We start from the raw sequence: 55809 nt of genomic DNA on the forward strand, positions 1-55809 counted from the left end.
TTTATGAAATGCCGGTCACTTTCAGGGAGCGTCGATAGAAGAATCATCTGTTTGAGGAATTCTATGATTTGCGGCTCACCGATATCGTTGTGGTTCTTGATCAAGTCACCGCTCACGCTCACGTTCATATAGGGATTTCTATCTCCCAACTGAGTGCGCTCTAGAGTGAGGCCCGCAATCGTTAACCGTGTACTCGGTTGTCCACCGGCTGCCCAGGCTTTCATAAGGGGTTGTGTATCGGGATGACCAGGCGCTGCCTTATACAACTCATGGGTGATGTAGGGCTGGTAATGCCCGACAGTCGTGAGGTTCTTCTTGTCCCAACCATCTCTCTCGAACACCGTGTTAAAGCGTCGGCCCAAAGGAAATAATACTCCGGTGGCATCGTCCGCCTTAGAGGTGAGGATCACTTCTACTGGCAACTGCTGCGCGGGGAACCAAGTGCGGCGGGAAACGATATCGTGCAAGCCTGAGTAGCGTTGGGCTTCAAATGCCGGATTAATCAGCACCACTAGGTTGCCGAATCCCTCTACGTCCAGCTGACAGCCGTAGTCGCCCCCCTTTGTGCGTATGGCACGGTCCTCAAGGATCTGCCCAATGGACGACTGCACCACCAGCCCACCAAAGCTGTGCCCGATGACAACCAGTTTGGTTTGACTGGTTATATCCTGTCCTGCGGCGATATGTTTTCCGCAGCGGTTTTCCTCAGTGGACTGGGTATTCCCGGCGCCGCTTTTACTCTTGGCTTCGAATGCAGCATCGCGGGCCTTGCTGTCCTGGGTACGCTTGATTAGTTCTATTCGGCTGAGCAGTTCAGTCACTTCCCCGTGGCCTACCTTCTCTGCAGTATTTTTGCGATCCCAGAAGGTCACGTTATTAATCGGACCTAGCGCCAGAGAGTCACCTCGCCAACCGACATAAACGCCGGCGACCTCCCTGGCAGGTCGTCCAGAGGCAGCCTCTGCCACCGCTAGGTTAGCCAACACGGTACGGAACGTGTTGATATTGCCATCTCCCTCCTCTGACGAGTGGTGCCAGCCATGGACGAAAACCACTATCAGTAAGTCCTTGGCGGCGGCCTCAGTATTCAGTTGATTGATCACGGCCTCCATCCCCTGACGCTGCCACAGATCGCCCTGATCGTTAAATTCGACAAAGCCTAGAAGATAGTCACCTGGAGAGGCGCTGGTGCCGGCGTGCCATTGCAGAGTTGCCTTCGAGCAATCCGCCTTATTTGTTGCACATAACGTGTTCTCAGTTCGATACGGCATATACGGTGCGCAGGCCCCAAGGACCATGACTAGGCACAGAGTGGCGGCAGCGGCGATAGGCTTCATTGGCAGCTCCTGTATCGGCGGTAATACTGTAGAAGAAGCACAGGCTCCCGAAAGTACCGTCGTGTTCGGCCAGTCTTGCCAAAGTCGACAAGTCACTCACTTGGTTATATTCAAGAGCGCTCATTTTCTCAGGCACTGGCCACTTCCATTACTTGGCTTTGGATTCAACGATAGAAGCAACGGATATCCAAGATTAGTGTTTTTTGCGATATACATAAGTCCAGATCAGCACGATCTGTAGCGCGTACATGAGCTACGTACAGAACTTTTTCGAGTCTAAGCGTGGGGCGCGCCTACGCGTTCCAACACTCATCACCTGAACTTAACAGGGTTGCATCCCATGCCTTTACAGGTAGATGAGCTTTTCGAATAGATCCTAAGGTTCTGCCAGTTGTCTAGCGACAGTGACTACAAGACCACTCAATCTTTTCGAATAGGAAACTCCAAGCGAAAGCGCGTTCCTGATTGACTGCTATCTACGGTCACCCGGCCGCCATGCAGGTGCATGATTGAGCGAACGATCGCTAACCCCAAGCCACCAGAATCGTCCGGCTGATTGCGTGACGGGTCGCACCGGTAAAAGCGTTCAAACAGTCGAGGTAGATGTTGCGCTGAAATCGGCTGGCCTTGGTTGTGCACAGTGACTTCAATCCTGTCCTCACACATCACACTGCTAATCGTCACGGGCGCAGCGCGAGCCCCATAACGCAGTGCGTTGGCGAGCAGGTTAGCCAATGCTCGACGGATCAAGGCCGGGTCAGCCCGCAACTGATCATGGGCTTGATTGATTAGCGTGACATCACGCTCTTGCGCCACGCCTTCAAAATACTCACACAGTTGCCCTACTAGATCGTGCAGGTTGATGAACTCATCACTTACAGATGCATGCGACTGCTCAGTACGCGCGAGAAACAGCATGCTGTCGATCATTCGCGCTAGACGCTCATACTCTTCCTGATTGGAAACCAACAGGTTCTGATAGTCCTCGATTGAACGACCATACCTCAGGGATTGTTGGGTATGCCCCATCAGGTTAGTGAGCGGGGTACGCATCTCATGGGCGAGGTCCTCTGAGAATCGTGATAGCTGGGCGAACCCGTCTTCAAGGCGTGCAAGCATCTTATTAAGCGCTTGGCTGAGCGCTTGCAGTTCACTCAGTTCGTTGAACTCATCCAGCCGCAGATGCAGATGGTGTACATCAATTGCGGCAGCGAGCTTTGCCAGCAGGCGCACAGGTCGTAAGCCTCGCTGACTGACCCACCCGCCGAGCACAAAAGCCAGCAGCGCGCCGAGGGACATCGCGAGCCAAAGCTTGAGTCGGTAAGCGCCCAGCATCTGCTCGCGCTCACTCAACAACTTGCCAGCGATCAGGGTCAAGCCGCGACCACCCTGCATGACATGCTGCCAGGCAAACCGCACCGACACTGAAGAGTGGCCGTCACCGAGCTGAGCCTGGGCTGCGGCAGGTAACTTGGGCAAGCTCATGCTTACGGGGTTGATCTCGATCAGCACCTGGCCAGTGTCATCGACAATCCACAGCAGATTGTCGCGATTGCCCAGCATGTTTTCGTAGAGCTTGGACCGATTTCTGAGTTGCTCGATGCTGACACTGTCGTTGATCAACGCCTGCATGCGCTCCAGGCGCCCAAGCAGGGCCTGGTCATCGCGCCATGCGATTTCTCGCTGTAACGACTGATATAGATAGAAACCAATGGTGCCCAGCAGCAGCGCACTGACTAACGCGAACATGACCGCCAGGCGCAAGCTCAGGGCACGCGGAAACAGGTTCAGGATTGCACCTCAAGCATGTAGCCGATGCCACGCACGGTGTGTATCAATTTAAGCGGGTAAGGATCGTCAACCTTGGCGCGCAGTCGTCGGATGGCGACATCGACCACATTGGTATCACTGTCGAAGTTCATCTGCCAGATCTGTGAGGCAATCAACGAGCGCGATAGCACCTCCCCTTCCCGACTGAGTAGCAGGTGCAACAGGGCAAATTCCTTGTTGGTCAGGGTCAGGCGTTCACCCTGACGCGTAACCTTACGTCGCAACAGATCCAGGCTCAGGTCTGCAACCAAGAACTGCTCGACCTCACGGGGCGGCCCCCTGCGCAGCAGGGTACGTACGCGTGCCAACAACTCGGCATAGGAAAAAGGCTTGACCAGGTAATCATCGGCCCCTGACTCAAGCCCCTTGACCCGATCCTCCACAGAGTCCCTCGCGGTAAGAAAAAGCACCGGGGTTTGCCACTTGCGACGAATAATTTGAAGCAATTGCCATCCGTCCAGGCCCGGCAGCATGACGTCCAGAATGATCAAGTCGAACTCACTTTCCTGCGCCAGATACTGGCCCTCCAGGCCATCCAAGGCGACCTCAACCACGTAGCCCGATTCAGTCAGGGCTTTACGGAGGTAATCCGCTGTTTTCGCTTCATCTTCAACGACCAAGATACGCATCTTTTCCTCCCAAACAGGCGCATAGGCTAGCGCGCCCGACCGATTTGGCACATTACATCTTGGTAATCATGAGGCAATCATTCTGACGGAATGCACGGGTCATCATGTCTGGCGATGACTCAGCCAGACAAAACAAAGGAAAAAGCATGCGTATAAGCCTATCGACCTCATTGCTGATGTCACTCGCAATGAGCTCTGCGCTCGCCGTTGCAGCCCCGGACAAAGTTGTGCAGCGCAACGACGTGTCACTGGCAATGGCCAATGATTTGCTAAATGCCGCGCTGGCCGCTTGTCATGCCGATGGGCGTACAGGTGTGGCTGCAATTGTCGACCGTGGAGGCAATTTAGTCGCCCTGCAGCGCGACGATAACGTTGGCCCACATAACACATTAGCCGCCCAACGTAAGGCCTATACCGCCCTATCGACCAAGACGCCAACACGACTATTGGCAGAGCGTGCTCGCAGTACACCCGATGCTGAAAACCTCAACACCCTGGATGAGCTATTGCTGCTGGGCGGCGGAGTGCCGTTGTTGTTTGAAGGGCAAGTCATTGGCGCTATCGGAGTGGCCGGTGCCGGCGGGGCAGCATTCGATGAAGGTTGCGCATTAGTCGCGATCAACAAAATTTTACCTGCTGTTAAAAACTAAGGACATCATCATGACTGTATTAAAAGCGCTCTTCGCTGGCGTTGTATTGAGTGTCGTCTCGTCACTGGCATCAGCGGCAGCAAACCCGCTCAGCGTGCATGTACTCAACTTACAAGATGGTTTGCCGTCGCCGGGTGTCAATGTCACGTTGGAAAAACAGGACGGCAAGCGCTGGGACATGCTCAACAACGCTGCGACAAACGAGCAAGGTCGTATTCCCGGGCTGTACCCCGATGGCCAGGCTCTGGAGAAAGGCACCTACCGTGTCACCTTCAAAACCGGTGAGTGGTTCAAAGCTCACAAAATCTCAAGTTTCTTTCCGGAGGTACCGGTCATTTTTGAGGTAGACGGTACCCTTGCGCACTACCACATCCCATTGCTGCTCAGCCCCTACGGTTTCTCTACCTACAGAGGGAATTGAGTTTCTACCAGACACAGAGACAAGGCCGCCCCTGATTTCATGGGCGGCATTTCTGCTTAATTATTTTGCATCACCCTCTTGACCGTGACCTGCATCGCACCGTTGGACCCATTCACGTCGTAGCTGATGATTTCAGCCCTTCGCCGCGAACCTTAATGGGCCTGGCCAACGCCATCACGCCCCGCTTTGCTGATAATCGCCGGTTGGGAGCGCCCCCTGAACGTAAACACCTTCGCATAGCTTGCCGCCACGAACCTTGATATCGAAGGCACCGCCGATCCCTTCACAAAACTGGGATTACCGTCCGAAGCGCGGTGAAAGAACAGTGCCCATTGTCAGTCTGTTTATTTCGGCATATCTTGTGTAAAACTTATACAAGGTCATGGTCGATGTACAATAAAATGAATTGGCCGCTGACGCTGTACTTTGACGGTGAATGCCCGCTGTGTGCGCGCGAAATCAAGCTCCTGCGCGGACATGCCGTAAAGGATCGACTGCTTTTTGTGGACATCAGCAGCGGTGCATTCGACGCCAAGGCACTTGGGTTTACGTTCGAGCACATGCAGTCCTCGCTGCACGCCCGTTTTGCTGATGGACGCTGGGTAACCGGTCTGGACGCCACCCTTTGGAGCTGGCGAGCTGCCGGTTTGGGTTTTTGGGCAACGCCACTGACGTGGCGTGCATTGCGCCCGTTGTTTGAGTTCGGCTATCGCCTCTTCTGCCGCTTACGTCCCCATTTGGCGTGGTTACCTCACCCAGATAGTGGCCGTCGCTGTCTCGATAACCGTTGCGCGGTGCCGGCGCCCAAACCCGCGTCAGACGGGCAGCCCACGTTGAAAAAAAAGCAGCCCTAGAAAGCCTCGCCTTGTCATGGCCCCGACAAAAAGCCTGGGTCATGGCTGATCTGGCGAACCCTGTGTTATCTGCGTCAGATCGTGCGCAGCAGATACTCTCCCACCGCCAAGGATTGCCGACACATCAAGCGCAGCAAGGCTGCGAGGAATAAAGATGAACCCATCATTAGCCGAACATTACCGTGAAATTCTCGTCGGCGTAGGCGAGAACCCTGAGCGTGAAGGACTGCTGGACACACCCAAGCGCGCAGCCAAAGCGATGCAGTACCTGTGCAATGGCTACACAATGAATCTGGAGGAAGTGATCAATGGCGCATTGTTCGAATCGCAAAACGATGAAATGGTCATCGTGCGCGACATTGAACTGTATTCATTGTGTGAGCATCACATGCTGCCCTTCATCGGCAAGGCTCATGTAGCGTACATCCCCACCGGAAGGGTACTGGGCCTGTCAAAGGTGGCCCGAGTGGTGGATATGTTCGCCCGTCGCCTACAGATCCAGGAAAACCTTACCAAACAAATTGCCGACGCCATTCAGCACATCACCGATGCCGCCGGCGTGGCGGTGGTCATTGAGGCGAAGCACATGTGCATGATGATGCGGGGCGTGGAGAAACAAAATTCGGTGATGACCTCATCGGTAATGCTGGGCGCCTTTCGCGAGTCCTCCGCTACGCGTCACGAGTTCCTGCAACTGATAGGACGACTGGGTTAACACCAACAAATCGCATCAGACCGCAGGAGAGCCTAGATGAACAGTCCCTTCAAAATGAACTCCCTTGGTGAGGGCTACCGTGCCCTCGTGATAGGCGCCAGCGGGGCGCTCGGCTCGGCTTTTTGTGAGTTGCTCAATCAGGACCCGCAGTGTGCGTCTGTGCGTGAGTTGGGGCGCAACAGTGTTCCATGCCTCGATTTGGAGGATGCCGACAGTATCGCCAGAGCGGCAGCCGAATTGACTGAAGAAGCACCGTATCAGTTGATCTTACATGCCGCAGGTCTGCTCCATCGCGACGAAATAAAGCCTGAAAAAAGTTACTCCGCGATTGATGCCGATGCGTTGCAGTCGGTATTTCAAGTCAACACGTTTGGGCCTGCTCTGGTTTTGCGTCACTTCCTGCCCTTGCTGGACGCTCATGGCGCAATGGCGATACTTTCTGCCAAGGTAGGCAGCATCGGCGATAACCGCTTGGGCGGCTGGTACGCCTATCGTGCCTCCAAGGCAGCACTGAACATGCTGATTAAAACGGCTGCCATCGAACTGGCAAGAACGCGGCCTCAGACCCGCTTGTTGAGTCTTCATCCCGGCACCGTCATTTCTGGCCTGTCACACCCCTTTCGTGGTGCCTCTGCAGCCAGGCCGGCCAGCATTGCTGCCCATGAGTTGTTATCTCTGATTGACCGCTTGGCGCCTGCCGACAGCGGTAATTTCTTCGCTTATAACGGAGAGCGCCTTCCCTGGTAGCCGGGCTGAAAAACGCTCAAAACGCCCAAGTTGCCCTAGAATGATATGAAACTCACCGGGGCCCTGAAAATGATAGACGCAGAACTGCTAAAACTGATGGTTGAAACCTCGGATGACGGTATCGTAATTGCCGAGCAGGAAGGCGATGAGAACATCCTGATCTACGCTAACCCCGCCTTCGAACGCCTGACGGGCTACAGCATTGACGAAATTCTGTATCAGGACTGTCGCTTCCTGCAGGGTGATGACCGAGACCAAGCGGGCTTGGCCGTTATCCGCGAGGCAATAAAGATGCATCAGCCTTGCCGGCAAATCATCCGCAACTATCGTAAGGACGGTAGTGCTTTCTGGAATGAGCTGTCGATTACTCCAGTATTCAACGACGCGGATCAACTTACCTACTACATCGGCATCCAGAAGGACGTTAGCGTCGAATTTCAGACTGGCCAGCGCGTGCGCGAACTAGAAGCAGAAATCGCAAGCTTAAAAGCTCAACTGGCTCAATCGCAATGCGAACCCGGACGCTGATCACGCTTGAATGGCGGCCTGAATGAATACTCAATTCACCTCAGCAACCGCTATTGCTCGGGGAATGGCAGTGGCGCATCCCCATCACGGCGCACGGTAAAAACATTGAGTGTCATCGCCACAAATGCGTAGTAACCGTAGACACCTATCAACTCGACTACAGCAGGTTCGTCAAACGTACTGACGGCGTCGGCGTACAGCGCATCATCAACACGACGATACTCATAGATCGCCTTCCCAAGACGATAAACGATAGGTTCGTCATCTCGCTGGAACGCGGGCAAAACCTGCTGTTTGAGAGATTCGATTTCGCGCTGAAACGATTGATCATCTAAAACCAGAACACTGGGTGTGCACATCTTGCCCACTCCTCGCTAATGACGTTAAGTCAAAACTCTGGCGACTCGACATCACCGCACGTACACCAAGCTCTCCCGCACTTTCAGGTCTTTACCTGATGGGACAACTCCACCCCGCCCCCTATTTTACTGCCTTGCCGTCCAGTTCCAGGCGCTTTGCGCCAGGAGCCTCGGGCGACTCTTTCTAGCAGGCGGTGGGAGGCACACGAACCGATGCACAGTGATCAGCAACAGAACGGCTCTTCGCCTAGCAGCGGGCAACCTCTGAAAAGTGACAGTTTGCGCGACAGCGCCATGTTTGCAGCGGCACAGGCCGAAATCGATAAGCTCAATAATATTCACGCGGTTGAACCCGTGGATTGGCAGCGGTTGTCGACGCTCTGTGAGCTTGTTCTCAACAACGAAGGCAAGGACCTGCGGGTTGCCATTTGGCTGTTGTGTGCATGGACCAAGTTGCGTGCAATGGCAGGACTCTGCGCGGGTGTGCACCTGCTTAAGGAGATCGTGTGCCTGCATTGGGACGCCGTGACGCCACCCTCTTCGCGTTTGCGCGCTCGGCGTAATCACGCCCAATGGCTGATCGAGTGGTTGGACAAGACCTTGGTAGAACCTTTCAAACCGCTGGACAGGCTGGCGGCTGAGCGCCTGATCAGCGATTGGGATGCAATCGATGCGTTATGGCGTATGAAGGACGACCAAGCGCCCAGCTTTGCCAAATTGCGTCGTCGCCTGGAACAAATACCCTGTGTTGAGGCGCAGGCGCCCCAACAAGTCACAGTGCAGCCAGCTCAAGAGCCCGAGGTTGCTGACGTCCCAATCAGTGCCCTCCCCGCACTGGCCGCGTCGGACGTAACCTTATTGGACAGCGGTGACGCTATCAACACCATCGACAGCAGTGTCGAGAAGGTGTTCGAGTTGCTGGGCCCGGTGCAGTCCCACTGCATGGATCAGTTTCCCCTACTGCCGTTGGCCTATCGGCTGAATCGTCAGGCGGCGTGGATCACGCTCGACGAGCTGCCTCCCAGCCAGGGGCAGGCAACTCGCCTGCCAGCTCCGCCGCTCACGCTGCGAGACAGTGTCCTGCGTTTGCAGAGCAGCGCGAAGCCGTTGGAGGTGGTGCGCTTTTGCGAAGCTCGGCTCAGCAGTTATCCGTTTTGGCTCGACCTGAATCGCGTCAGTCACGCAGCGCTTGTGAAGGCTGGGGCCAGTGCTGCTGCCAGAGCCTTGGCGCTGGAGGTGCAAGGGCTGGCGGCCCGACTTCCGGGAGTGGTCGAGTTGACCTTCGCTGACGGTACGCCGTTTGCCGATGGCCCCACCCGGGCGTGGCTGGAAAGCCTGGCGCCGTCTACCCCCGTGGTGCCCGCAAACGATCGCATTGAGGCCTGTATAGACGCCGCGCGACACATGGCCAATGAGGGGCGGCTTAACGATGGCTTAGCCGAGCTTCAGCGCTGCATTACCTACACCGCCAGTGCGCGCGACCGTTACAGGCTGCGCGCCTCGCAGTGCGTACTGGTTTATCGGTACGACCCACACCCGGATCTGTGCATTGCGTTGGAGGGGCTGCTGGCGCAGGCCGACGAGCTCAACCTGGAGCAATGGGAGCCGGAACTGATCAAGCCACTGCTGCAAATGATGCTTGAGCACAGCGCCTCGCTTGAATGGTCCCGGCGCTTGTCGCGCCTCGATCTCGACGGCTTCTGGCGCAAGCGCTGTGGGCAACGTGCGGATTGCGCCAACGACTGAACCCGTGACAAGACGCGACCGCGTGTGCGAGTCGCCCACTGAGGAGAAACACCATGGCAAGTGACGGTTCTGTCGCGCCTAAAGAGCGCGTCAATATTGTCTACAAACCGGCGACAGGCGATGCCCAGGAGCAGGTCGAGCTGCCGCTCAAACAACTGGTCATTGGTGACTTCACCCTGCGTGAAGACGACACCCCTGTCGAAGAACTCAAGCCTATTCGGGTCGACAAGGACAACTTCACCGACGTGCTCAAAGGCCAGAACCTGCATCTGCAAATGTCCATCGCCAACTGCCTCTCGGAAGACGCTGCGCCGGATGAACGCCTGGCGGTGAATCTGACGTTCGAGTCGATTCGTGACTTTGAGCCGGATGCGCTGGTGGAACAGGTACCGGAACTCAACCAATTGATTGCCCTACGCGACGCACTTAAAGCTTTAAAAGGCCCATTGGGCAATGTGCCCGACTTTCGCAAGGCGCTACAGGCGTTGATCGAGGACGAAGGTGCACGTGCCCGCTTGCTCGGTGAGCTGGGCGTTGAGGAAAAGGAGTAGAGCCATGACTCAAGAAGACACCCAGACCCCGGCCGCGCAAATGCCAGCCACGCAACAGCCAGGCTCGCTGCTGGATCAATTGATCGAAACAGCCCGCATAAAGCCCGGCGACGAAGCCTACTCCGTGACTCGCCAAGGTTTGGAGGCGTTTGTCGCACAACTGCTTGAGCCCAGTCGCGCGGTTGAAAAAGTCAGCGCCAACCTGATCGACGACATGATTGCTGCGCTGGACGCCAAGCTGTGCCGTCAGGTCGACGCAATCTTGCACGATGAGCGTTTTCAAAAACTTGAGTCGTCATGGCGCTCGTTGAAATTCTTGGTTGATCGCACTGATTTTCGTGAAAACAACCGCCTGGAAATGCTCAGTGTGGCCAAGCAAAAACTCCTCGATGACTTTGAAGATGCGCCGGAAATCACCCGCTCGGGCCTGTACAAGGCGGTCTACAGCGCGGAGTTCGGGCAGTTCGGCGGCCAGCCGTTCGGCGCCATTATCGGCAATTTCGAGTTCAGCCCTGGCTCGCAGGACATCAAGCTGTTGCAGTCCATCGCGTCGGTATCAGCCATGTCGCACGCGCCATTTATTGCAGCAGCAAGCCCGCAATTCTTTGGTGTCGACAGCTTCTCCCAACTGCCCAACCTGAAAGACCTGCAGGCGGTTTTCGAGGGGCCGCAGTTCACTAAGTGGAATGCGTTTCGCGAGAGTGAAGACTCGCGATTCGTAGGCTTGACCTTGCCGCACTTCTTGCTGCGTACGCCTTACGGAGAAGAGACGGTGCCGGTACGCAAGTTCCGGTACAACGAAAACGTCACGGCCAGCAACCGCGACTTCCTGTGGGGTAATGCGGCCTTCGCGTTTGCCAGCCGATTGTCCGACAGCTTCGCGCAGTATCGATGGTGTGCCAACGTCATCGGCCCGCAAGGTGGCGGTACGGTCAGCGACTTACCGATCTACAACTACGAAGCGATGGGTGAGGTGCAGACCAAGATCCCCACCGATGTGCTGATCTCCGAGCGACGCGAATTCGAGCTGGCCGAGCAGGGTTTTATTGCGCTGACCATGCGCAAAAACACCGACAACGCCGCGTTCTTCTCCGCCAACTCTTGCCAGAAGCCCAAATACTTCGGCAATGACAAAGAAGGCAAGGATGCGGAGTTGAACTACAAGCTCGGCACGCAGCTGCCTTACATCTTCGTGGTCAGCCGCCTGGCTCACTACATCAAGGTGATCCAGCGCGAAAACATTGGTGCCTGGAAAGAGCGCGGCGACTTGGAGTCAGAACTCAACGGCTGGATCCGTCAATACGTCGCCGACATGGACAACCCAGCCGTGGGCGTGCGTAGCCGCCGGCCATTGCGTCAGGCGCAAATCAGCGTCAACGACGTCGACGGCGACCCGGGCTGGTACCGGGTCAGCCTCAAGGTCCGGCCGCATTTCAAGTACATGGGTGCCTCGTTCACCTTGTCGTTGGTCGGCAAGCTAGACAAGAGCTGAAGGCCCGCTGTTGCGCACGCTGCGGTCATTCGCCCTGACGATGGCCGCACCCTTTGAATGATGAGTTTATGAGGCCTCGGTGATGAAAGAAAAACGCCTGCTGGAACGCATTGGCGCCCTGCAGTTGGGCAGCGAACGCTCCCACCTGACCCAGGCTCAAGTGCTGCTGGACTCACTGATGGCGCATCTGAGTCGAATCCTCAACACGCGCCAAGGCAGCGTGCCGATAGACCCGGAATTCGGTGTGCCCGACTTCACTAACCTGGCCGGCAGTTTCGCCACTGGAGAAACCACGCAAATCATCGAGCACATGACACGCATGGTTGCGCGTTACGAGCCCCGCCTGAAATCCCCCTGCATCACGCTGGCGGAACACGGTCGCGAGGTACTGTCGTTGCGCTTCATGCTCGATGGACTGGTGGCGATCGATAATCGCGACATCCCCATTCACCTGTCGACCCTCGTCTCCTGCGACGGGCGTGTCTCGCTGTCGATGCGCTAGGTGGACCATGCAGAACATCTACTATCAGAGTGAACTGAATAACCTGCGGCATTTGGCCGATGAGTTTGCGCAGCGCAACCCTGCCTTGGCGCCCTTGCTCGGCAACGGCTCGGCCAGCGATCCAGATGTAGAACGTCTGCTCGAGGGTGTGGCCTTTCTCACGGGCATGGTGCGTCAGCGACTGGACGATGAGTTTCCCGAATTTGTCCAGGAGCTGGCGCAGTTGCTCTATCCGCAGTACTTGCAGCCGCTGCCGTGCATGACGCTGTTGCAGTTCGCGCCGCGTACGCCGCTCTCGCAGACCCTGCCTATCGACAGCGGATGCGAAGTGGCTTCCGTACCCATTGACGGCCATCGCGTGCGCTTTCGTAGCACAATGCCGGTCGACCTTGAGCCCGTCACACTCACCGGTGCGCGCTGGGACGGCGGTACCGCAGAGGGCCGCAGCCTGGTGCTGGACCTCGCGCTGACAGTCGCGCCCAATGACCTGAACACCGACAGCCTGACCTTCTACCTGGGGGACCCCTTCAGCGAAGCCTGCGCCCTCCTCCGCCTCCTGGACCAGCATGTGCGGGAAATACGCATCCAGGGTGAAGGCCTGCCGATGACGTTGCTGCCGGCAAGCTACATCCAACCCTGTGGATTTGATCGCGAGCACGCGCTGCTGCCCTATCCGGACGCCGCGCACCCTGCCTACCGTGGCTTGCAGGAATACTTCGCGCTGCCGGAGAAGTTCCTGTTTGTGCGCTTGAGCGGTTTGCAGCGCTGGCGCAACCGAGGCGAGCGCACGCGCATGAGCATCAAACTGGTGTTCGACAAGGTGCCTTCTTGGGCGCCGCCAATAACCGAAAACAGCTTCATGCTCGGGGTAACACCGGCGGTCAACCTGTTCACCCAGGACGCGTACCCGCTGCGGGTCGATCATCGGCAAGCCGAATATCGCATCCAGCCTTCGAACCAGCCCCAGCGCCAGCGCTTACGTATTCACTCGGTGCTGAGTGTCAGTGCTTACTCGGGAACCGGCAACGAAAAAACCTTGAAACCCTTTCACACCATTTACCAGCGCGATGCGTTCAACCTGCGTATACGTCAAGCCAGCAATGACATACGTGACTACGAGCACTTTATCAGCCTGCCGTATGCCGACCGCAAACCCCCGGAAGACCTCACCCTGTCGATTTCGCTCCTGTGCACCGACGGCCCAGCGCCGGAAAGCTTGCATCCCGGAGACCTCAACCAACCGATGGATAACACACCGGCACGCGTCACCCTGCGCAACATTCGCGGGATAACCGCCAGCCATCCGCCCAAATATCAGGACCCGTTGCTCTGGCGCATGCTGTCCCAGTTGAACGCCAACCACTTTAAGCTGCTGGATGCCGATTACCTCAAGAGCCTGCTCAAACTCTACCTCCCAAGTGCGGATGAAAGTGGGCAAGACGCCAATAACCGGCGCATCAATGGCATCGAAAAAGTCCTGGCCACTCAGGAGCGGCGCTTCATCAATGGCCTGCCCATCGAAGGTACGGTGGTCCATTTGCAGTGCCGCGGCGACCACTTCCTTGGGCCTGGCGGGCTCTACCTGTTTGGCGTAGTGCTTGATGAGTTCTTCGCAGGCTGTGTGGCGCTCAACAGCTTCGTGGCACTCAAGCTGTATGACAGTGTGAACCAAGAGACACTCTCATGGCCGGCGAAAATCGGTCGGCAACGCCTGCTATGACTCAGGATCCCCTGCTGGCCAAAGGTCGCGACTATGCTTTTTTCCAGGCATTGCGCTTGCTGCGCCTGCGCTTCCCAAACGATGAGGCCTTCAGCGATGGCGTGCGAATACGCCCAGACTTGGGCTTGGGGTTCCCCGAGTGCGACGTTTTAGCCATCGACCAAGACCCCAGTGGGCGCTACCACCTGCAAGCCAGCTTCTTTGGCCTGTATGGCGTGACGTCGCCGCTGCCGACGTTCTATACCGAAGACTTGATCGACGAGCAGTTACAAGGCCATAGCGCCGGCCGCGACTTTCTCGACATATTGCACGCCGCGCTGTACCCGCTGCTGTTTCGTGCCTGGGAAAAGCATCGCCTGTGGATGGCGATTGGCGAGCGGCGTGACCTTGGGCGCCTGAACCTAGTGCGCTCGCTGATTGGCCTGGCAGACGCCGACCCGCAGTGGCGCCAGCAGGCGCCGCAATTATTGCGCTACGCCGGCATTTTCAACCAGTTCCCACGCTCTGCACTGGGTTTGGAGCAACTGCTGCGCAGCACGCTGGACGGCGACCCCGTAGAGGTCGTGCCCTGTGTGCTGAGCCATGTGCCGATTGATGACCAGTCCCGCTGCCGGTTGGGTATGCAGGGCAATGTGCTGGGCCAAGACAGCCTGCTGGGGCAACAGGTCAGTGACCGCAGCAGCACCTTGGATATCCGTATCGGCCCACTGGACGCCTTGCGTTTTCACCTGCTGATGCCAGGTGCCACGCTCTACAAACGTATCGAACGATTAACTGCGTTGTACCTGCATACCCCGGTCAACTGTCGACTGGTATTGAGCCTCAAGCCCGCACAACAGGGTGGCACCCGTTTGGGGGACGGCTGGCACCGCCTGGGTACCAACACTTGGCTCGGCCACACGGTCAATCAGGGCAAGGCGGTATTCATGCTGGCCGGGACGCAGAGTCAGAGCGCCCAACCGAGGAGCGAAAAATGATCCAGGTAGAACTCAAACCGCTGTTTGCAAGGCTCAACAGCTTCAGTAGTCAAGCACTGGAGAATGGCGCCGGCATGACGCTGGCGCGCGGGCATTACGAGATTACCCTCGAACATTTCCTGCACCCGTTGCTGCAAGACCCACAGGCCGATGTTGCGCTGATTCTGGCGTATTTCGAGGTGGACGCCTTGCGCCTGTCAGCTCAGATTGACGATAGCCTGGCGCAGTTCAAGCAGGGGAACCCTGGACGCCCGGTGTTTTCACCGCTGCTGACCGAATGGGTGCAAGACGCCTGGATCGCGGCATCGCTGATTGTCGGCAGCCCTTGCATCCGTACCGGAACGTTGCTGCTCGCGTTGATTACGCGCCTGGGCTACTACACGGCGGGGACCCGCTACGGCGAACTGCTCAAGGGTATTTCACGCGAGCGCCTGAGTAATGCGTTTGCCGATATCGTCGCGGGTTCCAGCGAAGGCCCATTAGCGCAGCTGCAAAGTGCGTCGCTGGCCGGCGGCGCGTCTGACGCCGGCGCCGGGGTCAATCGCGAAGACACCCTTGCACGCTTCTGCGAAGACCTTACCGCCAAGGCTGCCAGTGGTGGCATTGACCCGGTGTTCGGGCGCGACCAGGAAATTCGCCAGATGGTCGATATCCTCGCCCGGCGCCGCAAGAACAATCCCATTGTGGTCGGCGAGCCCGGCGTCGGTAAATCCGCCGTGGTCGAGGGCCTGGCACTGGCGATCCACCAAGGCGATGTGCCGGACTTTTTGCGCACGACTCGGTTGCTGAGTCTTGATATGGGTTTGCTGGAGGCCGGTGCCAGTGTCAAAGGTGAGTTTGAGCGTCGCTTGCGTGCCGTTATCGACGCGGTTAAGGCGTCCACCGTGCCGATCATTTTATTTATCGATGAAGCCCACATGCTGATTGGTGCCGGTGGGGCCAGCGGTGGTTCTGACGCCGCCAACCTGCTCAAGCCTGCGCTGGCCCGGGGGGAGCTGCGCACTATCGCCGCGACCACTTGGAGCGAGTACAAGAAGTACTTCGAAAAAGACCCTGCCCTCGCCCGCCGCTTCCAGGTGGTCAAGCTGGACGAACCGAGCGTGGCCACCGCTGTGCTGATTCTGCGGGGCCTCAAATCGCACTATGAAACAGTCCATGGCGTAAGCGTTCGCGATGATGCCATGATCGCCGCCGCCGAACTCTCCGACCGTTATATCACCGGTCGCTTATTGCCCGACAAAGCTGTGGATTTGTTAGACACGGCCAGTGCGCGCGTGCGTATTGGCCTGGACACGCGGCCCGCCGAGCTGGAACGCCTCGAGCGGCAGCAGGCGGCCTTGTCGCGTGAGCGCGAGGCCCTGGAACGCGATCGAAACCATGGCCATCCCGTAGACCCAGGGCGCGTACAGGCCATTGAACAAACACTGACTGAACTGGTTGTGGCGTACCAAGCGCTGGAAGTCCGCTGGCACGCTGAGCGTGCTGCGGCGTATCGCGTGCTTGAGCTGCGCGCACAGGGGCCACTCGTTAACGGCGCCGGCGCGGCATTGACCGAGGCCAGTGACAGGCTCAAGCACTTGCAAGGTGACGACCCACTGCTGTTTACAGAGGTCAACCCTGACGCCATCGCCAACGTTGTATCCGACTGGACCGGCATTCCCCTGGGCAAGGTTCTACGTGACAGCGCTGGCGGCGTAATGGCGCTGGCGGACAACATAAAAACCCGCATTCATGGCCAGGATGCTGCCGTCCAGAGCCTTTGCGACATATTGAAGGCGGCGCAGTCGGGCCTTCGCGATCCGCAACAACCATTAGGCGTGTTCCTGCTTGTGGGCCCTTCCGGTGTCGGCAAAACTGAAACCGCACTCGCAGTGGCCGATCACTTGTTTGGCGGTGAGCATGCGCTGACGACCCTCGCCATGAGCGAGTTTCAGGAAAAGCATACCGTGAGCCGCCTGGTAGGCTCGCCGCCAGGCTATGTGGGGTATGGCGAAGGCGGTGTGCTGACCGAAGCCGTGCGCCGCCGCCCCTACTCGGTGGTGCTGCTCGACGAAGTCGAAAAGGCTCATCTGGAGGTGGTCAACCTGTTTTATCAGGTATTTGACAAGGGCAGCCTGTGCGACGGTGAAGGGCGGCACATCGACTTCAGCAACACCGTGATATTTCTCACCAGCAACTTGGCGAGCGATGAAATCAGCGCGTTGTGCGCCGGCGATCGCCCGAGTGCCGACGCGCTTGTGGAGCGCATCCGACCCACGCTGTCGTTGCATTTCAAACCAGCGTTGCTGGCCCGCATGACCATCGTCCCCTACTTCACCCTGCAAGCTGAGCACCTAGTGAGCATTGTCGACTTGAAACTTGCGCGACTGGCTGCGCGCCTGCTGTCGTCGGCCAAAGTGCGCCTAAGCTTCAGCGCGTCGGTAGCCCGCACCCTGGCCGAGCGCTGCACGAGTGGGCAAAACGGCGCGCGCAACATCGACTTCATCCTGCGCACCAGCCTTACACCGCGGCTGTCGGACGTGCTGCTGGCGGCGTTGGCCGAACAGCGCGTACTCGCCGCCATCACGGTCGATGTGAACGTCAACGGTGAGTGGCTGATCGAGTCCGTGGCCAACTGAACAATCAGGTCTTTACCCGAGCGCTAAAAAAACGAGCCCGCCCTACAGTGGCCCCGTGACTCGATTGCGCAGGTAACCAGGAGTTCAGACCATGACATCGACCGAGCTACCACTGTGCACGTTCCAAAGTGACGCGCTCGCCCTCGAACATCTGCTGGTCGCCAGCTGGCAGGGTGAAGATCTGTTATCGCGGCCGTATCGCTTCGAGGTGGTACTGGCGTCACTGGCTCCGTTGCTGAACGAAGACGCCATGCTCGGCGTTCCCGCACACCTGACGCTGTTTGACACCTTGGGCGCGGCGCATCCGTACCATGGCATCGTAACGTCGGTGGAGGTGCTGGACGCCGACGAGCTCTACCACTATTGCCGCGTGGTACTGGAGCCACGCATGAGCCGCTTGCGCCTGCAACGCTTCAGCGAAATCTGGCTGGATAAAAATCTGCCGGAGTTGGTGCGTGACATTCTCAAGCATGCCGACCTGACGCATGAAGGTCAGGGCTCGGACAGCACCAGCACGCAGGTCTTCGATTTCGACCTGCGCTTGCGGGACGACGACATTCCTCATACCCAAGCCAGCTTTACCTGCCAATACGAAGAGTCGAGTTTCGACTTTCTCTCTCGCCTGTTGGAATACAGCGGCTGCTACTACTTCTTCGAACAACAGGCTGAACAGGAAGCGCTGATCATTTGCAGTGACCGCAGCGCCCAACCCAGGTCCATGCTGCCGGTGCGCTACCGCCCCTTGGACACCGCGCTGAACAATGATCTGCAAGCGGTCGCCCACAGCTTCATTCGTCGTACCGTGGTGCAGCCGGCGCACGTGGTGCTGCAAGACTTCTCCGCCAGCAACGCACAACGGTCGTTGCACAGCACCGCACCCGTGGCGGCCGGCTGCGTCGCCGGCAACGACCAGGCACCGGGGCCATCACCCGCGTTCAGCGGTGAATACGGTGTGTATGGCGAGCATTTTGGCAGTAACGATCAGGGTCTCTGGCTGGCGCAACGTCGCGCCCAGGCGTTGGGTTGCCGGCATCGGCTGTTTCAGGGCAGCGGTCATGTTGTCGGCCTTCGATCGGGTCGCTGCATGGCACTCACCGGCCATACCCACCCGGGTATGAATGCGGTCTACCAAGTGCTTGAGGTGCACCACAGCGGTCATCAACCTCTGCCTGCGACAAGCGACGATAAAGCACCCCGCGATACCCTGGTGCGCTTTGTGGTGATCCCCGCCGAGGTGCAGTTCCGACCACGCCTGGATACCCAAAAGCCCAACGTCGTCGGCGTGCTCAGCGCCGTGGTGGATGGCGACGACTGCGGCAAGCCGCTGCTCAACCAGCACGGTTGCTATAAAGTCCGCTTCCCGTTTATTCGCCATCAAAAGCCTGGCACGCGAGGCTCGGCGTGGCTGCGCATGGCGTCGATGTCTGCCGGCTCCAGCCATGGCATGCACTTTCCGCTGCTCAAAGGCAGCGAAGTGCTGGTGTCATTCCTTGGCGGCGACCCGGACCGGCCGATTATTGTCGGCAGCGTGCCGAATTCGGAAAACCCCAACCGGGTCAATGAAAAAAACGCCACCCAGAGTGGGCTGTCCACGGCGGGCGGGCACTTTCTGGCGATTGACGACCAACCTGGCGCTGCTCACATGCAAATGGGCGCGCCTGGCGGCAGCACCACCTTGACCTTGGGCAATGGCGAAATCGCTGGCGCACAACTGCGTACCAACGCGCATTTACACTTGACTTCGTCTTCGCTCCACCACGAGGTGCCCGGCGTATATTCAATGTCCATGGGCACCGGTGAGCCACCGCCAGCCAGTGGCAGCGGCCCAGAACCGGATACCGCTGAGCCGGCGCAGCCACCCGAGCCAAAAAAACCGCTGGGCAACCTCAACACAGGTAGCCATTGGGGTGGCCCGAGCTGGCTCAACCTCGGGGCCAAGGCCGACTACAGCAACGCACCTACATTCTCGGCCGCACTCAAGACCGCTACCGTCCAGTCGGACGCCAGCTTTGGCGCACTCAAGCTCAGCCTCACTGGGCAAGCAACCTCTGTGGCCATGAATACGTCAGGCGTCAGCGCTTCAATGTCGTTTAACGGGATTGACTACACCTATTCGACGACCAAGAAAGACTGCTCGAAAGTATCCGATCAAAGCGTGCTGATCACCCGCCTGCAAAGCTCGGTTACCCAACTGCGCGGGGACCTGCGGGATGTCGAAGTCAAGACCTATAACATGGCCGCAAACGAATCAATCACTCTGGTCTGTGGGGACAACTCCATCGAGATGAATGCCTTGGGTGTTCGGATTGTCGCTGGCCACATCCTGACCCTCAAAGGTGACACGGTCATCGAGGGAAATGCCTTCGTCAACGGCAACCTGACTGTCCACGGCAAAACCACGACTGAAACCGCAACGGTCTCGCGCACACTCAGCGTAGACACTGCCAGTGTGAATACCCTCAATGCTGACGCAGCGACGTTCAGCACGCCCTATATCCCACCTGTTCCTCTGGAAGTGCAGGCCCGGGCCGCGGAAAAACAAGCCGAGTTCGACGCCCTGTCACAAACAGTCAAGGGCTTGACGGAAAGTCTCAATATGGTCGCCAACCTGGCACTCGAACCGGTGGAAAAATTCAGCCCGCTGGACTTGCCAGTCTGACGAAGGAGCTGACCATGCATCTGACCTATCCCGATATCAGCCTGTTGACGCTGGCCCGCCAACAAGGCCCGCGGCCGGCGAGCCTGACGATCACTGTGGGGTTGCTTTATGACCGCGACCACCCAGTCATCGCCGCTGAACACGCGCTGCCCTGGCTCAGCGAACGCTTCGCCAAGCAACCGTTCGACAGTGGCTTGAAGAAGGCCCGTGGTAGTTTCGCGGTCCACGGCAGTGCCTACCCGCTGACGTCCGAGCAGCAACAACAGGGCATGGCGGTGCGCGTGCGGGTGGCAAGCATCAGTAAGATTCTGCACCTGCATCCGCCGCGGACTTGGCAGCGTGGTGTGGCCGGTGTTATGCCACGCACCACAGGCCCGCTCCTACCTTTGCCATTGGACCTGCACCATGCCTTCGGAGGGGCCGGCTGGGCGGACAATCCCGACGGCAGCGGTTATGTGGCTGATCCTGACAGCTGTGTGGGCACCTCGTTGCCACAAATCGAAGACGCACTTTCGCCCATGAGAGTGCCAGGGCAGACCCTGCCAATCGCCACCTTGGGCCCTCTGCCGCCGCATTGCCTGGAGCGTCGTGAGTGGTGGGGAACCTGCGATGCGCAATGGACCGCGCGCCGTGCGCCCTACCCACCACTGGATTGCGATGCCCGCTGGTTTGATGCGGTGCCCCAGGACCAATGTGCGCCTGGCTACTGGAGCGGCAACGAAGACTGGTGCGTGGAGGGCATGCACCCGCAGCACCCGCAGGTCAGTGGTACGTTGCCGGCGTTGCGAGTACGTCTATTTGTGAAGCGAACGGCGCTTGCGCACGAGGTCGAAGAGCCGACTGTGCACCTCGACACGGTTTGGCTGTTCCCCGACGTTGAGCGGGTTTTGCTGCTGTACCGGGCCGAGGTCAGCGTGGCCGATCTTGACGGCGCCGATATTGCCCAGCTAGGCGCACTGTATGAGTGCGCCGGCGCGCCCTGCGCAACCGTCGCCGCCTGCTGCGAAAAACTCTGGCCTTGCGTTAAACCGACGGCTGCAGCGATCCCAACAGCACGGGAAACCGTCGACAAAGAGGCGATTATCCGCCGTATGCAGGCCTCGATTGACGCCCGTTACGCGACCTTCGCCGCCGAACAAGGCGAGGTACTGGAATGCGCCGCCAACCTCGGCAAACGCTTCGGTAAAACCTTGAACCGGGCCGACTACCCGGCCACTGCCCCTGACCTCGCGGCACTGATGCCACACCCTGCGGCCAAGACCCCGGCGTTCGACCCGGTGGCGCTTAAGGCGCGCATTCATACCGCTATTGAACACGCTCACGCGGCGGCCGAGAAGTTCCTGGACCAGACGGCGAGACGCCTGAACATGCACCCCGAGGCGCTGCGCCAGCAGATCAAGCACGCCGAGCAAAGCGCCTCGCCCGCCCTCAAGATTGACCCATTGTCCAGTCTTGACTACCTGTCGCTGTCGCCGCAGCACAAAGCCTCATTGCACACGCAACTGAGCGCCGGCTTGCAACAGATGCGTGAGACAGAACAGCACATCAAGCAGACAATGCACGCACTGCGGGCAAAGTTACCGGGGGCCATTCCAGGCGCCAATCCGCTAAGAAACGCACCACCACCGACTGCCCACGGCGACCACATCATACCCAAGGCCGAGCCATGGACTCGCGCGTTACTGGAGGCTGCCCACACCCGTGGCGAGCACCTGGAAGGCGCGCATTTTGTCGACCTTGATCTGTCTTCCAGCGACTTGGCCGGCGCCACGTTGCAGCGCTGCGTGTTTGATCGCTGCGTACTGACTGGCGCTCAATGGCTGGGCGCCGACCTGACCGGCAGCATCCTGCGACATTGCGACCTGCGCCATATCAACCTACGCGACGCGCAGTTAGCTAAAAGCCGCTTCAACGCTTGCCTGTTGGACCATGCGCAGCTGGGCGGCGCCAGCTTGCAATCAGCGGCGTGGTCAGCGGTCAAGGGCCAAGACATTGACCTGACCAATGCCAAGGCCGCTGACCTGCAACTGGACCTGGATTGCCAGCTGCCCGGCATTCGCCTGGACCACGCAGACCTCGCCAATGCCAGCCTGCAAGGCGCCTCACTGGTGGGCGCGAGCCTGCGTGGCTGCGACCTGCAAAACGCGCTACTCCACCAGTGCGACCTGCGCAGCAGCCACGGTTATCGCCTGTGCGCCCGCAATGCCGACTTCACTGGCAGCAACCTCAGCCACATACAGTGGGTGGGCGCCAACTTGCAGCAGGCCCGCCTGCGCAAAGTCCGGCTGGAGCAGGCCGACTTGCGCGACAGCAATCTGCATGCGGTGGCCAGCGAAGGCGCGCGAGGTCTTGGAGCACGCTTGCAGGGTGCTGTATTGAGCTATTGCCGTTTACCCGAGGAACTCAACAATGTCTGAACCAATGACCGCCGAACAGCTGCGCGCACGCATCGCTGAAGGCGGCGTACTGCGCGACCTCTGCCTGGCCGGCGGTGACTACCGGGGGATTGCTTTGCGCGATGCGCGCTTTGAGCAAGTCGATGCGCGCAATGCTTGCTTCAACGGCGCCGACCTCAAGGCCTGTACCTGGGTCGACTGTCAACTGGCGGGAAGCCACTTTTGCGGCAGCCATTTGCGTCAGGTCGACTTCAGGAATTGCCAATTCGATGGGGCAAACTTTGCCAAGGTTACGCTCGAAGGTGGCCGCTGGTTACGGTGCGAGGCCGTTGGATTGAGCCTCAGCGAAGCTAACGCCAGCAGCCTCAGTTTTGTTGACTGCGCATTTTCAGTGCCCAACTTACGCGGCAGCGTCATGCGTCAATGCCAACTGGACCATATGAGCCTGTGTGATGCCGATGCCAGCTCAGTGCAATGGCATCAGGTGCGCGTGACCGACAGCCTGCTGCGCAACCTCTACATGATCGACGCACACCTTGAGCAATGTGCATTTGATCGCAGCAGCCTGACCGACATTGACCTGAGCCATGCCGAAACCCGCGCGCTGTCGCTGTACCAATGCCAGGGGACACGGGTGCGCTTCATCGCCACTAACCTGCTGCAAGCGATCTTTACCGACGCGCAGTTGAACGCTGTCGACTTCACCGACTGTGGGTTGATACAGGCCAACTTGAACGGTGCGCAGCTGCCCGGCGCACGCTTCTTGCGCGCGCGTCTGCGCTACGCGCAATGCATCTGTCTGCGTGCCCGTGGCGCCGATTTCACGGATGCCGATTTGTTTGGCGCCAACCTGCACGCCGCCGAACTGGACAACTGCCAGTGGCAAGGGGCACGGCTCGACGACATCTACCCTACCGACCCGCTACGCCTGGCCGCTGATTGCTGGCAGCCGACGCTGTAAGGAGAACATCATGCCACCGCACGTCCAGCCGCACAGTCAATACACGGCCACCTTGCACCATGCCCGGATCAATGCCCTGGAGGGTGAGCGTTTCGGCGTCGTCAGTAGCGACGGGCGACGTTTCTGGCTCAAACCCGCAGCCGGGTGCCTGCTACACCCGGCACTGGGCGATGCGGTGCTGATCTGCGTGGAGGGTGCGAGCGGCTACATCCTTACCGTGCTGGAGCGCGACAGCACCACGCCCGCACGCTTGAGTGTGGACGGCGACCTGCACCTGCAACTGCCAACAGGTGCGTTGCAGGTGCAGGCACGGGACGGTATCAACCTGGACGCCGGCGCCGCACTCGCCGTGCACAGCGCCAGCGTCCTGTTGCACAGCACCCACGCCTGCCTGACCACTAAAACGCTGCAGGTCAGCGGTGAACGCGCCGACAGCTATTGGCTGCAACGCCATGACACTGCGCTGCACGCGCACCAATACGTGCAGGTGCACACAGCGGAGTTCGGCGACAGTCGGCGCCGCGTGGAGGGGCACGAAGACCTGTACGCAGGCTCGGTCAGCCAGCAGGTGAAAAACGACTGGCAATTGCGTGGCGAAACCCTCGACCTGTTCGCCGACAGTACTGTCGCGCTGGATGGCCAGCGCATCAAACTCGGTTAGGAGCTCCCTATGTACATGCTGACCAATGATGGCGCGGTGGCAACCGCCACCGCACCCGACATGTGTAATACACCAAGCCCGGCCGGGCCTGTGCCAATGCCTTATCCCAACATTGCCGACACCAGCATGGCGGATCCCGGTGGCTTGGTTGCAAAAGTGCTGGTGATGGGCATGCCGGCGATGAACGTGATGAGCAAAGTGACAGTCAGCAATGGCGATCAGGCGGGCGCCGCAGGCGGCCTGGTCAGCGGCAGAATCATGGGTGAAATGACCTTCCTCAACGCCAGCACCTGCGTAATGGTCGGCGGCAAGCCTGCCGTACGGGTGACCTGCCTGACCGGCCATAACGGCGCGCCCCAGAATACCGTGGGTATGGTCAGCGCCCCCGGCCAGACTAAGGTCTTGGTGTTGCGATGAACACTGTTGCGCTGAAAACGATTGGCGTGCTGTGGCTCGTCCTATTCCTATTGCTCAGCGCCTGCAGCAGTAACGCCCTGACACCACAGCAACAGGCGCTGAGCGAGCTGAAATGGAATTACGCCGATGACAGCATTGAATTGACGCTGACCGCCGACAAAGATCTCAACCAATACGACGGCCAGCCACACTCGCTCCTGTTGGTCGTGACCCAGTTCGCTCAACCTAACGCCTTCAGTGCCTATGCCGGCAGCAGTCAGCAACTGAGCAAGCTGTTGCTGATGCCCAGCGCACCGCCGGACCTGATTGGCCTGACCCGCCTGTTTATCGAGCCCGGCCAAACCCGTACCGTGCGCCTGCCACGCCTGGAGGGCGCAAAAATGGTCGGTATCAGCGCCGGCTACGCCCACTTGGACCCGCAGCGTAGCGTCAAGCTCTACCGCATTGGCGTGGACGTGACCTCTACCGGGTTCTTCAGCAAAACCTGGTCAGCCTGCCCCAAACCCCTCGCCATCCATCTACTGCTTGGGCCTGACGCGCTATTGCGCAGCCAGCAAAGCCGGCTGGCGAAGCCTGCCACCGAGCAGCCCGTCGAAGGCGAAATCAGCTTGCCTGGCGTGAGCCAATGATGGCTGTTGCGCGTGTTTCCTCTCTCTGTCGAGGTGCCCTATGAACATCGACAAACCGCTTTACTGGCATCAAGGCCTGTTCCTGCAACCGCAGCACTTTCAACACAATGACGCACGCCTGGAAAACCTCATGACCAGGCACCTGGCCTGCCTGCAACCGCATGCCTGGGGGCTGGTATCGATGCGCTTGAGTGAGGCGGCACTGGCGTCCCGTCAATGTCGAATTGAACAGCTGTCGGTGCGGTTTACCGACGGCAGCCTGGTGGAGTACCCCGGTAATGCCATGCTGGAGTGCCGCCCACTGGCGCAGGCAGACTTTGCCCGTGACAGCCGCACACTGTATGTCGGCCTCAAGCGCAGCCAGCCGGGCGAACCTGACGCGCAGGTATTCGAAGACCTGCAAGACGCCGAAAAAGCCAGCGTGCGCTTCGCGGTGAGGGCCGACCCGCAACCCCTGAATGATCGGCACGCAGAAGCCCCCGAAGCGCTGGTACGGCAAATGTGCTACGTCTTGCGCTTGTTCTGGGAAGAGGAGCTGGACAACCTCGGCGCCTATGAGCTGTTGCCTGTCGCGCGGTTGGAGCACGACGGTGACCGCATTCATTTGTGCGAACGTTACATCGCCCCTTGCGTGATGATCGGTGCCTCGCCAGCGTTAATGCAAACGTTGCGCGATACCCGTGACGAATTGGTCAGCCGAGCCCGACAGTTGGAGGTCTTCAAGCAATCAGGCGATGCGCGTTATGGCGACTTCGATGCCGCACACACGCAAAATTTGCTCGCATTGGTCACCCTTAACCGTTACGGCCCACTGCTGACGCATTTTCTGGAAACACCGCAAGTTTCACCGTGGCAGGTGTATGGGACGCTGCGCCAGTTGGTGGGTGAACTGAGTGTGTTCAGCGAGCGCTGCGACATGCTGGGGCAAACCGCCGATGGCCGTTCGTTGTTGGCGCCCTATCACCATGAAGAGTCCGGCCAGGCCATCACTCTGGCGGCTGGGTTAATAGGCCAATTGCTTAACGAGATCAGCGTCGGCGCAGAACTGCTGGTGCGGTTGCTGCCCAGCGATGGGTTGTTCCAGAGCGCCCTGCCTGACGCCTTTGTTGGCCCGCGCCACCGCTACTATCTAGTGGTGCGCAGCGAGGGTGATCCGACGCGACTCGCGCAGAACCTGGAACTGGACGGCAAGCTGGGCGCCCCGCAGCACATGCCTGACCTGATCAGCCGTGCATTACCGGGGGTTGAACTGATTTTCCTGCACGTGCCGCCGCAAGGCATGCCCCGCCGGCCCGGAGCCCTCTATTACCGACTGGAACCACTGAGTGACGCCTGGGAAAAAATCTGCAGCGCGCAGGCCGCCGCGCTCTTTATGCCTGATGCCCCGGCAGACTTGTTGGTAGAGCTGGTGGCGGTACGCGCATGAACGAAAGTCGCTTGGCCGACTGCTGGGTCGGCATCTTTGAAACCACTCATGGCGTCATCGCCGATCCCGCTGCGTCGGCGGCCACCGCGAAAGCAACCCTCACCCACCAGCTGGACCTTGCGGTCGATCGCGCCCGTGAACTCGGTTACCTCGAAACGTGGGTGCGCGAATCACTGTTTTCGGTCGTGGCCTGGGTGGATGAAACGGCAATGACCACCCTGTGGTGCGGCGCCGTCGACTGGCGTCGGTCGCCCTTACAGCGCCACTACTTTTCTACCACACGGGCTGGGGTCGAGTTTTTCCAGCGCTTGCAGGCGCTACCGGAGGATGCCGGGCCGGTTCGCGAGGTGTTTGGCCTGGCCCTGCTCGCGGGTTTCGCCGGTCACTACGCAACGCGCCCAGGCGATGAACTGGCCGACTTTCGCCGCAAATGCCTGCAACGCATTGCCCGTGACGGCCAGATGCGCACGCTGGACGCGTCCAGCAGGTTATTTGCCCCGCCGTCATTCGATGCCACAGCCGCGCGCGCGCAGACGCGTCGGCGAGTGCCCATGTTGGTGCTTGTCGCGTTGATCGTGATTCCGCTACTGGGCCTGGCAGCCCTTTACATCGGCCTGGACAGGCCGCTGGCAACGGCTGCCGCGATGCTGATGGAGACCCATTGAAATGTTGAAAAAAGCGCTAGTGGCGGTGTTCTGGATGGTCGCGCTGATGACGCTGGGGTGCGCCTGTTGGGTAGTCGTGGTGCTGTGCGGCTGGCCACTGTGGTGTTTGCCGTTGATGGTCATTGGTGTGTTGTCTGGCGGCTGGTTGCTGTTGTGGACCGTGCGGCAGTGGCAAGGTTGGCGCCTGCGCAAGCACCTGCAGCGTGACCTGCCGGACCGCGTCGCGCCCCTCAGCCCCGATGTCGATCAGTGCTGGAACGACGGTGTGCGCTTGCTGCGCCAGTCGCGTTTGGGCCGCTCGGGCTATTTTGGCTCGGCACTGCATGCCCTGCCCTGGTTCATGCTGCTCGGTGATACCAGCAGCGACAAAAGCACACTGCTGGCCCATAGCGGCTTGGCTACGCCGTTACGTTCAGCTCGGCATAAGGTTCTCAACTGGTGGTTCTTTGAACATGCGGTGGTACTCGACCCCGCCAAACCCTTGCTCGACTGCGCCAGTGCCTGGAAACGCCTAATGGTACGCCTGGCACGTTCACGGCGGCGCGAGCCGTTGAACGGCGTGATTCTGGCGATTGCGATTGAGCGTCTGCAAGAAAAGAATAACGCTTACCTGCAAGCGCTTGGGCAGAACCTGCGTCAGCAGGTGGATGACCTGGTGACGGTGTTCGGAGCACGCCTGCCGGTGTACCTGGTGCTTACAGGCGCTGAGCGCATCGAAGGCATGCACGAATGGGCCGCCAGTCTCAATCAGGATCAACGCCAGCAGGCACTCGGTCTGCTGGCCGACGCGGGCGATGCAGATGCCCAGGGGTTTCTGGACAAGGTACTGGGGGAAATCAATCGTCGTCTCTTCGAACTGCGTATCGACCTTGGCCAGCGCGGGTTACCCAGTGCCCAGGCGCTGCATGTGCCTGAGCGCGTTGGTGCGCTGCGTCCGGCCCTCGAGCAATTGTTGTTACCCGCGTTTGACCGCAACCCGTACTGCGCCCCGCCGTTGTTGTCCGGCCTGTTTTTAACCGGCCAAGGTGTCGATGAAAATGGCAGCCCGGTCGGCTGGTTCAGCCGTGAGCTGTTTGACCGAGTGCTGCCTGTGCAACGCTTCGCGTATCGCTCCATCGACGGTTGGCGGCACTGGCGTCGTTGGTCAGGGCATGCAGCCATCGTGCTGTGGTTAGTCGCTTGCGGCGCCCTGGCCACGCTGCTGATTGACTCCAGCAGCCATGTGCGTCACAAACTGGACCTGATGACTCAGGAATGGCCGCGCACCCGCGCTTTTGGCAACGGGCTGGACCAGGATCTGCAAACCTTCCAGCAGCAGCACCAGTTCATCGAGAGCCTTGAGCATGAACTGGCCCCGAGCTGGAAGCGCTGGCTGCCGTTCCACCACCGGGTCAGTCAAGTGATCGGCTACGACCGCGCGCAGTACGTCACCGCGTTCGACAATAGCGTGCAGCGTCCTTTGTTCATGAAACTGCTGCCTGATCAGTTGCAAGCGATTGCGACCAGTCACAACGACACACTTATCGCCAGCTACGCGGAGCTGTTGGTACGGCAAATCAACTTGATCAATGCGCGGCTCGCCGGTGGTTCACTGGATGCCTTGCCGGGGCCGGGAGAACAATTGCTGCCGCTGCTGGGCCAATTGCTACCCGACCAGGTCCCCAGTGCAACGCAGGCGCGCTCGTTGAGTCACAGTTTCAAAGCTTATCTGAGGTGGCAAACCGACGAGCAAGCCTTGGTTGAAGAGCGTGCCAACGCCCTGCGCCAGCTTAACGGCCTGGGGCTGGCCACTCGGTCGTTGTCTTGGCTGGAGGCCTGGGCGGACCAGCAGTCCCAATTGCCCAGCCTGCGTTATTCTGACTTCATGCAGGTGCCACCCTCTGCCGACGCGGCCCTGCCCCGGGCGTTCACCGTTGAGGGACGCAATGCGATTCTGGGCTTCATTGATGAGTGGGTCTGTGCGATGGGCAATCAGGCCGAATGGAAAAATCAACGTGAGCATTTTCTTGTTCAGTATCAAAATGACACGCAGGATGCCTGGTATCGCTTTATCGAAGGTTACCTCTCGATGAATCCAGCTGATCGGGACAATCAAGCTCAATCGCGCGACATCCTCAGCACTGTTGGCACAGCGCGTGAGCCCTCCCGCCAACTGCTGCAACGCACCGCCGCGCGTGTCGCACTGATCCCGGTGGCCAACCGCAGGCCCTGGGCACAGTTGAGCGTGCACGTGAACCGTCTGCTTGAACTGGCGCAAACAGCGCCTGCGTCGGGTCACGCCAGCCTGCTTGGCAACTTACGCACCGCGAATGACCTGGGTAGCGACGTGCTCAAGGGCAGCGTCAGCAGCGGTTCCGTCGCAAAGGGCGTGGATGCCGTGAACACCGATATGAGCCAGGCAAAAGCGCTCAGCCAGTTCAACCAAAAGCTGCAGGCGGTGGCGACCGACCTGCGCAAGAGTGATGCACAAGCGTTCCAGGTGGCCCTCGATAATTGGGGCTATGGCAATGATCCGTCGATCAAATCCGCGGGCCTGTGGGAAGCACAGGACCTGCGCGAAGGATTGCGCCGACAACTGACACAAGGTGACGCGAGCGAGCCGGTCGTGTGGAAACTGGTTTTCGGTGGCCTGGACTTTGCGATGGACTATGCCGGGCAGGTTGCCGCTTGCCAGTTGCAGCAAGACTGGAACAGCCAGGTATTGAGCGCCGTGGCGGGTGTGCACGACCCGGTGGTGTTGACTGACACGCTGTATGGCGAGCGCGGTCAAGTGCCCAAGTTTCTCACAGGCCCGATCAAGACCTTTATCCAGCAGGATGTACAGGGTTTCAAAGCGGTTACTGCATTGGGGCATAAAGTGCCCTTCAACGATGGGTTTCTCACCTACGCCGGGCGCCTGCAACATGCCCAGTCGGACCTGGCAGTGGCCAAACGCCAAAACGCTGCGCAGCAGGCTGAACGCCAGGCGCAACGACAAAACCTGCAAGCTGCGCAAAAGGCGTTGCAGGCACAGCAAGCGACATTGCAGCCGCAGCTCAACCTGCCAGCCAATGCCGCCGTGGTCGGCATCCAGGCGACGCCCGTGTCGATCAACCTTGGCGCCAGGCAATTACCCCAGCAAACCCGACTGACATTGCAATGCAGCAGCCACTCAAACGTGCTGGATAACTTTAATTTCCCTACCAGTACCGACTTCACGTGGGCGCCCGGGGCTTGCGGCGATGTCAGCCTGCAGGTACGGTTTGCACATTACACACTGATTAAACATTGGCCCGGTGCGCAGGGGTTCATCGACTTTTTGCAGACGTTTGCCAGCGGTCAGCGCACCCTCACCCCTGACGACTTTCCCGAGCAGCGTGACCTGATGGCCAGCGATAACATTACCCACCTGACACTCACCTACCGCTACACCGGCGCCGACAGCTTGTTACGTACCGAACAACAAGCTCAGGCGGCGAGTAGCCAGGCCAAGGCGATTGATGAACAGTTGAAGACCATCAATGACCAACTGACGACCATGGATGCCCAGGACGCGGCAGAGACAATGGGCGAAGCCGCGCAGGGCAGCGTTACCGAACGGCGGTTGGCTGCGCAGCGCCCCCCGGCGCAGATTGCCTACTGCCGGGCGTACGCCCCTGAGCCTGGATTTTCGTCCACCCTCAAGGCACCGCCTGAATGAAAGCGTTATGGCGCAGGTCCCTGGCGTTGCGCATCACCTGCGCGCTGGTAGTGGTGCTGGCGGGCAGTTGGTGTGTAGCAACCGGGCTGAGTGCGTGGCGTGTCTACCATCAACTGGAGCGTGAGTCACTGCAGGAGCTCAGTCAACGCGTGGAGCTGATCACTCGCGTCGACAACGATGATTTGCAAGAGGCCGCCGATGGCGCGCGCAGGTTATTGCGACTATGGCGCAGCCCGGTGAGCGAAGAACTCGACATGCCGTCACCGCGCAGCACGCTTTACTGGCTTTCCGACCCGGGTGCCAAGCCGTCGACGAAACTGCCCCGTGCCGCTGTGGCTGCGGAAGCCTATGGCGCTGCGGGTCAGTCGATGATTGTTGATACGTTTTTCTACTTTCCAGGTGTCGGCGCGGCCTTTTCCACGGGCCCCTACCCCATCAAAGGATTCACCGCCAGCCGTGCCACCTACCTGCGAGACTTGAGTAAACGCCTGCCCGATGCAAAGGCCGACATCGTCTGGGATGGGCCTGTCTATGATGCCCATACCGGGCAGCAACTGATCACCGTGGCCGCTATAGGCCGCGACAAGAACGGTAAGGTGGAAGTCATTACCGGTTATGACCTGCAACTCAATGACCGTTTTGCGCGCATGTCGCAGTTACTGCGCGGGTACAACGGCTTCATCATCGACCATACGGGGCTGCCCATCGCATCGTTGCCCGCAGGTGCACCCAGAGACTACCAGTACCTGACGACGCCGTTACCGGGCCTGGACATACATGGCACCTTTCCTCAACAGCTTAAACTCAGCCATGGCACTGCGGTGGTCGCGCGCCTGGACGTACTGGATTGGTACCTGGTGTCGCTTTACCCACGAGCGCGTCTGCGCGCCAACACCTTGCAACTGATCATGAACGAAGCGCCGTTTGCCATCATCGGTCTGGTGCTGTTGACGCTGGGCTTGCTGACCGTACTGCGCCAACAACTGGCACGCCCGCTGGCCGGCTTCGCCCAGGCCATTGAAGAAACCCGCCACTCCGATGATCTGACACGCCGCTTGCCGGTGGTACGTGACGATGAACTGGGGCGTTTTGCCCGCGCCTATAACGACCTGCTCGACACCGTTCACCGGGAGCGCCTGGGGCTTGAAAGCCAAGTACAAGCACGCACTTGCGAGTTGCGTGAAGCGTGGCAGAGCGCCGACCGGGCGAATCTGCTCAGGGGGGAGTTCCTGGCGAACATGAGTCACGAAATTCGCACCCCGCTCAACGCGATCATCGGCATGAGCCATCTGCTCGCTGACACGTCTGCGGGCGCGCCAGAGCGGCGCTTCGTGGCTTCTATCCGCGATAACGGTGATGCGCTGCTGGCACTGATCAACGACATTCTTGATTTCTCCAAAATTGAGTCGGGCAACCTCACCGTGGAGCACACGCCCTTTGACCTGGCGGCGCAGGTTGCCGAGGCGATCAACGTGCTTACGCCGCGTGCTCAAGAGAAACGCCTGCGCCTTAGCGTGCACGTCGCCGGCGATGTGCCGACTGGCGTCAAGGGCGACCCGCTGCGCTTGCGCCAGATACTGCTCAACCTGCTCGGCAATGCCATCAAGTTCACCCCGAGCGGTTCTGTGCGATTGCTGGTGTGGAAGGGTTCGGAGGGCAACGTGGGTTTTAGTGTCGAAGACACAGGTATTGGTATTGCCGAGGATAAGCAGGCGCAGATTTTCGATGCTTTTCGCCAAGCCGACGCCTCGACCACCCGTGAGTACGGCGGTACTGGGTTGGGCCTTTCAATCAGTCACCGCCTGGCGCAGCTCATGGGCGGCGAGTTAAGGGTCAAAAGCGCACCGGGCAACGGCTCGACGTTTACCCTTGTGCTACCCCTGCCGCCCCTGGCCGCTGATGAACCTATCGTAGCGCCGGTACGCGAGGACATGGACACGCTGTGTGGCCACGCTTACCAACTCAACGTTCTGGTGGTTGACGATGTGCCGACCAACCGTGAAATCGCCTGCCTGTATCTTGAGCGGTTCGGGCATCGCTATCAGTGCGCGAGCAATGGAGAGCAAGCCTTGCAACTGCTGGGCAAAGTGATCTTCGACGTGGTCTTGATGGACAGCCAGATGCCGGTAATGGGTGGGGTGGAAACCATCCGCAAATTACGCTCGGGTGCGTACGGCGTGCTCGACGAAGAGACGTGGGTGATTGCACTGACAGCGAATGCCATGACGAGTGACCGCGAAGAGTTCCTGCGCCAAGGCGCCAGTGCCTACCTGGCTAAACCCGTGTTGCCAGGCCAACTGTTCAGGGCGCTGGAGAGCGCCATTGCCTGGCAGATCAAGCGCGGCATGGAGCTTGCGCCCATGCCCGTGGGCAACATCAACCCCCAGCAGAGTAATACCGCTCACATCTCACCCACCTCACCGCTCATGACGCCGCGCCTGCGCGAACTGTTTCGTGTCGACACCCAGCGTTTACTCGGTTTGATGCGCACGGCCTGCGATGCGGCTGATCATGCTGAGCTCGCGCATCTGGCACACACGCTCAGAGGCACCTGCGGGCAATTTGGCGAACAGGAACTGGAGCATCTCGCCCGCCTGCTTGAGGACAGTACAGAACAACAATACGCTAACTGCGAAGCCGCTTTGCGCAGTCTTGAAACTGCGTGCGCGCGGCTGTTTTGCAATAACGCCCTCAAAGGATGACCTATGGCTGACTATCGGATCGTGGTAGTAGATGACCACCCATTGATGCGTGAAGGTTTGCGTGCCCTGCTGCTTGATGTACCTGGAATCAGGATCGTCGGCGAAGCCGAGAATGGCCGCCAGGCATTGGATGTCTGTCGCGCCCTGGAACCGGATTTGCTGCTGCTGGACCTGAACATGCCGGTGATGGACGGCATTTCCGCATTACCGCTTATACGCCAGCGCTGGCCGAGTATTCGCATCCTGGCCCTCACCTCGCGTCTCAGCGAGCAAAACGCCGCCCTCGCGCTGGATGCCGGCGCTGATGGTTACGTGCTCAAAAACAGTACCAGTGACGTGCTTGTCACGGCTATTGCCACCTTGCTCACGGGCAAGCCGTTTCTGGATGCGCATTTAAACACCGACCAGGTCGCTGCACTGCGCGCCAACAGCAGCACACAATCAGGCATCACTCTGACCGATCGCGAACGCCAGGTGCTCAAATTGGTGGCTGAGGGCGCGCGCAACCGCGATGTTGCCGAGCTGCTATGTATCAGCTTGAAAACCGTCGAAACCCATCGTTTGAACTTGATGAAAAAACTCGATGCGCACAATGCTGCGGACCTTACTCAATGGGCATTCAAGCTGGGCGTGTGCATCCAGGAGTGATTCAGGTATTCACCGGAGGGTGGCGGCTGCCAGCCCTCAGTAATCTGACTCCATCGCGAAGCGGCTCGAGGCCCATCGCGTATGTTCACCTCAATGAATGAACTGGAGTACTCGTTATGCCAATGCCCTGCTATCTCACACTGGAAGGCCAGAACCAAGGCAAAATCGAAGGTTCGACCAAAGTCCAGGGCCACGAAGGCAAGATCCTCGTGCAGGCCATAGACCACACCATCGAAATACCGAAAAACCCTCAAACCGGGCTCCCGACAGGCAAGCGCGTGCATGGCGCAATGACCCTCACCAAGGAAATCGACAAAGGCTCGCCCAAGCTTTTCCAAGCGCTGACGTCTGGGGAGCAAATGAAAACTGTGTCCCTGGAGTTCTATCGCATCTCGCCTAAAGGCACTGAAGAGAAGTACTACACGGTAAAGCTTGAGAATGCGGTGCTGGTGTCTATGAAGTCATGGACGCCTAACTGCCTGGACCCGAACAACAAGCAAATGGGCCACATGGAAGACCTGGCGTTTACCTACGAAAAAGTCACCTGGACGTACGAGCCCGACGGTATCGAAGCCGAAGATTCGTGGTTGGCGCCTAAGGTATAGGAAGACAACGAAGGCTACGGCGACTAGCTCCGCGTAGCCTTCGCCCGCATTCGCAGGACGCTGTAGATCTCAGCAATCACCTGAGCCGTGGCGTCCTCGATCGTTGTTTCATTACGGCATAAAACCCAGCCTTGATCGGTCATCGCGCGCTCGAACGCCTGCGTACACGCGACATGTTCTTCCAGCGTATGGATCACCGTACTGCTCAGCCCGCGCCGTCGTCCGGCTGCCCTCGCCCATGAAATATCAGGGGCGGTGACAACGCCGACATGCAGGTCAGGCACTCGCACATTTCGATCAATATTTAACTGCAGAATGTCTGCAAACCGCACGATTCGGCGAAACGCTGCATCGGAGGGGTACCAGCGATCAATCAAGATGATGCTACCGGGTGGCTGTTTAGTCAGTACGTGCTGGGAAATCCAGGCACGGCTATCCGCAAAGCGCTCACACACCCTCAACTCCAAATCCCGGTTGGGGTTTCTGACGAGTGCGTTTACGAGAGCCATTGTTTCAGCCCTATGGGGATCGCTTTTTTGCTCGCTGAGTCGGATCACCTTTTGGTTGCCTGCCCTCAGTGCTTGGGTAACGGCCTCCAAAAGCGTGGTTTTGCCCGTTCCCTTGGGCCCATCGAGAGAAACAAATAGTGGACGACTCATACTTCACATAATGATTGATAGCGGGTTTAGTTACCCTGTTCGTCCGCCCGACCGCTGGGCGTGATGACGCGAACCGAGTGCAGAGCCCATATGAACAGACATTACTGAAGGCGTCGATCATCAATTGGCAAACCCGCTATCAAGCTACCCCGCCCGATTCCAAAGCAGGCGGACTCAAGGATGATCCCTCAGCAAAAACGAGGTCCCCCACGCCAACGGCGCCAACTCCAAATGCGCCGCCAGCGTCTGGCCAATATCGGCAAAGCTGCCGCGCTCGCCCAGCCAGCCTGCTGCTACGCCTGCACCGTACGCCAACACGGGCACATGCTCGCGGGTGTGATCGCTGCCAGGCCGAGATGGGTCGCAACCGTGGTCGGCGCTGATGATCAGCAACGTTTGCGGGTCCATCAACGCCAATAACGCCGGCAGCCTGCGGTCGAAAGCTTCCAGCGCGGCAGCGTAGCCGGCCAGGTCGCGGCGGTGGCCGTAGAGCATGTCGAAGTCGACGAAGTTGGCAAACACCAGGCTGTTGTCTGGCGCCTCCTGGAAGGCCTTGAGTGTGGCATCGAACAGCGCATCGTTGCCGTCGGCCTTGTACAACCGGCTGATGCCGCGGTGCGCGAAGATATCGCCGATCTTGCCCACCGCATGCACGCTGCCGCCGGCTTCGCACACGCGATCAAGCAGCGTCGGCGACGGCGGTGGCACCGTGTAGTCGCGGCGATTGCCAGTGCGGCGGAACTCGCCCGCGTGCTCGCCGGTGAACGGTCGAGCAATGACCCTGCCGACGGTGTATTCATCACACAAATCGCGTGCGATTTCACACACCCGGTACAGCTCATCAAGCCCGAAATGGCGTTCATGAGCGGCGATCTGCATCACGCTGTCGGCCGAGGTGTAGCAAATCGGCTGCTTGCTGCGGATGTGTGCCTCACCCAAGTCGTCCAGCACTGTGGTGCCTGAGGCGTGGCAGTTGCCCAGGATACCCGGCAACCCTGCCCGCTCAATCAGGTCGGCCAGCAACTGTGGCGGGAAGGAGTCGACCGGCCGCTCGAAATACCCCCAGTCGAACAACACCGGCACGCCCATCATTTCCCAATGCCCGGAAGGCGTGTCCTTGCCTGACGATTGCTCCCGCGCATGGCCGTAGGCACCGACCGGTGCCGCGTCTCCCCAGTGGCCCGGCAACGGTCCATCACCACTGGCCGCCGCTGCGGCCCCCAACCCCAGCCGCCCCAGATTCGGCAGGCACAACGGCCCCTGGCGCAACGGGCCATTGGCTTCGCCACGGGCACACGCCTGGGCGATATGGCGCAAGGTGTCGGCGCCTGCATCGCCAAACAGGGCAGCGTCGGCACTGGCGCCGATGCCCAACGAATCCAGCACCAACACGATCGCCTTGCTCATAGCATTGCCTGGATCAAGTCGCGTGCGGCCAGGCGTTCACCGCCTAGCCGGTAGGCTGCGCGCAAGGCGGATGCGCCCTGCCCGGCCTGCTCTTTAGTGCGCGCGTGTACCCAACCCAGGGGCCGTTGCGCACTCACCTGTTCACCGACAAAGGCCAACTCGCTGAAGCCGACGGACAGGTCCAGCACGTCGTCGGGATGACTGCGCCCGCCGCCCAATGCCACCACCGCCAAGCCCACCGCGCGGGTGTCGATCTCGGTGACGCAGCCCTCCTCCTCAGGCCACACCGGTACCGACACGACGGCCTTGGGTAAGTGCGCTTCGGGGTTGCCAGTAAAACCCTGCGGGCCGCCCAGCGCACTGACCATGCGCTCGAATCGCTGCAAGGCTGCCCCGCTCTCCCAGGCCTGATGCAATTGATCACGGGCGTGAGCGTCGTCCCTCGCAATACCGGCCATCGTCAGCACTTGAGTAGCCAGCGCCAAGGTCACCGCCCACAAGCGTTCACTGCGCACCTCGCCCTTGAGCAAGGCGACCGCTTCGGCAACTTCCAGGGCGTTGCCGGCACTGCGGGCCAGTGGCTGGTTCATGTCAGTGATCAGCGCGCGGGTGTTGACCCCAGCGCCGTTGGCCACTGCGACGATGCTGGCGGCCAGCGCTCGCGCCTGTTCCGGCTCGGCCATGAAGGCGCCGTTGCCGGTCTTCACATCCATGATCAAGACGTCGAGGCCGGCGGCGAGTTTCTTGCCGAGGATCGACGCAGTGATCAGATCAATCGACTCCACCGACCCGGTCACATCGCGGATCACATACAGGCGCTTATCCGCGGGCGCCAGGTTGGCGGTCTGGCCGATAATGGCGCAACCGACCTCGGCCACTACCGCGCGCAGGCGTTCAGGGCTGGGTTGGCAGTCGTAGCCGGGGATGCTTTCAAGCTTGTCCAGGGTGCCGCCGGTGTGCCCCAGGCCTCGCCCGGAAATCATCGGCACGTAACAGCCGCAGGCCGCCAGCAACGGCGCCAGCAGCAGGCTGATCATGTCGCCGACGCCACCGGTGGAATGCTTGTCCACGATTGGCCCGGGCAGGTCCCACTTCAGCACTTGGCCGGAGTCGCGCATCGCCTCGGTCAAGGCCAGACGTTCACTCACGTCCATGCCCTTGATGAATACCGCTATGGCGAACGCGGCCACCTGCCCATCGCTGAGGCTGCCGTCGGCAATGCCGGCGACAAACCGTTGAATGTCCATCGCACCAAGCGCATGCCCGTCGCGTTTACGCCGAATCACTTCTTGTGGCAACCACATACCGTGCTCCTTACAGCGAAATGAAAAAGCCGACAATCGCCGCACTCATCAGGTTAGAAAGCGTGCCGCCGATCATGGCCCGCAAGCCCAGCCGCGCCAGTTCCTGACGACGTTGCGGGGCGATACCCGTGAGGCCGCCCAGTTGAATCGCAATCGAAGACAGATTGGCAAAGCCGCACAGGGCGAAGGTGACGATCACCTGGGTGTGGACCGACAACAGCGGCACACCGGCTTCGGCGGCCTTGGCCGGGGTCAGGTAGTTAGCCAGGTCGGCATAGGCGACAAACTCGTTGAGCACCAGTTTTTCACCGATAAAACCGCCGGCCAGGACCGCCTCATGCCACGGCACCCCGAGCAGAAAAGCGAGGGGCGCCAACACATGCCCGAGGACCAGTTGCAGGGTCAGCTGCGGGTAGCCAAACCAGTTGCCCGCCCAGCCCAACAGCCCATTGAACAGCGCAATCAACGCGATAAACGCCAGCAACATGGCGCCGACCGACAAGGCCAGGCGCAAGCCGACCTGGGCGCCCTCGGCGGCGGCGTCGATGATATTGGTGGGGCGATTCTCAGCCTGGCCCAGTTCCTCAATCACCTGTTCGGTGCAGGCCGCTTCGGTTTCCGGCTCCATGAGCTTGGCCATCAACAGGGCCCCCGGCGCCGACATGAAACACGCCGCGATCAGGTACTTAAGCTCAACGCCCAACCCGGCATAGCCCAGCAGCACCGAGCCGGCCACTGCGGCGAAACCACCGACCATCACCGCGAACAGCTCAGAGCGCGTCAGCTTGGCAATGAATGGCCGAACCACTAGCGGCACTTCCGACTGGCCGATGAAAATCGCCGAGGTCACCACCATCGACTCGATGCGACTGGTGCCCAGCAACAGGCGCAAGGTGCCGCCCACCAGCCGGATGATCCAGCCCATCACGCCGATGTAATACAGCACCGAGATAAAGCTGCCGAAGAACACGATCATCGGCAAAACCCGGATGGCGAACACAAACCCGCCACTGCCGAACACTTCAAACATGTGCGGCGAACTCAGGCCGCCGAACAGAAACTCGATGCCTTTGTTCGCGTAAAGCTGCAGCGACGCCACCGCCCCCGACAGCGAGGCCAGCACCGTCTGGCCCCACGGCACGTACAGCGCAAAAGCACCGATCAAGACCTGGATCAAAAACGCGACCGAAACCGTGCGCCAGTTGATCGAACGTCGCTGGTGAGATAAAGCAATGGCAATGAGAATAAGGGTCGCTATTCCGACAAGACTGATCATGCAGGCGTCTCAACAATGGACCACGCGGATGCAGACCCGAAGGCCTGCCCAGGATTAGAAAGCGTCGAAGGCGCCCGGCAGCAATTGCTCCAGGGTCCAGGTACGCGTGGCGGCCGGGTCACTGCCCTGACAAATCACCACTGCATCCTTGGCCATCAACTCCAGCATCACCTGGCGGCAGGCACCGCAAGGGCTTATCAGTGAAACGTTGGGTGCATAAACCGCCATGGCCTTGAAACTGCCTGGCGCATGGCCCTGGCTGATGGCGCTGAACAACGCGCTGCGCTCGGCACAGTTGGTCAGCCCGTAGGAGATGTTCTCCACGTTGCAACCCTGTACCACCTCACCGTCGGCAGTCAGCAACGCCGCACCAACCGGAAAGTGCGAGTAAGGCGAGTACGTGCTCTGGGCGGCACGCTTGGCCTGTTCCATCAAACGCTGTTCAATTGTCATTCACAGGGTCATCCCATCTTATTGCGAGCACGTCCAGGGCGGTCGTGACGCTATTGTGGTGTTATTTAAATAACAATTGATGTGAATATTCAATCTTTTTTTGCGCTTGTGAACAAAGGTACGCGCCGAAGCCCTTGGCTGCCTCAAGTGCACGCGCATATGACGTAGACAGGAGTTGTAGCTCTGTTGGCTCGCAAGGATGTAAGCCTAAAACCCTTCGTTTTCCGACAGCACAGCACAAATACTGATAAATTTTACAGTGGAAAATTCAGAGGCCATCTGAGCATTCAAGTCACGGTACTAAAGGGCGTTTGCATCCTGACGATGGGGGCTATAGCACTCGCCGCGCGCGCAGAGACGTCGGAACAGAGCTATCTGTGTAAGGCGCAAGAAACGCTACTGTTCGGATGCGACTCCGGCCCGAAGATGATCTCGGTGTGCGCATCGCAGGGTTTCTCAGCGACAACAGGCTATGTGCAATACCGATTTGGTACGCCCGGCAACATTGAGTTGAGCTATCCCGAGAAGCTGAGTCCACCGAATGGTCATTTCTGGTTCAGTTCTACGGGCTACTCAGGGGGTGGCGAGGCACATCTGCGCTTCATCAATCGTGGGGTAACCTACGCCGTTTTCGACCGTATGGTGCGCACTAACTTTACCCCTGGGGAACCCAACGACCCTGACATGAGCGAGGGAATAGTCGTGCGTCCGCAGGGCAAGAAAGCGACAAGTCGACTCTGCACTTATTCCGAAGGCGGCATTCGCGCGCAAGCATACACAACCATCGAACGTGAAGACTTCGACGACAACCTCGTTCCATAAGCGGGAAAATGGGTGTTTTGTGGCGCGGATGATTTGGGCTTGGGCTTGGAGGTTTTTTTAGGCAGGGTTCAGGCAATGAAAACGCAGGAAGGCGTTTTAAAGGCTGTGGACGCGAGAGTGTTCGCCAACCAGGTCACGCAATCCATGCGCGGTAAAGAACCTGGTTGCCAAACACGAATTGAGTTTGCAACTGAATCGGTCGAGTGTCTTTAGGACGGCTTAAAATTCAATACCCCCAGGCACTCTACTGGGAAGCAGCCAGTTGTTTTTGCAAACGCTCAACCTCCTCCTCAAGCGTAGTAATGTGCTCAAAGAATAGCGCTTTAATTTTATCGTCCGCAGCGACTAATCGGGTTGCCGCAAAGGATCCCTCAAGCCTCCCGACGATCTCGTTATTCATGCTTCGCCTGTCAGCCTTTGCAGTGGTCTTGATTTTCGCGTGTAGCTCACTTGGAAGGCGGACGATAAAAGCCTCAAGGGTGTTCGACATGTGGGGCTCTAGCTGCTCTAAAGGAGGAATATCATAGGAATATCATTCGGCAGATATCTTTAGGATCTTTCTGAAAAATGCGGCTGAATTTTCCTCGGCTCCTCAGAGCTACCCATGCCTCCCCACGCAGCAGCCTCAATCGGGTTCAAGTGAGTTTTCTGTGGGCAGTTACTCAACATTCAACTGCCCCACGATTTCAACCTCTCCTTCCACACGCTCTCATCTACGACTACCTCAACCGCAGCAGACATTGAGCAAGTCTTTAGAAAGCCCTGAACGGGCGTTACGTGAAATGGAGAAGTTGATCGAGGAGAAGGTGCGTAAGGGGTATCTAAAGCAGGTGGGCTCAATTACGCCGGAACGAGCTAAGCGGGTCCAACGTGGACGAGAGAAGCGCGTTAACTTAGGCGTCAGTGCCCCCTCCGCTGACGCCCGAAACCCAAGCCCGCTGTCTTATCGGATATGAATGCACCGGGTAGCTCGCCTGTAGCGGCCACGAAAAGGCAGGGTTCTATAGTGAGCACGCATGGCTATTCATTTTCGAGCAAATGACATATGAGTTCGCGTTACTTGTATGCGAGCTGGATTTATCTCAAACCTCATCATGGAACAGATCTGTCGTCATAATGATCGAATAGGCATCGTAATCTTCAACCAGTTTGCTTGCATTTATGCGAATGCTGTCTTCCGGATTAAAGAAAGGTTTATCGAGATCGGAAATAAAAGCCAGATCAGTGCGTTTGATCGTCTGGTCGACAAGGTAGCCTGCGATTTCCTCTTCTGTGGTGATTTCAAGCCAGACACGTCCCGGCTCCTGCACAATCCTGATCGCCGCTATATCCGGCCGCAAATGCGCTGGATATCTTTCTCGAAGTCGCTGCGTTATGTCTTCTGCTACGTAGGAGGTGGATAGATTCGGGTTCGGATCAGACATCTCCAGCAGTAACTTGATAGTCTTATCGAGCGGATAACGAAAAAATTCGCGCGCAGTGTCCACACGGAAATCTTCGAGCGCCCGATGCATCATCCTCTCCAGTTCCTGATGGTCCTCGGAAAAGAGTTCAAAGGCCACCTGAAATGGCGTCGGCACGCCAGTGGATGATAACTCGCGCGCACGCGTTCTAGGGTCTCGAAGCGTTCGACCAATCTTGATCAATCCCGGCATGCTTGGATTGACTAGTACATACACATACCCTGGAATCATCGAACCTTTTCTCCCATTAGATAAACCTGATTGCGACGGGCCAGGTTGCAAACTGCCCATTCCTTTCGAACGGGCCAGAGCACTTTCGAAGTCGGCAATCATCCTCGCACGGTGGTTGCCAATAAGGCTTTTGACCATGGCAGAGTAAGGCTTTGACGAAGACGTTCGAGCTTCAAGAGCATCGAAAATACCTTTTGCGGTCTGATTAAGATAATTAAAAAAACGCCCTGGCGGCGTTGAGGCTGCGAGCCAAAGAGCTTGTTCTGCTTTCTGCAGCTGATTTTCTATCTCAAGCATTAGTTCGCTACGTGCTTGGACCAGGCTCACGCGATTCAGGCCGAAGGTTCGATAGGTCGCAAGCCCATACGGGTCCCAGCTGTTTCCCGCTTTAAGCGGAGCAATCAAGCTCAGGCTGCCCTCGACGATCCAGCGCAAATGCCTGTCCGGGTGTCGCCGAGTTGGATCTATCAAATAGGCGTCTTCACGGTCCAGGTCGTCACCATCAGTGACCGCGCGCGTTCCGCCAATGGGGAAGGCGTCATACTTACCGAGCTTGTAGGCACCTTTTTTGATTTTTTGGGTATAGGGCTGCTCAGCGTTGAACATCCGGACTTCATGGTATTGGCTGCCGTTGCAGTGAATACAGCTGGGCAGCAGATTTGTCCATTCGGACGCCAGCCACCAATAACCGGTATGGGTGGGATCCTCAGCCACACGGCTCTTAGGCCGGAAGTGCTCGACCTGCGCGGACATCACTGCTCTATAGTCAGATTCGCAATAAGCGCATTTTTTGTGAAAGAGCTTCTCTAGTTTTTCTTTCACATCTGGGGCTTGGTAGGCCCTGAACGTGTAGGTCGTTTTCGGCTTCTTTTTTTTTGCTGTGTTCGTCTGGGGTTGCACGGGTGCAGGTAGAGCCGCCAGAGCAGCATAAAAGGCAGTGGCCTTGGTTTTTTCCTTGCAGCCCTTACCTTTTGGGGCTGTAAGCGACGTCGGTGGCGTAACGTTGTCACGCTTTACAAAAATCATTCACCGACCTCACTCGCATCACTGCGCAAACGCTGAAGAATGAGGTTGATTGACTCTTCACGGACTTCAGCTCGGTCGAGCCGGTTAGAGCGAAACTGCTCGACGATATGTCGGCGCAGGGCCTCGTTCACCACCTGGCGTTCCGGCGTGTCGCCAATCATTGTGAAAGCGTCTAGCCGCTCTGAAAATTGCTCCTGCGCCAAGGTGTTGTGGTTGTCCGAAAGAACAAGTTCATCAAGTCGCCGCAGGGTTTCAGGTTCGGATGTGCTGGCCAGGCCAAAGTACTCCGAGGTCAACAACTGCTCGGCGCGCATGCCAGTAACGCCTGGTAGCCCTTTCAGTTCTACGATTTCCTTGGCGTCATCGCGTAGCAGTACATGCACCTCGCCATCGAACATCCCCCTCAGGCAAAGTGGGTCATGGGTTGTAAAAATAAACTGGACCTGTGGCATAGCATTACGCAGCGCACTCACCACCTGCATTTTCCAGCGTGGGTGCAGATGGATTTCGATTTCATCGATCAGGACAAGGCCACGTGAGCTCTCCAAGCTTCCCCATTCGTTGACCATGTTGCGCATTATATCCAGGGCCATTGCAAATAATGACCGGTAACCATCGCTAAGCTGAGGCAAAGGTATGTACTCGCCGCCTTTACGGATAAAAATCCCGCCCTGCTCCGCACAGATGATTTCATCCTCATTCCCCAGATTGAGAACCTCGCGAAGGGTACGCGCTACCGTTGGAAAGGTTTCCTTGCCAAGGGACTTAAGCCATTCAGCTGAGTGCGGTAAATCCCGCTGCTTGTCGAACAGCGAAACGATGCTGGATACTTTTTCTATGTTCTCGTAGTTCGTCGACTGATCATCGAAAAAACGATGGGCGCCATAGCCGAGAACCAGAGTGCTCGAGAAGTTCTTACGACGGATTACCCCACCGCGCTGAATGTTAACTTCATTGATATTGCCGTCGTCGAAGGTGACCTTGATCCGAGCTTGAGCCGATCGCCTGCTATCAGGGGGCTGTCGGGGTTCGGATCTTGAGTGGCGCAGAAAAGAATCAAAACTTACCTTGACCTGCTTACTCAGGGACGGACTCATCGTGCCCAGAGCAATTGCCTGAAGAAGCGAGCTTTTACCGACGGCGTTTTCCCCAAGTAGCACCACGGCAGGTGCTATGCCGCGCTCGTCGACTCCGAGGCTGGAAAATTCAATATTGAAGTTGCCAAATCCCTTGAAATTTCGGATATGGACCGAGCGAATCCTTGCAAATTGGGTTGTTTCATCCTCATCGTCCGTTTCGGTCTCATCGGCAGGGCGAACTGTTTTTAGTCTGGTCTGCCCACTCAGATGATCAATAAAGTCGTCCCACATTGTCGAATCGCTGAAGTCAATAAATCCGCCCAACTCGGTGATGAACTGACCCATCCCGGGTGGAGTTTTTCTTACCGAGGTTGCCAGCAAGGCGTCGGTTATCCAGTTTTTTGCCGCGCCTATATGGACGTGACGATCATCCAGGTTACGCTCCAGGGTTGACAATATATTAGCGGAGCTACTCCCCCGTAACTGTCCGATCAGGACGATCAGCTCAGAAAAAAGGCGAGCCCGCAGTTGCTTGAGCTCACTGCGATTGAGCTTCAGAATTTCGACCGTTTCTTCGCCTCGTTGAGTTCGACCGATACAGGCTCCATCAGGGTGAAATTTTAGATGATCATAGGGATTGTCATGAGAAGGATCGATAAGAACCGGCCCTTCTTCATCGGCAAATTCAAACGGCGTGAATGGCGCAATGCGGCTTTTCTGTGTAGGGAACTGCGTGTTCTTAAAGCCTACGCAAGTCGCGCAGGCAAGAACAAAATTGTTCCACTCGTAGGCATACCACACGTAGTGATCGGGACTCGGAGCGCCCGGGTAGCCGACACGGCCTTTTGCGTTCATCAGTGGGCGATGGTGATGCACCGCAAGCTCAGAATGCCCAATGCCTTTCTCGCAGTATCCGCACTTGCCATAAAAGATATCGGCGAGCGCTGACTTCACTCTCATGGAGCTCCACTTTCGTGGATTGATTTTCGGTCGACGTGTCAGTCGAGACTGTTCTGGGAGTTCGAAGTGCTCACGCAACAGAGACATTTCGCCAATCAAAGCCTCAACGTTGAGTTCCTCTGGAGCACTGTCTGGATGGCGCGATACATGTCTCAACGTCAGTTCCTTTAACTTGAGAGGCCAGACCTGAGGCCGCAGACGTTAAAGTCAGGCAACCACAGGCATTATAAAAAGCGGCCGCAAGCTTAAACTTTCCAGGCGCCAGGTAGCAACAGACCACTATCCTCAGCGAGCTACAGTCGAATATTCAGATGACTGTCTGAACGAACCGCGGTATCCCCAACCCCAAACTCTCCCGCAACGTCGTCCCCTCATACGCCGTGCGATACACCCCACGGGCCTGCAACAACGGTACAACTTCCTGCGTAAACCGCGTGAACTGCTGCGGATGCCCAATATAGATATTGAACCCATCCACCGCCCGCGCCTGGAGCCACTCCTCCATCTTCCGCGCAACCGTATCCGCCGTCCCCACAAACGCCCCCGGGCGTAGTTGCCGTCCAAACTCCACCGCCTGGCGCAACGTGAAGCCTTTCTCCCGTGCCTGGTCAGCAATGCGTTTGGCATTGGTGAAAAAGCTGCTGCGTGCCGCTTCCAGGCTCTCTTGCGGAAACGGCGCATCGAGGTCGTACTGGCTGAAATCATGCCAGCCGAAGTTGCGCCCAAACTCCTTGAGCGCCAGTTCAAAACTGTGATCCGCCTGATGGTAGTGCTGCTCGATTTCACGTGCGTGCTCATCGGTGTCGCCCACATAAATCTCGGCGCCGGGCATGACCAATAATTGCTCCGGGTCGCGACCGTGTTGCGTCGCCCTGCCCTTTATATCCCGGTAAAACGCCTGGCCCTGTTCGATGCTGGCCGCGTGGGTGAAGATCACATCCGCCGTGGCGGCGCCCAGGTCGCGGCCTTGCTCTGAATCACCGGCTTGGAAGATCACTGGCTGGCCTTGCGGTGAGCGTTGGATGTTCAGCGGGCCGACCACCGAAAAGTGTTCGCCCTTGTGGTTCAGGCTGTGCAGTTTGCTTGGGTCGAGGAACTGCCCGGTCGCACGGTCACGCACGAAGGCGTCTTCCTCGTAGGAGTTCCACAGGCCTTGCACCACTTGGACGTGTTCGGCGGCGCGGCCGTAGCGGGTGTCGTAGTCGTAGTGCTCGTCGCGGCTGTAGTTGCCCGCGGTGCCGGCGTCTCCGCTGGTGACCACGTTCCAGCCGGCGCGGCCTTTGCTGATCAGGTCGAGTGAGGCCAGGCGTCGCGCGACGTTATAGGGCGAGTTGTAAGAGGTCGTCAGCGTACCGACCAGCCCCAAATGCCGCGTGGTGACGGCCAGCGCGGACAGCAGCGTCAGCGGCTCCAGGCGATTGAGGTAATGGGAGGGCGAGCCCGGTGTGATGAACTGGCTGTCGACGATAAACATCAAGTCGAACAGGGCTGCCTCGGCCTGGCGGGCAATGTCGATGTACCAGTCGACGTTGACGCTGGCGTCGGCCGGCAATTGCGGGTCTAGCCATAGGTTGTGGCGGCCCGGCCCGCCGCAACCCATGGTCAGGGCACCGAGTTTGAGCTGTCTTTTGGTCATGGCTGAAATATTCCTTGAAGCGTTCAGGGCTGGGTTTTGGCGACGACTGGCTGCAAGGAGGCCGAGAAGGAGTCGTCGAACAGGCTAGCTGCCGAGTAAGACTTGACCAGGCCCTGGTTTGCGAAGAAGTCCACAGTCTTTTGCGCGTCTACCGGCGATTGCGCCGTGAGCGGTTCGACCGTGGTGCGCGCGCGGGCAAACCAGGCGCGGGCGATGGCCGCATCGGCGCGGGTGCGTTTGGCCCAGGCATCAGCATAGGCGTCAGCGTTGGCCGGGTTTTGGCGCGTCCAGTCGCGGGCTTTTTTCAGGCGCTGGAGGAAGTCGCTGATTTGCGCGCGCTTGGCATCGACAGCCTTGGCGTTAGCGGCAATAAAGCTCTGGGCCGGGATCAAACCTTCAGCGGTTGCAAGCACCCGCGCCCCTTGGCGTTCCTGTTGCGTGACGTAGGGTTCCCAGGTGGCGATGACGTCAACCGAGCCACCTTCCAGCGCATGGGAAGCGTCCAGTGCGCTGAGGTAGCGCAGTTCGAGTGAGTCGCGCGGGACGCCGGCTTTGTCCAGCGCAGTGAGCAACAATTGCTGGCTCCATGAACCCTTCCACACCGCCGCACGCTTGCCGGCAAGATCGGCCAGGCTGTGAATCGACGAGTCCTTTCTGACCAGGATGGCCACGCCGTCGAGGTTTTGCCGGCTGACGGCAATCACCTTGATCGGCGCGCCCAATGCGCCCAGGAACAGCACCGGCGCATCACCGAGCAGGCCGATATCCAGGCTGTTGGCGTTGAGTGCTTCGGCAACCGGCGAGCCTGCGGTGAACTGCTTCCATTCAAGTGTGTACGGCAGGTTTTCAAGCACGCCCGCCGCCTCCATCACGGCTTGGGCGTTGTAGCTTTGGTCACCCACCACCAGCGTTTGCGCGTTCGCGGTCAGGCACAGCGCAGTGGCAGCCAACCCGGCCGCCAGTTTTGTCAGGTAACGCACGTTCGTCTCCAGATGCCTGGTCAGGCATGCAAGTCGATCCGCGCGTGCGGTCTCGGCAGTGTTCGTAGGGGTTCATACGATGCGGTTATAAATAGCGCGTGTAAAATACTGATAACGCATAACGTAATTCATAAATAATGCGGCTCACGCATTTTCAGCGCATGGGCGATGCGCCTGCACATTGCGCGGTGCCTGGCGCCGCCTACACTGGTTTAAACCCACGCAGCCCGCGTTGTTTTTCAGTGGCTCCGCCGGATGTACCAGCACGTTTTTGCTCAACCATAAAAGCAGTTAACCAACTGATTAATCAGAGTAAATATGAAAGATCAGCTTCGGCGGCGTGCATCAGCGGCAGCAAAAGCCCGCACCCCATCCCGACATTCATACCTTCTGGCTCCGCTGAGCCTGCTGTGCCTCGCCCTCGCCGGCTGTACCGTCGGGCCTGATTTCTCACGGCCCGATGTGCCAGCGAATGCCGACTATTCAAGCGAAAAACTCACCCGCACGGCCCAGGCGGATATCGACCCCGGTGGCGCTGCGCAGCGGCTGATCGCCGGGATGGATATTCCCGGGCAATGGTGGACGCTGTTCCGTTCCCCAACACTCAACGCCCTGGTCGAAGAGGCCCTGCGCGCGAACCCGGATGTGAGCGCCGCCCAAGCAGCGTTACGCCAGGCCAACGAGCGGGTGTATGCCGACCAGGCGTCGCTGTTTCCCTCGGTGAGCGGCAACGTACAGAAAGCCCGTGAGAAGGTCTCGGGCGTCACGTCAGGCATCTCCGAATCACCCATTCTCACCGTGAGTTCTGCGTCGCTGAGCGTGTCGTACGCCCCGGATGTGTTCGGCGGCACGCGCCGGCAAATCGAATCCACCACGGCGCAAGCCGAGTACGAGCGCTTCCAACTCGAGGCGACTTACCTCACCTTGACCTCCAATGTGGTCAACACCGCCGTGAGCCTAGCGTCGTTACGTGATCAGGTCGCCGCCACTGAAGAAATCATCAAACTGCAGGGCGGTCAGCTCGACCTGCTGCAAGCTCAGCGCCGACTGGGCGCCATCGGCGATAGCGACGTGCTCACGCAGCAAACCGCTCTGGCGCAAACCCGTGCGACCTTGCCGCCGCTGCAAAAGCAATTGGCACAGACCCGCAACCAGTTGATGGCGTACCTCGGGCGCTTTCCGAACCAGGATCAAGGCGAGCGATTCAACCTGGCTTCCTTGCACTTGCCGGAAGAATTGCCGGTCAGCCTGCCCTCGGCCATCGTTGGCCAGCGCCCGGATGTGCGTTCAGCGCAGGCGCAACTGCATCAGGCCAGCGCCAATATTGGTGTGGCCGTCGCCAATCAGTTGCCGCAGTTCAGCATTACCGGGGCGTTGGGCTCTACAGTGGCGAGCGGGACCAAATTGTTTTCATCGGGCAGCGGCGTCTGGAGCCTGGCCGGTTCTATCACCCAACCGATCTTTGATGCCGGCGCACTCGAACACCGCAAACGTGCGGCCGTGGCCGCTTATGACGAGTCCGCCGCGCGCTATCGCGGCACGGTGATTACTGCGTTCCAAGATGTGGCCAACGCGTTGCGGGCGCTGGAGGCGGATGCCGATGCGCTCAATCAACAGGTCGTGGCCGAACGCTCCGCGCAAGCCAACCTGGACCTGGTGCAAGCCCAGTTCCGCCTCGGCGCGGTGGCGTATATCAACTTGCTCACGGCCCAGCAAACCTACCAAAACACCGTGCTCGCGCGCGTCAAAGCCCAGGCCGCCCGCTACAGCGACACCACAGCGCTGTTCCAGGCATTGGGTGGCGGCTGGTGGAATCGCACGGATGTGGACCCCGCCACTAAGGGCAAGCCGGACCGCTTCGGCCTGCCGTCGTGGCAAGAGATCATGCCAGCCAGCAATAAGGCTGCACCTGAATTGAATCATTGAAACAGTGAGAACCCCCATGGCTGACGTTCAGACTGCCTCTGCCCTGCCCCCCGAGCCCGGCGTACCGCGCAAGCGTCGCATGTGGCGGCCGATGCTGATCATGGTCGCGGTGGTACTGGTGATCGTCGCGATCATTGCCGGGGTGAAATTCGTGCAGATTTCAGCGCTGATCGCCCAATCCAAAGCGCCGCTGCCTGCCGCCGTGGTGACGGCCATGCAGGTGCCGTTCAGCGATTGGCAGCCGAGCGTTTCCGCCGTGGGCTCGATGAGGGCGGTGCGCGGCGTGGACGTGACCACAGAAGTCGGTGGCATCGTGCGCACGATTGGCTTCAAACCCGGGCAAGAGGTGGCAGCCCAGGCGTTGCTGGTGCAATTGAATGCCGACTCGGATATCGCGCAATTGCACGCCTTGGAGGCGACTGCCGACCTGGCCGGCATCGTGCTCAAGCGCGACAAGGCGCAACTGGCGGTAAACGCCATCTCCCAAGCCCAAGTCGACACCGACACCGCCGACCTGAAAGCCAAACTCGCCGCCGCTGAACAACAGCGCGCGCTGGTGGCGAAAAAAACCATTCGCGCACCGTTTGCCGGGCGCATCGGCATTACCAGCGTCAACCCCGGGCAATACCTCAACCCCGGCGACAAAATCGCTACGCTGCAGACCTTTGACCCGATCTACATCGACTTCAGCGTGCCACAGACTCAGCTGGCGGCCATCGCCATCGGCCAAGGTGTGGCGGTGACGGCTGACGGCCTGTCCAACCAAACCTTCAGCGGTCGGATCAGCACCATCGACACCCAGTTTGACTCAACCACGCGCAATGTCACCGTCGAAGCCACCGTAGAGAACCCCAAGCAAAGCCTGGTACCGGGCATGTTCGCCCGCGCGGTGGTCAACTCGGGCACCACCCAGCGCTACCTCACTGTTCCGCAAACCTCGGTGACTTACAACCCTTACGGCACCACGGTGTTCATCGCCACGTCGAGCAAAAACGACAAGGGCGAGGAAGTACTCACCGCACAGCAAACCTTCATCAAGACCGGGCCGACCCGTGGTGATCAGGTCGCGATTTTGTCGGGCGTGAAGGAAGGCGATCTGTTGATTACCAGCGGCCAGATGAAGCTCAAAAATGGCTCGCCGGTAAAGGTCGATAACAGCGCCGCGCCGCTGAATGACCCCGCGCCGACTCCTCAAGAACACTAAAGGTGGCCCATGAAGCTTACCGATACCTTTATTCAGCGGCCGGTCTGGGCCGTGGTGGTCTCGCTGTTCATCCTGATCCTGGGGCTGCGCTCGATCTTCGAACTGCCGGTGAACCAATGGCCGCGCACCGAAAATACCGTGGTCACTATCACCACCGCCTACTATGGCGCCGATGCATCCACGGTCGCCGGCTTTATCACCCAGCCACTGGAGTCGGCGATTGCCCAAGCCCAAGGCATCGACTATTTGTCGTCGACCAGCATCACCGGCGTCTCGACCATTACCGCCACACTGCGGCTGAACTACGACGCCAGCAAGGCACTCACCGAGATCAACACCCAGGTCAACTCGGTCAAGAACCAACTGCCGGCCCAGTCCCAGGAGCCGGTGCTGACAATTGCCGTGGGGCAGACCACCGACGCCATGTACCTGGGCTTCTACAGCGACACGCTGGCCACCAACAACATCACCGATTACCTGGTGCGGGTGGTCAAGCCCAAGCTGGATTCGATCCAGGGCGTGCAAACCGCAGAAATCCTCGGCGGGCGCCAGTTCGCCCTGCGAGCCTGGATGGACCCGGACAAACTGGCCGCGCATAACGTCACGGCGCAGGACGTGTCCACCGCCTTGGCCAACAACAACTACCTGTCTGCCGTCGGCTCGACTCGCGGGCAAACCGTGACAGTGGACCTGACCGCCGGCACCGATTTGCACACGGTGGATGAATTCAAACGGCTGGTGATCAAACAGAAAGGCGATGCGCTGGTGTACCTGGAGGATGTGGCCACCGTGACCCTTGGCGCCGAAAGCTACGACAGCAGCGTGGCGTTTTCCGGCAAGCGTTCGGTGTTCATCGGCATCAAGGCGGCGCCCACCGCGAACATCCTGACCGTCGCCGACAGCGTGCGCGAAGCCTTCCCCGAGCTGCAATCGCAACTGCCCGCCGGCGTGCGCGGCGAGATCGTGTATGACTCCACGGCGTTCATCAATACCTCGATTTACGAGGTGGTGAAGACCTTGGTCGAGGCGATGCTCATTGTCTCGGTGGTCATCTACCTGTTCCTCGGTTCGTTCCGCGCGGTGATCGTGCCGCTGGTGGCGATTCCGCTGTCGCTGGTCGGGACCTTCTTCATCATGTACCTGCTGGGTTATTCAATTAACCTGCTGACCCTGCTCGCGCTGGTGTTGGCGATCGGCTTGGTGGTGGACGACGCGATTATCGTGGTGGAAAACGTCGACCGGCATATCAAGGAAGAAGGCAAAGGCGTACTGGAAGCCGCGCTGATCGCGGCGCGGGAACTGGGCGGCCCGATCATCGCGATGACCGTGGTGTTGATTGCCGCGTACGTGCCCATCGGCCTGCGCAGCGGGCTCACCGGAGCACTGTTCAAGGAGTTCTGTTTCTCGCTGGCGGGTGCCGTGACCGTGTCGGCCGTGGTGGCGTTGACGCTGTCGCCGATGATGACCTCCAAGCTGTTCAAAACCGGGCAGGAAGAAGGTCGTTTCGCGCGCAAGCTCGACCAGTACTTTGACTGGCTGCGTGGGCGTTATCACCGCGTCCTGTCCGGCGGGCTGGATATCTGGCCGGTGCTGGTGACCTTTGGCTTTGTGCTGTTCCTGCTGGTCGCCGCCAGTGGCATGACCGCCAAAAGTGAACTGTCGCCCACCGAAGACCAAGGGCTGGTGTTCATGCAGATCAAAGGCGCGCCGACGGCTTCGCCGCAGCAGATGGAGCGCATTGCCGACCAGGCCTTCCAGATCGCCAACAAAGAGCCTGAATACGCGCAGATGTTCCAACTCACCGGCTTGCCCATCCTCAACCAAGGCCTGGGCGGCGTGCTGCTGAAAACCTGGGATGATCGCACGCGCTCCCAGGCCCAGCTGATACTCGACCTGCAGCAAAAATGGAACCAGGTGCCGGGCGCGACCATTGCGGCCTTCCCGCTGCCGTCGTTGCCGGGCGCCCAGGGTTTACCGGTGCAGTTTGTGATCACCACCACCGATTCGGTGGAAAACCTCAATGAAGTCGCGCAAGCGGTGATGGCCGAAGCGCAAAAACAACAGCTGTTCTGGTTCGCTGACATGGATTTGAAACTGGATAAACCCCAGGCACGTCTGGTAGTCGACCGGGAAAAAATCGCAGCGTTGGGCATGACTCAGGCAGACGTCGGCGCCGCGCTGTCTGCGGCGTTGGGCGGCAACTACGTGAACTACTTCTCGACCGCCGGGCGCTCGTACAAAGTCATACCCCAAGTGCTACAGGTCAACCGCCTGAACCCGGAGCAGATTCTCGACTACTACATTCGCACACCGGCAGGTGCCATGATCCAGGCCCGTACGGTGGCGCATATAGAGACCTCGACGCAGCCCGAATCGATCAACCACTTCCAGCAGCTCAACTCGGCAACGCTGTCAGGCGTGAGTGGCGTGGCCCAAGGCGAACTGCTGGCCAAACTCAACACGATCCTCGCCCACGTGGCGCCCTCGGGCTACACCTCAGACTTTGCTGGCGAGTCACGCCAGTTCATCCAAGAGTCAGGTGGCTTTTTCGGGTTGCTGATGTTCTCGATCCTGATCGTGTACCTGGCCCTGGCCTTCCAATTCGAGAGCTTCCGTGACCCGGTGGTGATCCTGTTCTCGGTGCCGCCCGCCCTGTTTGGCGCCCTCGCCTTCATCACCATGGGTTACGCGTCGATCAACGTGTACACCCAGGTCGGCCTGGTGACGCTACTCGGTTTGATCACCAAACACGGGATTCTGATCGTGCAGTTCGCCAACGAATTGCAGCGCGCCGGCCACAGCAAGCGTGAGGCGATTGAAGAGGCAGCGGCCGTGCGTCTGCGTCCGATCCTGATGACCACGGCGGCAATGGTGCTGGGCGTAGTGCCACTGGTGTGGGCCTCCGGCGCCGGGGCTGCGGGGCGACATGATATGGGGCTGGTGATCTTTGCCGGGCTGTCGATTGGTACGCTGCTGACGTTGTTTATGGTGCCGGCGATGTATATGTTTATTGGGGAAACGCATCGTCAGGAAGCTCAGCAGACACTCCCAGGCTCAGACTTGAGGACAACATAAACCTAAGCCCGGCAGGTCACTTTTGGATTATTTCACCGCGCTAACCGCCTTTGTCGAAGCCGCCGAAGGCAACAACTTCTCGCGTGCAGCCGAGCGGCTCGGCATCAAGGCTTCAACCGTTTCCCGCTACGTGAAGGACCTTGAACAGGACCTGGGCATCGCCTTGTTCAACCGCTCGACACGCACGCTGCACCTGACCGAAGGCGGCCAGACGTTTTTGATGCACGCGCACAGGGTGCTGGATGAGCTCGAACAGGCGAAGGCGGCGACGTCGGCGCTGAACCAGCAACCGCGCGGGGTGCTCAAGCTCAACTTGCCGCCAGCGTTTGCCCGTCACCATATCCTTCCCGTGTTGAAGGCGTTTCTGGCTCGCTACCCGCAGATCAAGGTAGAGCTGATGTTGGAGGAGGCGCAGGTCAACCTGATTCATTCGGGCGTGGATTTGGCCATCCGGATTGGCGCGCTGGCTGATTCCACGCTCAAAGCGCGCAAGATCTGCGCTGGCAAGTACCTGTTGGTGGCAAGTCCGACCTTTTGCGCTGTGCACCCTGCACCGTCAATGCCGGCAGAGCTGGCCCGCCTGCCCGCCATACTGAGTAAGCATGATTTTGCGTTTGCCTCCTCCGATGAAGTAGTGCCGCTGGTACATAACGACTGTATCCGTATCAACGACCTCGATGCGCAACTGATCGCGGTGCGCCAAGGTCTGGGTTTTGCCCTACTGCCTGACTGGTTGGTGGCCACCAGTATTGAAGCGGGAGCCCTACAGGTGTGGCTGCCACAATGGAACATCCTCGGTGCTGAGCAGGAATTTTCTGTGTGGTTTGTCTATCCGCCCAAGCGAATCGTGTCGTCTAAGGTCAGGTGCTTTATCGACTTCATCGTTGAGCAGTTGGGCGAAACACCTTATTGGCAACGGTAGATCTGTCCGTCTGCGGGTCTAGCGGGACGCGGAGCGTCCAGGGCGGCATTCCCACGCAGAGCGTGGGAACGATCGTCACTGCTAGACCGAGGTGTCTGCATCGCAGGCAAGCCAGCTCCCACATTGGGATCTCAGTACATCAGGCCGAGAGTGTACTGCCGTACTTTTGCCCTGCTTTTGCTTCTACCACTCAGGTCGGCTACTAGGCCGCCGTGCTCTGCTTTTGATCTTGATCTTGATCTTGATCTGAGGCGCCCCGTTA

At 59.0% G+C, this 55809-nt stretch carries 44 protein-coding genes; 30 read left to right on the top strand and 14 right to left on the bottom strand.

The features are described from left to right. The 3 genes from ACI77I_RS21340 to ACI77I_RS21350 all read right to left on the bottom strand — a co-directional run. On the bottom strand, positions 1 to 1337 hold a 1337-nt coding region (locus ACI77I_RS21340; RefSeq protein ID WP_406998328.1), incomplete at its 3' end, for a hypothetical protein. A 420-nt stretch (positions 1338 to 1757) separates the two neighbouring features. Further along, positions 1758 to 3128: a heavy metal sensor histidine kinase gene (locus tag ACI77I_RS21345; RefSeq protein ID WP_406998352.1), complete on the bottom strand. Its 1371-nt coding sequence runs from the start codon at positions 3126 to 3128 to the stop codon at positions 1758 to 1760. Then, positions 3125 to 3796, bottom strand: a complete 672-nt coding sequence (locus ACI77I_RS21350; protein WP_242149427.1) for a heavy metal response regulator transcription factor — start codon at positions 3794 to 3796, stop codon at positions 3125 to 3127. The genes ACI77I_RS21345 and ACI77I_RS21350 overlap by 4 nt, the downstream gene beginning before the upstream one ends. 146 nt (positions 3797 to 3942) lie before the next feature. Between ACI77I_RS21350 and ACI77I_RS21355 the strand changes: the two genes are divergently transcribed. The 6 genes from ACI77I_RS21355 to ACI77I_RS21380 all read left to right on the top strand — a co-directional run bounded on the left by ACI77I_RS21355 (position 3943) and on the right by ACI77I_RS21380 (position 7711). Then, positions 3943 to 4446, top strand: coding sequence for a GlcG/HbpS family heme-binding protein (locus ACI77I_RS21355; RefSeq protein ID WP_406998329.1), 504 nt, complete (start codon positions 3943 to 3945; stop codon positions 4444 to 4446). A 10-nt stretch (positions 4447 to 4456) separates the two neighbouring features. Beyond that, on the top strand, positions 4457 to 4867 hold the full coding sequence (gene uraH, locus ACI77I_RS21360) for a hydroxyisourate hydrolase (protein ID WP_094951073.1): 411 nt from the start codon (positions 4457 to 4459) through the stop codon (positions 4865 to 4867). Between the two features lie 389 nt (positions 4868 to 5256). After that, complete coding sequence (locus ACI77I_RS21365) at positions 5257 to 5721, top strand: thiol-disulfide oxidoreductase DCC family protein (protein WP_242149422.1); 465 nt, start codon at positions 5257 to 5259, stop codon at positions 5719 to 5721. 154 nt (positions 5722 to 5875) lie between these two features. Continuing rightward, positions 5876 to 6436, top strand: coding sequence for a GTP cyclohydrolase I FolE (gene folE / locus ACI77I_RS21370; protein ID WP_094951071.1), 561 nt, complete (start codon positions 5876 to 5878; stop codon positions 6434 to 6436). A 36-nt stretch (positions 6437 to 6472) separates the two neighbouring features. Further along, positions 6473 to 7183, top strand: coding sequence for an SDR family NAD(P)-dependent oxidoreductase (locus ACI77I_RS21375; RefSeq protein WP_406998330.1), 711 nt, complete (start codon positions 6473 to 6475; stop codon positions 7181 to 7183). A 69-nt stretch (positions 7184 to 7252) separates the two neighbouring features. Continuing rightward, complete coding sequence (locus tag ACI77I_RS21380) at positions 7253 to 7711, top strand: PAS domain-containing protein (RefSeq protein ID WP_263275110.1); 459 nt, start codon at positions 7253 to 7255, stop codon at positions 7709 to 7711. Between the two features lie 50 nt (positions 7712 to 7761). Here the strand turns inward: ACI77I_RS21380 and ACI77I_RS21385 are convergent, their stop codons facing one another. Beyond that, positions 7762 to 8070, bottom strand: a complete 309-nt coding sequence (locus ACI77I_RS21385; RefSeq protein ID WP_406998331.1) for a hypothetical protein — start codon at positions 8068 to 8070, stop codon at positions 7762 to 7764. Between the two features lie 213 nt (positions 8071 to 8283). On the opposite strand from ACI77I_RS21385, the gene tssA reads away from it, so the two are divergent. The 19 genes from tssA to ACI77I_RS21480 all read left to right on the top strand — a co-directional run bounded on the left by tssA (position 8284) and on the right by ACI77I_RS21480 (position 35124). Then, the gene (gene tssA, locus ACI77I_RS21390; protein ID WP_263272782.1) at positions 8284 to 9816 is read left to right on the top strand and encodes a type VI secretion system protein TssA; all 1533 of its coding nucleotides are present in this window, start codon (positions 8284 to 8286) and stop codon (positions 9814 to 9816) included. A 53-nt stretch (positions 9817 to 9869) separates the two neighbouring features. Then, positions 9870 to 10367: a type VI secretion system contractile sheath small subunit gene (gene tssB, locus ACI77I_RS21395; protein WP_083358409.1), complete on the top strand. Its 498-nt coding sequence runs from the start codon at positions 9870 to 9872 to the stop codon at positions 10365 to 10367. Between the two features lie 40 nt (positions 10368 to 10407). Beyond that, complete coding sequence (tssC, locus tag ACI77I_RS21400; RefSeq protein WP_371917680.1) at positions 10408 to 11859, top strand: type VI secretion system contractile sheath large subunit; 1452 nt, start codon at positions 10408 to 10410, stop codon at positions 11857 to 11859. A gap of 82 nt (positions 11860 to 11941) precedes the next feature. After that, positions 11942 to 12361 carry a type VI secretion system baseplate subunit TssE gene (gene tssE, locus ACI77I_RS21405; RefSeq protein ID WP_176462936.1) on the top strand — a complete coding sequence of 140 codons (420 nt, stop codon included), beginning with the start codon at positions 11942 to 11944 and terminating at the stop codon, positions 12359 to 12361. Positions 12362 to 12368: 7 nt separating this feature from the next. Then, on the top strand, positions 12369 to 14081 hold the full coding sequence (gene tssF, locus ACI77I_RS21410; protein WP_406998332.1) for a type VI secretion system baseplate subunit TssF: 1713 nt from the start codon (positions 12369 to 12371) through the stop codon (positions 14079 to 14081). Further along, positions 14078 to 15058 (top strand): type VI secretion system baseplate subunit TssG, encoded by a 981-nt coding sequence (gene tssG, locus ACI77I_RS21415; protein WP_263272776.1) that lies wholly within the window; start codon positions 14078 to 14080, stop codon positions 15056 to 15058. The genes tssF and tssG overlap by 4 nt, the downstream gene beginning before the upstream one ends. After that, complete coding sequence (gene tssH / locus ACI77I_RS21420; RefSeq protein WP_406998333.1) at positions 15055 to 17676, top strand: type VI secretion system ATPase TssH; 2622 nt, start codon at positions 15055 to 15057, stop codon at positions 17674 to 17676. The genes tssG and tssH overlap by 4 nt, the downstream gene beginning before the upstream one ends. 91 nt (positions 17677 to 17767) lie before the next feature. Beyond that, on the top strand, positions 17768 to 20335 hold the full coding sequence (locus ACI77I_RS21425) for a type VI secretion system Vgr family protein (RefSeq protein WP_406998334.1): 2568 nt from the start codon (positions 17768 to 17770) through the stop codon (positions 20333 to 20335). A gap of 14 nt (positions 20336 to 20349) precedes the next feature. Then, positions 20350 to 22752, top strand: coding sequence for a DUF2169 domain-containing protein (locus tag ACI77I_RS21430; RefSeq protein WP_406998335.1), 2403 nt, complete (start codon positions 20350 to 20352; stop codon positions 22750 to 22752). Next, a complete protein-coding gene (locus ACI77I_RS21435; RefSeq protein WP_083358416.1) occupies positions 22745 to 23692 on the top strand; it encodes a pentapeptide repeat-containing protein in 948 nt (315 codons plus the stop codon). Before ACI77I_RS21430 ends, ACI77I_RS21435 begins: the two co-directional genes overlap by 8 nt. 10 nt (positions 23693 to 23702) lie before the next feature. After that, positions 23703 to 24353: a DUF3540 domain-containing protein gene (locus ACI77I_RS21440; RefSeq protein WP_083358417.1), complete on the top strand. Its 651-nt coding sequence runs from the start codon at positions 23703 to 23705 to the stop codon at positions 24351 to 24353. 9 nt (positions 24354 to 24362) lie between these two features. Continuing rightward, positions 24363 to 24770, top strand: coding sequence for a DUF4150 domain-containing protein (locus tag ACI77I_RS21445; RefSeq protein WP_083358418.1), 408 nt, complete (start codon positions 24363 to 24365; stop codon positions 24768 to 24770). Then, positions 24767 to 25399, top strand: a complete 633-nt coding sequence (gene tssJ / locus ACI77I_RS21450; RefSeq protein WP_406998336.1) for a type VI secretion system lipoprotein TssJ — start codon at positions 24767 to 24769, stop codon at positions 25397 to 25399. The genes ACI77I_RS21445 and tssJ overlap by 4 nt, the downstream gene beginning before the upstream one ends. Positions 25400 to 25439: 40 nt before the next feature. Beyond that, the gene (gene tssK, locus ACI77I_RS21455) at positions 25440 to 26825 is read left to right on the top strand and encodes a type VI secretion system baseplate subunit TssK (RefSeq protein ID WP_263272765.1); all 1386 of its coding nucleotides are present in this window, start codon (positions 25440 to 25442) and stop codon (positions 26823 to 26825) included. Further along, positions 26822 to 27490: a DotU family type IV/VI secretion system protein gene (locus ACI77I_RS21460; protein WP_406998337.1), complete on the top strand. Its 669-nt coding sequence runs from the start codon at positions 26822 to 26824 to the stop codon at positions 27488 to 27490. The genes tssK and ACI77I_RS21460 overlap by 4 nt, the downstream gene beginning before the upstream one ends. A gap of 1 nt (position 27491) precedes the next feature. Then, positions 27492 to 31169: a type VI secretion protein IcmF/TssM N-terminal domain-containing protein gene (locus ACI77I_RS21465; protein ID WP_406998338.1), complete on the top strand. Its 3678-nt coding sequence runs from the start codon at positions 27492 to 27494 to the stop codon at positions 31167 to 31169. Then, positions 31166 to 33871, top strand: a complete 2706-nt coding sequence (locus tag ACI77I_RS21470) for an ATP-binding protein (RefSeq protein WP_406998339.1) — start codon at positions 31166 to 31168, stop codon at positions 33869 to 33871. Before ACI77I_RS21465 ends, ACI77I_RS21470 begins: the two co-directional genes overlap by 4 nt. Positions 33872 to 33874: 3 nt before the next feature. Beyond that, positions 33875 to 34519 (top strand): two component system response regulator, encoded by a 645-nt coding sequence (locus ACI77I_RS21475; RefSeq protein WP_094951054.1) that lies wholly within the window; start codon positions 33875 to 33877, stop codon positions 34517 to 34519. A gap of 116 nt (positions 34520 to 34635) precedes the next feature. After that, on the top strand, positions 34636 to 35124 hold the full coding sequence (locus tag ACI77I_RS21480) for an Hcp family type VI secretion system effector (protein ID WP_083358425.1): 489 nt from the start codon (positions 34636 to 34638) through the stop codon (positions 35122 to 35124). A 23-nt stretch (positions 35125 to 35147) separates the two neighbouring features. Here ACI77I_RS21480 and ACI77I_RS21485 read toward each other — a convergent pair whose 3' ends face one another. The 5 genes from ACI77I_RS21485 to ACI77I_RS21505 form a co-directional block, all read right to left on the bottom strand. Next, a complete protein-coding gene (locus tag ACI77I_RS21485) occupies positions 35148 to 35783 on the bottom strand; it encodes a dTMP kinase (RefSeq protein ID WP_083358426.1) in 636 nt (211 codons plus the stop codon). A gap of 174 nt (positions 35784 to 35957) precedes the next feature. Beyond that, on the bottom strand, positions 35958 to 37190 hold the full coding sequence (locus ACI77I_RS21490; protein ID WP_406998340.1) for a phosphopentomutase: 1233 nt from the start codon (positions 37188 to 37190) through the stop codon (positions 35958 to 35960). Continuing rightward, positions 37187 to 38494 carry a thymidine phosphorylase gene (gene deoA / locus ACI77I_RS21495; RefSeq protein ID WP_406998341.1) on the bottom strand — a complete coding sequence of 436 codons (1308 nt, stop codon included), beginning with the start codon at positions 38492 to 38494 and terminating at the stop codon, positions 37187 to 37189. Before deoA ends, ACI77I_RS21490 begins: the two co-directional genes overlap by 4 nt. 10 nt (positions 38495 to 38504) lie before the next feature. Then, positions 38505 to 39770, bottom strand: coding sequence for a NupC/NupG family nucleoside CNT transporter (locus tag ACI77I_RS21500; RefSeq protein ID WP_242149376.1), 1266 nt, complete (start codon positions 39768 to 39770; stop codon positions 38505 to 38507). A gap of 54 nt (positions 39771 to 39824) precedes the next feature. Next, positions 39825 to 40223 carry a cytidine deaminase gene (locus ACI77I_RS21505; protein WP_094951049.1) on the bottom strand — a complete coding sequence of 133 codons (399 nt, stop codon included), beginning with the start codon at positions 40221 to 40223 and terminating at the stop codon, positions 39825 to 39827. 186 nt (positions 40224 to 40409) lie between these two features. Between ACI77I_RS21505 and ACI77I_RS21510 the strand changes: the two genes are divergently transcribed. Then, positions 40410 to 41045, top strand: coding sequence for a hypothetical protein (locus ACI77I_RS21510; RefSeq protein WP_406998342.1), 636 nt, complete (start codon positions 40410 to 40412; stop codon positions 41043 to 41045). 244 nt (positions 41046 to 41289) lie between these two features. Here the strand turns inward: ACI77I_RS21510 and ACI77I_RS21515 are convergent, their stop codons facing one another. The 5 genes from ACI77I_RS21515 to ACI77I_RS21535 form a co-directional block, all read right to left on the bottom strand. Beyond that, complete coding sequence (locus tag ACI77I_RS21515) at positions 41290 to 41535, bottom strand: Arc family DNA-binding protein (RefSeq protein WP_406998343.1); 246 nt, start codon at positions 41533 to 41535, stop codon at positions 41290 to 41292. 592 nt (positions 41536 to 42127) lie between these two features. Further along, positions 42128 to 43765 (bottom strand): GIY-YIG nuclease family protein, encoded by a 1638-nt coding sequence (locus ACI77I_RS21520; protein WP_406998344.1) that lies wholly within the window; start codon positions 43763 to 43765, stop codon positions 42128 to 42130. Continuing rightward, on the bottom strand, positions 43762 to 45804 hold the full coding sequence (locus tag ACI77I_RS21525; protein ID WP_406998345.1) for an AAA family ATPase: 2043 nt from the start codon (positions 45802 to 45804) through the stop codon (positions 43762 to 43764). Before ACI77I_RS21525 ends, ACI77I_RS21520 begins: the two co-directional genes overlap by 4 nt. 307 nt (positions 45805 to 46111) lie before the next feature. Next, positions 46112 to 47440, bottom strand: a complete 1329-nt coding sequence (locus tag ACI77I_RS21530) for an LLM class flavin-dependent oxidoreductase (RefSeq protein ID WP_406998346.1) — start codon at positions 47438 to 47440, stop codon at positions 46112 to 46114. A gap of 23 nt (positions 47441 to 47463) precedes the next feature. Beyond that, positions 47464 to 48420, bottom strand: a complete 957-nt coding sequence (locus tag ACI77I_RS21535; RefSeq protein ID WP_406998347.1) for an ABC transporter substrate-binding protein — start codon at positions 48418 to 48420, stop codon at positions 47464 to 47466. 318 nt (positions 48421 to 48738) lie between these two features. Here ACI77I_RS21535 and ACI77I_RS21540 point away from each other — a divergent pair, with 318 nt between their 5' ends. From ACI77I_RS21540 to ACI77I_RS21555, 4 genes are read left to right on the top strand one after another with little or no spacing between them, the layout of a single operon-like run. Continuing rightward, entirely contained in the window at positions 48739 to 50346 is a 1608-nt protein-coding gene (locus ACI77I_RS21540; RefSeq protein ID WP_406998348.1) for an efflux transporter outer membrane subunit, read from the top strand. 16 nt (positions 50347 to 50362) lie between these two features. Continuing rightward, on the top strand, positions 50363 to 51550 hold the full coding sequence (locus ACI77I_RS21545) for an efflux RND transporter periplasmic adaptor subunit (RefSeq protein WP_406998349.1): 1188 nt from the start codon (positions 50363 to 50365) through the stop codon (positions 51548 to 51550). A gap of 9 nt (positions 51551 to 51559) precedes the next feature. Next, on the top strand, positions 51560 to 54625 hold the full coding sequence (locus tag ACI77I_RS21550; RefSeq protein WP_406998350.1) for an efflux RND transporter permease subunit: 3066 nt from the start codon (positions 51560 to 51562) through the stop codon (positions 54623 to 54625). 22 nt (positions 54626 to 54647) lie between these two features. Beyond that, positions 54648 to 55547 (top strand): LysR family transcriptional regulator, encoded by a 900-nt coding sequence (locus tag ACI77I_RS21555; RefSeq protein WP_406998351.1) that lies wholly within the window; start codon positions 54648 to 54650, stop codon positions 55545 to 55547. Positions 55548 to 55809 lie beyond the last annotated feature (262 nt).

Source organism: Pseudomonas sp. D47 (assembly GCF_045447305.1).
GTDB lineage: Bacteria > Pseudomonadota > Gammaproteobacteria > Pseudomonadales > Pseudomonadaceae > Aquipseudomonas.

Coding starts and splice junctions, on each gene's coding strand:
- tssA (WP_263272782.1), top strand. CDS start 8,284: ATGCACAGTGATCAGCAACAGAACGGCTCTTCGCCTAGCAGCGGGCAA.
- tssH (WP_406998333.1), top strand. CDS start 15,055: ATGATCCAGGTAGAACTCAAACCGCTGTTTGCAAGGCTCAACAGCTTC.
- ACI77I_RS21500 (WP_242149376.1), bottom strand. CDS start 39,770: ATGATCAGTCTTGTCGGAATAGCGACCCTTATTCTCATTGCCATTGCT.
- ACI77I_RS21490 (WP_406998340.1), bottom strand. CDS start 37,190: ATGAGCAAGGCGATCGTGTTGGTGCTGGATTCGTTGGGCATCGGCGCC.
- ACI77I_RS21375 (WP_406998330.1), top strand. CDS start 6,473: ATGAACAGTCCCTTCAAAATGAACTCCCTTGGTGAGGGCTACCGTGCC.
- ACI77I_RS21520 (WP_406998344.1), bottom strand. CDS start 43,765: ATGATTTTTGTAAAGCGTGACAACGTTACGCCACCGACGTCGCTTACA.
- ACI77I_RS21355 (WP_406998329.1), top strand. CDS start 3,943: ATGCGTATAAGCCTATCGACCTCATTGCTGATGTCACTCGCAATGAGC.
- ACI77I_RS21480 (WP_083358425.1), top strand. CDS start 34,636: ATGCCAATGCCCTGCTATCTCACACTGGAAGGCCAGAACCAAGGCAAA.
- uraH (WP_094951073.1), top strand. CDS start 4,457: ATGACTGTATTAAAAGCGCTCTTCGCTGGCGTTGTATTGAGTGTCGTC.
- ACI77I_RS21460 (WP_406998337.1), top strand. CDS start 26,822: ATGAACGAAAGTCGCTTGGCCGACTGCTGGGTCGGCATCTTTGAAACC.
- ACI77I_RS21485 (WP_083358426.1), bottom strand. CDS start 35,783: ATGAGTCGTCCACTATTTGTTTCTCTCGATGGGCCCAAGGGAACGGGC.
- tssK (WP_263272765.1), top strand. CDS start 25,440: ATGAACATCGACAAACCGCTTTACTGGCATCAAGGCCTGTTCCTGCAA.
- ACI77I_RS21505 (WP_094951049.1), bottom strand. CDS start 40,223: ATGACAATTGAACAGCGTTTGATGGAACAGGCCAAGCGTGCCGCCCAG.
- tssF (WP_406998332.1), top strand. CDS start 12,369: ATGCAGAACATCTACTATCAGAGTGAACTGAATAACCTGCGGCATTTG.
- folE (WP_094951071.1), top strand. CDS start 5,876: ATGAACCCATCATTAGCCGAACATTACCGTGAAATTCTCGTCGGCGTA.
- tssG (WP_263272776.1), top strand. CDS start 14,078: ATGACTCAGGATCCCCTGCTGGCCAAAGGTCGCGACTATGCTTTTTTC.
- ACI77I_RS21525 (WP_406998345.1), bottom strand. CDS start 45,804: ATGAGAGTGAAGTCAGCGCTCGCCGATATCTTTTATGGCAAGTGCGGA.
- tssJ (WP_406998336.1), top strand. CDS start 24,767: ATGAACACTGTTGCGCTGAAAACGATTGGCGTGCTGTGGCTCGTCCTA.
- ACI77I_RS21540 (WP_406998348.1), top strand. CDS start 48,739: ATGAAAGATCAGCTTCGGCGGCGTGCATCAGCGGCAGCAAAAGCCCGC.
- ACI77I_RS21380 (WP_263275110.1), top strand. CDS start 7,253: ATGATAGACGCAGAACTGCTAAAACTGATGGTTGAAACCTCGGATGAC.
- ACI77I_RS21435 (WP_083358416.1), top strand. CDS start 22,745: ATGTCTGAACCAATGACCGCCGAACAGCTGCGCGCACGCATCGCTGAA.
- ACI77I_RS21350 (WP_242149427.1), bottom strand. CDS start 3,796: ATGCGTATCTTGGTCGTTGAAGATGAAGCGAAAACAGCGGATTACCTC.
- ACI77I_RS21470 (WP_406998339.1), top strand. CDS start 31,166: ATGAAAGCGTTATGGCGCAGGTCCCTGGCGTTGCGCATCACCTGCGCG.
- ACI77I_RS21425 (WP_406998334.1), top strand. CDS start 17,768: ATGACATCGACCGAGCTACCACTGTGCACGTTCCAAAGTGACGCGCTC.
- ACI77I_RS21515 (WP_406998343.1), bottom strand. CDS start 41,535: ATGTCGAACACCCTTGAGGCTTTTATCGTCCGCCTTCCAAGTGAGCTA.
- ACI77I_RS21385 (WP_406998331.1), bottom strand. CDS start 8,070: ATGTGCACACCCAGTGTTCTGGTTTTAGATGATCAATCGTTTCAGCGC.
- ACI77I_RS21475 (WP_094951054.1), top strand. CDS start 33,875: ATGGCTGACTATCGGATCGTGGTAGTAGATGACCACCCATTGATGCGT.
- ACI77I_RS21445 (WP_083358418.1), top strand. CDS start 24,363: ATGTACATGCTGACCAATGATGGCGCGGTGGCAACCGCCACCGCACCC.
- ACI77I_RS21530 (WP_406998346.1), bottom strand. CDS start 47,440: ATGACCAAAAGACAGCTCAAACTCGGTGCCCTGACCATGGGTTGCGGC.
- ACI77I_RS21365 (WP_242149422.1), top strand. CDS start 5,257: ATGTACAATAAAATGAATTGGCCGCTGACGCTGTACTTTGACGGTGAA.
- tssB (WP_083358409.1), top strand. CDS start 9,870: ATGGCAAGTGACGGTTCTGTCGCGCCTAAAGAGCGCGTCAATATTGTC.
- deoA (WP_406998341.1), bottom strand. CDS start 38,494: ATGTGGTTGCCACAAGAAGTGATTCGGCGTAAACGCGACGGGCATGCG.
- ACI77I_RS21545 (WP_406998349.1), top strand. CDS start 50,363: ATGGCTGACGTTCAGACTGCCTCTGCCCTGCCCCCCGAGCCCGGCGTA.
- ACI77I_RS21465 (WP_406998338.1), top strand. CDS start 27,492: ATGTTGAAAAAAGCGCTAGTGGCGGTGTTCTGGATGGTCGCGCTGATG.
- tssE (WP_176462936.1), top strand. CDS start 11,942: ATGAAAGAAAAACGCCTGCTGGAACGCATTGGCGCCCTGCAGTTGGGC.
- ACI77I_RS21550 (WP_406998350.1), top strand. CDS start 51,560: ATGAAGCTTACCGATACCTTTATTCAGCGGCCGGTCTGGGCCGTGGTG.
- ACI77I_RS21430 (WP_406998335.1), top strand. CDS start 20,350: ATGCATCTGACCTATCCCGATATCAGCCTGTTGACGCTGGCCCGCCAA.
- ACI77I_RS21440 (WP_083358417.1), top strand. CDS start 23,703: ATGCCACCGCACGTCCAGCCGCACAGTCAATACACGGCCACCTTGCAC.
- tssC (WP_371917680.1), top strand. CDS start 10,408: ATGCCAGCCACGCAACAGCCAGGCTCGCTGCTGGATCAATTGATCGAA.